The following is a 57671-nucleotide window of genomic DNA, read 5'->3' as shown; positions in this document are numbered from 1 at the left end:
ATGATTATATTACCAATATAATGGCCATCAAAATAGATTGGCTGTGCTGGACTAGGTTAGTTTTGAAGTTGTTTATATCAATAATTTAAATAGAGTGAACCTAATTTTAGGTAGTAGTTTAGCCATCTTTTGCAAATAGAATAAGCCCAACGATAATCAGAGCAATACCTATTAAGCCCATCGCTGATGGCAGGGTATTATTGAGCAATAGCATACCGCCAATTAAGGCAAATATCACTTCACTTGCCTGAGTAGCATCAACCCCAGCCACTTCGCTTGAAGTTTCCGCTTTTTCACGGGCATATAAAAAGATACTGGTTGCCGCCACGCCTGCCAATAGAGCCACAAGTAAGGTATTGAATACCTGCTTAGTATCAGGCAAATCCGGATGAACGACAAGACCCAAAACCAACCAAAATGGCAGACTGCCCAAGGTCATTAACCATACTTTGTTAAAGGCATTTTGTAGGAGGGTAGTTTTGATAGCAGGTATACGTGCGATTAAAGTTTGCAGCAAAGAGCTCGGTAAGGTTTGAGCAGAGTGGTTAAGGTTTAAGGAATCGACCGCGTCCGCCGTATAAGTCATATCAGCTGACAACGCAGGTGCTTCTGTAATAAGTGAGGTGGTTTTTTTACTAATCTCGTTGGCTTGGATATCAATTTTTTGAGTGCTGGTAGGCTCGGCACTACGCTTGCGCGCATTGTAAGATACCTGCCAAACCAACTGGTTACCAATGGGATAGCTAAAGGCGGCTATTAGGGCAGGCACGGCACCATAAAGCAGCATATCTTTCATGGGCACTGCATCAGCATCTAGCAAAGAAGCGGCATGCAGTCCTTCACTGATATTGACCAGTACCACGCCAGCAAATACTAATAACGCATATGCAATGAATTTTTTATCAAAACGTTGTCCGAATGCTAGCAAAACGAGTAGGCTTGCAACCACTGTAAACATAAAGGTCGCGGCGACTACCCAGCCTGCGACATGATCAGCCGCGTAACAGATTCCTGTATAAAAAATTCCAAAACCAATACTGCCCGTAATACACCAAAAGCCCCAATGTTGACGGAATATAGTCATCAGCTCCGTAATACGCCCAAAACCATGCTGCATAATTATAATAGCCGTGAGTATTAGCCACATAAATGCATAGCGAAGGCTAGCTGACCAAAACCAATGCCCACCAGCCGCACTCATAACTTCGTTTAACACAAACGTCGAGCTAAAAAATGCCCCCGATAATAAGCCCAATAAAATGAGTTTGACCATACCTATATTCCTATCCTTGGGTCGCTATTTATGTTGAATATCCATTCAGATAATTAGACTATTATTTTCCTTTAGCATCTGCCCAGATGATTTTATGCAGTTGCAATTGGAAGCGTACGGGCAGCGCGTCAGCCAACATCCATTCTGCAAGTTCGCGCGCCAACACAGGTACATCGGGGCTGACTTCCTCGTCGATATCCTCTGCGACATTAAACATCGGAGAGAACCAAACCGTATCGACCAATTCATTTAATTTATGCTCAGACAGCTTGGTTTTCGCCCAGTCGTAATCTTCACGATTCATAATGACAAATTTAATTTGGTCATGCTGAGTGAGGTGGTCGAGATTTGACCATAGATTCTTATCGACTTCGCCTGAGCTTGGCGTTTTGAGATCCATGACTTTACTGACCGCTTTTGGCACGTTTGCTACCGTGAGCGCGCCTGCGGTTTCAAGCGAGATTTCATAACCGTCGCTCAGTAAGCGCTTCATTAGCTCAATGGCGTTCGGCTGAGCTAAAGGCTCGCCGCCAGTCAGACAAATACGCTTGCAAGGATAGCTTTTGATGGTCTCTATAATGGTTTCTAGCGACTGCCGCTCGCCGCCAGTAAAGGCGTATTCAGTATCGCAATAGACACAGCGAAGTGGACAGCCAGTCAAGCGTACAAATATCGTTGGCAAGCCTGAGGTCAGCGCTTCACCTTGCAAAGAATAAAAAATTTCTGTCAAACGTAGACCCGCTTCAGGATCAGTGACAGGAATGGCGGCGGTGCGTAATAGTGATTCACTCATAATATGTCAAATACAGTTAAAGATTGCTAATGGGATGAGGCATTTATCAATGATAATAAAAAGGCAAGTTCTGGTATGGGCGTTTTGCGTTTGGATAAAGCCAAACCAAAAAAAGGGATTATAACGCACCACCCTCTATTAAGCTGCAAAAAAGACGCTGAAGTTTTCTTCAGCGTCTTTAATAAGGAGGATCTGTCGCTGTCCGTACGGTTTGGGTACGAGACTCTAAGTATTAAAAATACTAAGCTAAACGTAATAACTCATTGACTGATGTTTTAGCGCGGGTTTGTGCATCGACTTTTTTGACGATGATAGCAGCATATAAGCTATGCGTACCATCTTCTGACGGCAAGCTACCCGGTACGACAACAGAGCCTGCTGGTACACGGCCACGATGAATCTCACCCGTTTCGCGATCATAAATGCGCGTTGATTGACCAATAAATACACCCATCGAGATAACAGCACCTTCTTCGACGATTACGCCTTCAACGATTTCAGAACGTGCACCGATGAAGCAGTTGTCCTCAATGATAGTTGGATTCGCTTGTAATGGCTCTAATACGCCGCCGATACCAACGCCACCTGATAAATGCACATTTTTACCAATTTGGGCACATGAACCCACGGTCGCCCACGTATCTACCATCGCGCCTTGATCGACATACGCGCCGATGTTGACATACGACGGCATCAATACCGCGCCTGCTGCGATGAACGAGCCTTTACGAGCAACAGCGGGTGGTACTACACGCACGCCTGATTCTTTGAACTGTGCTTCGGTCCAGTTGGCAAATTTAGTCGGCACTTTGTCATAGAATTGCACATGTTCGCCCGCTGCCTGAACATAGTTGTCGTTTAAGCGAAAAGAGAGCAAGACGGCTTTTTTTGCCCACTGATTGACGACCCATTCGCCATCCTTTTTTTCTGCAACGCGCAATGTGCCGTTATCTAGTTGCTCAAGCACTTGATTAATAGCATCACGCACGTCCTGTGGCATCGTGCTTGGGCTGTATTCGTTGCGTTTTTCAAAGGCTTGTTCGATGGTTTGTTGTAATGACATAAAGGTTCCTAAAGTTAGTGGAAGGTAAAGCATATATTATCGTGAAATAACTCGCATGACTTGGCGTAAAAACTTGCTTGCCGTATTGTCGCTAATTTGGCGACTTTTAGCAAACGAGTTAACTGCCAAGATGAGCGCTGCGGTTAATTGTCTGAGCTATGGCTTTCTATCCATTCTAAGATATCTTCATAAACGGTTTGGTGGTCTTTTTCATGCAAAGGCTCATGACGCATGTTTGGATAGAGTTGGATATCTACTTGACTGAAATTTTGCTTGTTTAAGCGCGTGACAATTTTGCGGATGCCGTTGCCCATATCTCCAATAGGATCATCTTCGCCACTGATAAATAGCATCGGGAAGTTTTTTGGAATAGTCATTGCCCAGCCTTTGTTTAAGCCAGTTTCCATCAGAAAAAATAATGTCATAAAGCCATTATTGGTGAAATCAAAGCCCGTTAAGGGATCTGCTTCATAGGCTTCAATGGCGGCAGGGTTTTCAGTTAACCATGCAAATTCTGATGAAGAGATGCGATCTTCAAGCTTACTATTCAAGACTTTATTCATCACCTTGGCAAACATTGCATTTGGTTTTTTAGGGGCTACTTTTGCCAGTACTTTATTGACTGGCAGTAGCACTTTAGTCAAGGGGTTGGCATCTGCTGTACCCATCAAAATAGCACCTGTGAAATTGTGTGCATGGTGCTTTAGGACATTACGCACAATAAACGAGCCCATAGAATGACCCATTACAAAGTGTGGCACGTCAGGATGGCGATTTTTTAAGCTATCTGCCATGACAATGACGTCTTTTAGCAGGGACTGTACCGGATGCTCTTCACCAAAAAAACCTAAATCTGCTGATGTTTTGACGGTCTTTCCATGTCCCAAATGGTCATAAGTTGCCACTGCGATACCATTATCCGCTAAAAACTGAGCGAAGTCTGCGTAACGTCCGCTATGCTCTGCCATACCGTGGACAATCAGTAACGTGGCTTTTACGGCTGTGTTTTCATGGCTTGGTTCAAAAAAATCATGATGCAAGTAATGAATATTATCTGAGGAGAGAATGTGGTCGTTACCTGTATCGGTGTTGGTACTCATATAGGGTTCCTTAAACAGTTTTAATGAATGTTTTTAATAAATAGCTTTAATGGTTCATCATCTTAATGAATAGCAGGCATGATGATTTGAAATCACCTGCTAAAATTTGGCTTATTATACGGCGCTTACCATGAGCTATTGTACTGGACGTTGGTAAATCGTTTGACCTTCTTTAATGGTTGTGATGACTTTGATGTCTTTGAGCTTGCTTGCCTCTATGGTTAATGGGTTGGCGTCCAAGATAACCAAATCAGCCAGTTTCCCTGGCGTCAAAGTGCCTTTGCTGTCTTCTTCAAAATACTCATAAGCGGCATTGCTGGTAATGGCTTTTAACGCTTGATACGGCGTCGCTCGCTCATTTTTACCAATGATTTTACCTGAGCGCGAAGTGCGATTGACTGCTGACCAGACTGTAAATAGCGGATCGACAGGTGTCACTGTGTCATCAGAGTGATTGGTGTATTTAAGTCCCATTCTATCAGCAGTGGCAAGCGGGCTTGAAAAGTCGGCACGTTTTTTACCTAAGTTTTTAACGTGTACATCTCCCCAAAAGTAAGTATGGTTGGTAAAGAAGGACGGCACCATATTGTATTTTTTGAATGCGGCTAGCTGATCAGGTCGGGCAAATTGAGCATGAATGGGCACAGTACGGCGATCTTTATCAGCTGCTTGACCAGTCTTTTTGACCGCATACTCGTGTGCCTTGATGAGCATATCGGTTGCGCCATCACCATTATTATGAATAAAGAGCTGATTGTCGCGAGCATAGGCTTTGACAAACATCTCGTTCAGCTCATTTTGGCTGACACTTGGTAAACCGCGGCAGTCCTTTTCGCAATCTGGAACTGGTGTGAGATAAGGTTGGCTAAAATAGGCGGTCTTGCCTTGTGGCGAGCCATCTGCAACGATTTTGGTACCCTGTACTTTAAAACCATTTTGATAGGTTTTCCATACGAAGTTTTTATCAGCCAAATTCTCATCTAAGTCACTCACTCCTGCCAGTGCGACCAAGTCAATTTTAAGTTTGCCTGCATCGGCTTGTTTTTGAAAAAACTGAATAGTGTTTCGAGCCGTTGAGCCATTGTGTGCCGTCGTTATGCCATTCTTTGCATAATACTCTTGCGTCTGCTCAAAGAATTTGCCCTGATTCGGCGCTAACACTTTTAGCATATTACGCACGAACGGATACATCGCCGTTTCTTGTACGAGACCGTTTGGTTCATTAGAGCCTTTAATTCGAGCAATATTACCGCCTGCTGGATTTTTACTGTCAGCAGTGATGTTCATCATGGCCAGCGCCTTGCTATTTGCGACGCCCATGTGACCACTTGTGTGTTGTAAATACACTGGGTTGTTTGGCAATACTTTATCAATTTCGCTTTTGGTCGGATGACGTCCCTCAGCCAGCTGAGTTTCATCATAACCCCAACCAAATATCCAGTCGCCATCAGCAATGTTATTGTCCACTTTATACTCTTCTAGCGTTTGCATCATTTTAGGAATACTATCGACTTGACCGATGGGCGGCGGGTTGAGATTGACCTGACCCATGGTGTTTGACACCATATCAAAATGACTGTGCGGATCGATAAAGCTGGGTAATAAGGTTTTATCTTGTAGATTAATCTGCGCGGCATTTTTATATTTCGATTGCGCCTCTTGTAAATTGCCCACATAGGCAATCTTGCCCGCTTGGGTGACTAAGGCTTCAGCCATTTGTGGCTGATCGCCCTCCATCGTGATGATGTTGCCATTGTAATAGACAGTTGCTGAGTTGCTCATATCCTTGGGCGCAGTCTGCATGGTAGTGCAACCTATGACACTCATTAATCCAATGCTCAGTACAGTTGGTTTTAGTAATGTGCTCATATTCATTACGTTATCCTTAAAGGTGATTTGATGCTTACATCCGTGTGTCATAAGCATTGGTACGTGGTGGGCTTTCTATATTCTAAAAGTATTCATATTTTATCAGTGAATGTTGTTTTAAAAGATAGGAATGTTGCAACCAATTTAGCGATAAAGCCTTGTGCGGTCAATGCTATTTAAGAGTTTTGCACTGACAACTGTGGCATTGCCAATTGGATGAGAAGGTCGATCTATAAATCTGCTGAATATAATATCTTAAAAGCCAAATTGACAAGTGCTGTATGACATCCTACGAGACGTCATGCTCATTTGGCATAAAAGATGAAAATCACGATATTAGTTGTCAATACCGTTTCACAATCAGGTATGATTAATTAGATAAAACGTAAAGTGACAAGACTGGAAATGAGATGATAATTTTATGAAATAGTCATAAAAAGCAATTGCTTGCGTGTGAATTTGTCTTTTTTAACCTTTTATTTTTGCGTCATCCTTTTTGCTTTAGAGGTGCTACCAACGGGGTTTTATACCATTATGAAATCAACTATCGAATTACTCGAGCACACGGATTTCCCAGCGCTCAAACGTCGTGAGTTAACCACGCTACAGGTCAATATGGGTTACTTATGCAATATGTCTTGTGTGCATTGTCATGTGGCTGCCAGTCCTTACCGCACAGAGATGATGTCGCGTGAGCTTGTTGAGTTGATTCTAGAAGTCTTACAAGCACAAAATATCGAGACGCTTGATTTAACGGGCGGTGCGCCTGAGATGCATGAAGACTTTAAGTATTTGGTTACAGCCGCACGTGCCTTGGGTGTAACAGTAATTGATCGCTGTAATCTGACTATCCTGATGGAAGAAGGCTTTGAGGACATGGCACAGTTTTTGGCAGACAATGCGGTCGAAGTAGTGGCTTCTCTGCCATGTTATTCATTAGAAAATGTCGATAAGCAGCGCGGTAAAGGCGCATTTGATGACAGTATATTGGGATTGCATAAACTCAATGCGCTTGGCTACGGCAAGAAAGGGTCAGAGCTCACGCTGAACCTTGTCTATAATCCGCAAGGTGCGACGCTGCCACCCAATCAACAGCAGCTTGAAGCAGATTATAAGCGCGAGTTAAAAGCGCATTTTGATATCGAGTTTCATCAGTTATTTGCCTTGACCAATATGCCCATTCAGCGTTTTGGTGCGGTGCTATTGGCTAAAAACCAATTCCATCCCTATATGGATTTGCTCAAAGCCAATTATGTGGCCGCCAATTTAACCGAAGTCATGTGCCGATCGACCATCAGCGTTAATTGGTTAGGAGAGTTGTTTGATTGTGATTTTAACCAGCAATTAGAGATTCCAGTGTCCAACAAGTCCCGTCTGCATCTAAGCGATTTGTTAACGCAAAATCCTGCTGGCGATAACATTGCCATTGCAGATCATTGCTATGGCTGTACGGCAGGGCAAGGAAGTAGCTGCGGTGGTGCGTTAGAAGAAGAGACAACAGATCAGACGATAGAAGAAATATCCTCGATTTAACCGGAGTCAATCATGTCAGTATTTAATAGTACAAGACTTAATAGTAAAAGCCTTTTTTTAAGCAGTGGTTTATTAATCAAAACGGCAGTGACCACTTCTATCCTGTTAGCCAGTATGGCAAGTTATGCGGATTTTAATCACAGCACTTGGGATAGCTTACTTAATAAAAACGTCACCATGACCAATGGTGGCAAAGCCTCAGTCGTTAATTACAACGGTATGAAAGCGGATCAAAGCAAGCTTGATAGCTACATGGCAGCAACTAGCAAAGTCAGTCAATCAGAGTTTAATGGTTGGCGCAAAGATGAGCAATTAGCATTTTTGATCAATGTCTATAATGCTGGTACCGTAGAACTGGTTTTGACCAAGTACCCTAACATCAAGTCGATTAAAGATATTGGCGGAATATTTGGTTCGCCATGGAAACAGGATTTCGTCACGCTATTGGGCAAAAAGCGTTCACTTGATGACATCGAGCACAATCTAATTCGTGGCTCCAAACGCTATAACGAACCGCGTATTCACTTTGCGGTGAACTGTGCGAGCATCGGCTGTCCAGCATTGTTGAATGATGCTTTTACAAGTAGTAAATTAGATAAACAATTAGAGCAAGTGACGAGTAAATTCCTCGCGGATAGCAGTCGTAACCGTCTCAAAGGTAATACGTTAGAGATATCACCAATTTTTAAATGGTATAAAGAAGACTTTGAAACCAACTGGCGTAGTACTAATGATTTAGAAGGGTTTTTGGCTCGTTACAGCTCGTCTTTAGGGCTTAGTAAGTCGCAAACGGCTGAGCTAAAAGCAGGAAAAGTGAAGATTGGTTATACCGATTATAATTGGAGCCTTAATAATAAATAATGGTAACAACAAGTAAGAGTACTGCTAACTATGACGGCTATGGCGACGGTTTCTATCATTATTCCAGTGCTCAATGAGGCAGATAATTTGCCTTTATTGTTTGATAATATCAATAGGCTAAATCCGAAACCGCAACAAGTGATATTGGTCGATGGTGGTTCAACAGATAATTCTATTGCCATAATCCAAAGTTTTATTAATAAGGTAATGCCTGATAATGATCGTAAAATTGATTGGCAAATGACTGAGTCTAAAGCAGGGCGCGCGCTGCAAATGAATACAGGCGCAGCGTTAGCAACTAGCGATGTATTACTGTTTTTGCATGCCGATACGCAATTGCCAATGGATGCTATAGAGAGTGTTTCTGAAGCGATGAAACGGGCAGAGTGGGGACGTTTTGATGTGCAAATAGCCAGTCATCAACCGACACTGCGATTGGTCAGTCAAATGATTAATTGGCGCTCACGGTTGAGCGGAATCGCGACAGGTGACCAAGCCATTTTTATTAGCCAGTCTTTATTTGAGCGAATCGGTAATTATCCTAACCAAGCGTTGATGGAAGATGTTGAATTATGCAAGCAAATAAAAGGTATTACTAAGCCTGCTTGTTTAAAAGGTAAAGTCATCACATCAGCAAGACGCTGGCAACAGCATGGCACTTGGCAGACGATTATTTTGATGTGGCATCTACGTTTTGATTATTGGCGCGGCGTATCAGCTGATAATATCAAAGCGCGTTATTATAAATAAATGAACAAACTCTTACCATGAATCAAAACCAACAAACTTGCATTATTCTCTTCGCCAAGTTCCCCGCACAGGGCATGGCAAAAACGCGCTTGCAACCGGCGCTTGGTATTGAAGGTGCCGCGCAAATGGCGCATAAACTACTATTGCATAGTATAGAACAAGCCGTCGCTACTGGCTTCACGGTTGAGCTATGTGTCAGTCTTGCGCCAACTGATCCATGCTGGCAACTGCTTAATTTGCCTGACTCGCTGTATTGGTCAGCACAAGCAGATGGTGATTTGGGTTTGCGTATGTTAACCGCCAGTCAGCAAGCATTAGCACGTTTCGAGCACGTTATCTTGATAGGTACGGACTGTCCTAGTCTTACAACCATTCGTATTCGACAAGCTGCCCAGCAGTTAGAAACACAAGATAGCGTCATGATTCCCGCTTTTGATGGTGGTTATGTGTTGTTTGGTTTTAAGCAAGTTGCTGATCGTTTATTTAGCAATATCGAATGGAGTACGGCGAGCGTCGCAAAGGTTACTCAACAGCGCTTGGCAGAATTGAGCTGGTCTGTAGCGTTGTTAGAACCTTTGCCTGATATCGATGAGCCTGAAGATTTGCGGTACTTGCCAAATGGCTGGCTTGATGGTTATAAAGTTATTGAGAATTGAGAATGCCTTAACATTCTGGCTTTTTGATAATCATAAACTGGTATGGCTAAGGCAATAATGCTGAAAGTCTGGTTTTAGTCTCTTTACTCATCGCCTCAACAGGCGTGACTAATGCTTGTGCTAAAGCATTATGAGCAATTGATTTAGGTTGTTCAGCAGCTAACAAAGCAACCGCTTCTTTGATGACCTGCTGCGCATTACCCGCATTTTTCATTAAATTTTGAATCGCATAATCGGCGCTGACATCCTCTTCGGTAGGATGCCAACTATCAAAGTCCGTGACCAATGCTAGCGTTGCGTAAGCCATACTCGCTTCACGAGCAAGCTTAGCCTCTGGCATATTGGTCATACCGATGATGTCAGCGTTCATTTGGCGATACCAGTGTGACTCTGCACGAGTGGAAAACTGCGGCCCTTCGATACAGATATAAGTGGCTTTTGCATGACATTGACCTTCAGCTATCTGCGCCTGAGTATAAGCACGCGTTAGAATATCCGCGACTTTAGGACATAAAGGATCAGCCATCGCAACGTGTGCCACTGCACCTTCCCCAAAAAAACTGCTGTTTCGATGCTTAGTCATATCGATCATTTGATCGGGAATGACCATGTCTAAAGGCTTAAGCGCTTCTCTTAATGAGCCCACTGCCGATACCGAAATGACGTAACGTACGCCCAAAGTTTTGAGTGCATAAATATTGGCACGATAAGGCACTTCGGAAGGTGTGAGCTTGTGACCTTGACCATGACGAGTTAGAAAGGCGACCGTCACGCCATTTAATTCACCTAAGACAATATCATCAGAGGGTTTGCCGTAAGGCGTCGATATGCTGACACTACGTTTATTGGTTAAATCTTGCATCTGATAAAGACCACTACCGCCAATGATGGCGATATCGGCAGATACCGATACTGCCGCTGACTTTTCTACACTAGATATTGTCATAAAGGTTTTCCCTATTTTTAGAGTAACAGATAACGGTGCCAAGATATGTGGTGACGAATTTGCAAATCTAGACGGGATCTACTTTAAGTCAGCTGACTTACAAGACAACCGCTTAGGGTTTATATATAAAATATAATCAAGCCTACAGTATGGTAAAAATGCATTAAGAGCTACCATCTAGTCATTTTATATCAGTATTTTTTGGTCAAATAACCTCGTTTGTATTTAGATGATTATAAAGGTTTACAATAGACACAGACTTTGGTTAAATGAATTGTCTAATGAAACATTGTTTCGCATAGCAAAACTGTGTTTAGCATAGCAAAACTGTGTTTAGCATAGCAAAACTGTGTTTAGCTATTGATTCATTATAAGAACGGCTGCTCCTTTACTTAAATACCTTCGCACATAGAGTATGAGTGTAGAGGGAATCTGGATGGCAGTTTATTTACAGCAAGAATTGCTATATTATTACAGGTCTGTAACGCATCACTATTGATATACTGATGTCGTTAAGTGTATTAACTCGATTATTTCAAGGATGAATTCAATGCTCAACTCTCTAAAATCCCCGTTACTTTTATCAGCAATGTTAAGCGCCACTTTAGGTCTGACGGCATGCTCATCACCAAGTTCAGAAAGTACAGACAGTACGGCAACAGATAGCGCTGCTACTGACACTGCCGCCGACAAGCTTGATACCAAGTTTCTTACCATCGCCACTGGCGGAGCATCTGGCCCTTATAACATCATCGGCACTTCATTATCAGAGGTCTATGTCAAAACCTTTGGGGTCAACTCAAAAACACAAACTACTGGGGCTTCAGTCGAAAACGTCAACCTATTAACCCAAGGTAAAGTCGACATGGTATTGGCGCTCAGTGATGTAGTCACCGACGCGATCGAAGGCAAAAACAACTTTGATAAGCCGATAACCAACATCCAACAGATTGCAGTCTTGTACCCTAATGTGGTGCAAATTGTCACCACCAAAAAATCTGGCATCAAAAATATTGAAGACTTACGTGGTAAGCGCATCGCTGTGGGCGATCAAGGCTCTGGCACAGAAGTAAATGCTCGGACGCTATTAGAAGGGTTTGGTATCACATATGATGATGTGACCGTTGACTATTTAGGCTTTGCGGAAGCAGCGGACGGTATGAAAGCGGGTAAAGTTGAAGCGGCTTTCTTTAGTAGTGGTCTGCCAAACTCTTCATTGATGGAGCTAGAGCAGGGCTTAGACTTACAGTTGATCACCATCAGTCAAGACAAGCTAAAAGAAATCATTGCGACTAAGCCTTACTTTAAGACCTTTGAGATTCCTGCTGGCACTTATGGCAATGATGCCGCGATTCCAACCGCAGCAATCATGAATGCTCTATTGGTGAGCTCAGAGTTGTCTGAAGCAGATGGTTACAAGCTGACCAAAGCGTTATTTGACAATTTAGACGGTCTAAAAACAGCGCACCAAGCGGCCAATGATATTAGTTTAGCAACCGCACGTGAAGGTATGGTCGCACCTATCCATCCTGGCGCTAAAAAGTACTATGATGAGCAAGCAGCTAAATAAGCGATTAGGGTTATTAATTGGCGTGGCAGGCATTGCCGCGCTGGTTTTTTTTACGCTATGGCATCTCTTTGTCCGTCAGCCTGTGGTGGAAGTGCGTGTTGCAGGCGTTGATGGTGCTAATGATAAAGTGTGCTACTTTGTCGAGCCAAATTTTCAACTGCGCTGGATACACTCTGTAGAAAAACAATGGTGGGAAGAGCAATACCAACGTATAGACGGCAGCAGTACAGAAGACGCTGAATTGCTGCTGACAACCACTTATTTTGAAGCTTTTGGGGCGGGTACACCCTCAACCGAAGCGCTTGCTCCCATACAAAAACCTGGCTATCTGGGTTATCAAATCAATGAGAAATTGCCTAAGCTTAATTGGGTGGTCTCACGGCTTACCAAAGGTGAGATTGACTATGGTAACTACCAGATGCTCATTCATCGCTGGGTGCCAGACTATTCTGAAGTAACGATCATGCCGACAACGTATGGTTTCATTGATAGATTTAACAAGGATTTGTGTCATGAACTCCCAAGTGATGGATCACAATAATGTGACAACGATGTCAGATAACCATATCAATAACGACTTGCCTATACATTCCAACACGGATGCTGATACTCAGGTCGACGCTGAACTTGAGGCGCAAGCCCACAATAAAGCCATATTAGAAAAGTATGATAGAGAATCCATCACAAGGCATATCACTCAAGGACCAGTGAAGTATTTTATCGCTGGACTTTGCATTTTATATTCACTGTTTCATTTATATATCACCTTTAATCCCATGCCAGCGCTGCTACAGCGTTCTGTACACGTGGGCATTGGTTTTGCCTTAATTTTCTTAATTTTTCCAGCAAGTAAAAAAAGCAGCCGTCAGCGCGTCGCATGGTATGACTGGTTATGGTTTGCCCTGTCATTGTCTGGGATGGCTTATCTGATATATGAATATCAAGATATCGTGACCTCACGTGGCGGTATGGCCAATCAGATGGATGTAATATTTTCGCTGATTACGGTGGTCTGCGTATTAGAAGGCAGTCGCCGTATCACAGGTTGGATTTTACCGATCTTGGCAGGGATATTTTTGGCGTATCCGTTTGTCAGTCATTTGGATTTTATGCCAGACCGGTTACTGACTCGTCCTTATGATATGGGTGACATTTTTGGTCAATTATTCTTAAAAACGGAAGGTTTATATTCTGTTGCGATTGGTGCATCGGTTACCTTTATCTTCCTATTTATTCTATTCGGTGCGTTTTTAGCGCGCTCAGGGATGGGACAGCTGTTTAATGATTTAGCATTGGCAATAGCCGGTCATAAAAAGGGAGGTCCGGCAAAAGTTGCGGTCATCTCCAGTGGCTTTATGGGCAGTATCAATGGCTCTGCTTTGTCAAACGTAGTCAGTACTGGTGCCTTTACCATTCCGCTCATGAAAAAGGTTGGTTACCACAAAGATTTTGCGGGTGCCGTTGAGGCAAGTGCCTCTGTTGGCGGGCAAATATTACCGCCGATTATGGGCGCGAGTGCCTTTATCATGGCGGAGACAACAGGCTTGCCGTATAGCACAATTGCGTTGGCGGCCTTATTGCCAGCGATATTGTATTATCTGGGCGTCATTGCGCAGGTGCATTTTCGCGCTGGTCGTCGTGATCTAAAAGGTATCGCTAAAGAAAGCTTGCCAGCCGTGAAAGAAGTGTTAAAAGCCCGCGGTCATATGCTGCTACCGATTGTATTTTTGATTTTCTTATTAATCAGAAACGTGCCCGTTGGTTATGCAGCGGCTTATACCATTGGTTTTACTGTCTTGGTCAGTATGCTGCGAAAAGAGACCAGGATGGGTTTCTCTGACATTTTGGGTGCATTAGAAGATGGCGCACGCCAGTCGCTCGCGGTAATGGCTGCCTGTGCAGTCGTCGGTATTATCATCGGAGTCGTGAGTCTAACCAGCTTTGGAACGGTGATGACCTCATCAATTGTCACACTTGGTGCAGGGTCATTATTTTTCACGCTCATTTTGACCATGCTTGCCTCGATGGTATTGGGCATGGGACTACCGTCTATTCCTGCCTATATTATTACGGCAACGATGGCAGCACCCGCCTTAGCTGGCTTTGATATCCCAATTTTATCAGCGCACATGTTTGTTTTCTACTTTGGTATTTTTGCCAATATTACACCGCCTGTGTGTCTAGCCGCCTTTGCTGGTGCGGGCATATCTGGTGGCGATCCGATGAAGACAGGATTTTTATCGATGAAACTAGCTTTGGCTGGATTCATCGTGCCGTTTATGTTTATCTATAGTCCAGCGATGTTAATGATTGATCCTACTGGGCTTGCAGTAACTGCTAAGGACTTCCCGCTACCACCTATTATCGATATTATCACGGTAGTATTGACGTCAATTACGGGTGTTCTCGCACTTAGTGCGGCATTAGAGGGGTATTTTAAAAGCGATATGAGCCCAGTAACACGCGTTGTTTTGGCAATCGGAGCTTTGCTATTAATCTATCCTGGAATAACGACTGGTCTAGTGGGTGGCGTGATCGTTATTGCTATCGCCATCTTTAATACTAGAAACAGTAGCGAGCCAACGCCAACTTTAACCATTTAAGGCGTTGCGGTTGAAGGTTTTAAAAATCTATTAAAGCTAAAAAAAGGGTGAATAACATAAACTGTTATTCACCCTTTTTACATGCTCAGCTTAAGTTTGAAGCATTAGCTCATTAAACCCCGACACTTAGCAGCCAAGTTTGCCTTCTGCTGCCAATGCTTTTTTGCTACGAATCGGTGCAGGGCAGTCTTCACCGTAATATTGACGATCGGCAAAATAGCTTGAGCGTACCATTGGGCCTGCCCAAATGTTAAAGAAGCCGATTTTTTTACCATAATCCATATAACGCTGGAACTCGTCTGGATGGACATAACGATCGACAGGCGCGTGGTTTTTACTAGGTTGCAGATACTGACCAACCGTAATCATATCCACATTGTGCGCTTTTAAATCATCAAGCAATGCATAAATCTCTTCTTCAGTCTCACCAAGACCGACCATAAAGCCGCACTTGGTCGCGATATCAGGGCGACGCTCTTTATAGAGTTTGAGTAAATCTAACGAATGCTGATAGTCAGAACCTGGACGGAAGGCTTTATATAAACGAGGCACGGTTTCGATGTTATGGTTAAAGACATCTGGCGGTGTTTCAGTCAACAAGTCTAGCGCGATATCCATACGACCACGGAAATCAGGCACCAATATTTCAATGAGGCAATTCGGGCTAAGTGCGCGAGATTCATTGAGCACTTCAACGAAATGCATCGCGCCGCCATCTTTTAGATCGTCACGATCCACAGAGGTGATTACCGCATACTTAAGCTGCAAACCTAAAATAGTCTCGGCAGTGTGACGCGGCTCATCTGCATCTAGCTCATTAGGACGACCATGACCGACGTCACAGAACGGACAGCGACGGGTACAGATATCACCCATAATCATAAAGGTCGCGGTGCCATCAGCGAAGCACTGCGGCAGGTTAGGGCAGGCCGCTTCCTCACAAACGGTATAGAGCTTTTGCTCGCGCAAAGTGGCTTTGATACGCGCCACTTCAGCAGGAGAGGACATTTTAACCCGAATCCAATCTGGCTTTTTCTTTGCCTCGATGGTCGGAATCACTTTAATTGGGATACGGGCAACTTTATCGTAGCCACGTAGCTTTTCTCCTTGAATGGCTTTTTTAGGTTTGACCTTAGCAGCAGGCACATGTGTTTGTACGGCAGTTGTCATAATAAAGTATCTCTTAACCCTTTATAGTATAAGGGTTTATGGAATTATTAGAATGTGTTGTGAGTGAGGACATTATAGCAGAAACTTAGGGGCTAATTTTCAATGAATATTGTTTAACTGATCATTTTGAGGTGGATCATTAAGGCTACTATGGTTTGTCTCGCAACCGTAGTTTTAAATATCTATATCAATATCCAACTCATTCAGGGTTTCTATGGCAGCACGAAACGCTTCTTGAGTGGCAGGTGCCCCGCAATAAGGCAAGCTGTGCATTAATACTTCTCGAATTTCAGCGACACTTGCGCCATTATTGATGGCACCTCGAATGTGCCCTTTTAGCTCAGTTGGGCTTTTTTGCGCAATTAAAAAAGCAATGGTGATTAATGAGCGGTATTTGCGCGGCAATACTGAGTCATCTTGCCATGTGCTGCCCCAAGCGTGTTCGATGATCCAGTCTTGTAATGGTTGGGTAAATCCAGTCGTGCTGTCAAGCGAGCGTTTGACATGTGCCTCACCCATCACGTCAGTGCGAACTTTGAGACCGTTTTGATAATTAGCGTTGCTCTTTATATGGCTGTTCTCCATATCGCTGTTATCCCTATTTTTGTTTTGCATTGCACTACTATCCATATCATCATCCTTAATGTTTATTCATTTAGTATATGGTTAATAAAAGCTGTTTTTTCAAGCGCTATTTTTCTAAGTGATATTTTCTCTAAGCTATCGTATCAAGATGATATTTTATCAAATAATATCCTACAAAGCGTCTAGCAGGCACAGCGTATTTATTTAATCATAAATCGAGCAGTGCTTGACTAAAATGACAAGCTGTATATCGATTGTGTAAGGCTGCTCAATCATATTGTTGATGGTACTATTTATATAATAAATGTTCAATATGAGCCCTTTATAACCGCTTTATGAGCCTTTTAAAGGCTGAGCCATTAACATTTAGAGCGTTTTAAGCTATGATTGCACCAATAATTATTCCATCTAGTATATAGACGCAGGCGGTCATGCTGACTACCCACGTAATGTACTAATACTCCCAACTGACGAGGACGACTATTGTGTTAGAAGCTTATCGTAAACATGTCGAAGAACGTGCTGAGCTAGGAACGGTTCCGCTACCACTGAATGAAAAACAAGTAGCAGAGTTGGTTGAACTACTAAAGAATCCACCAGCAGGCGAAGATGCGTTCTTGATGAACCTGCTAGAAAACCGTATTCCTGCTGGCGTTGACCAAGCGGCATACGTTAAAGCAGCGTTTTTAGCAGCGATCCTTAAGGGTGAAACCTCTTCACCACTTATTAGCAAGCAAAAAGCCGTTCAAATCCTAGGCACGATGCAAGGTGGCTACAACGTTCAACCATTGGTTGCTGCACTGGATGACGCGGAAGTGGCACAAGATGCTGCTGAAGCGTTGAAAAAGACATTACTGGTGTTTGACGCGTTCAATGACGTGACTGAAAAAGCAGAAGCGGGCAATGCTATCGCTAAAGAAGTGGTTCAATCTTGGGCTGACGCTGAATGGTTCCTAAACCGTGATGCCGTACCAGAAAAGACCACTTACACGACGTTTAAAGTGACTGGCGAAACCAACACCGATGACTTGTCACCTGCGCAAGATGCGTGGAGCCGTCCTGATATCCCGTTGCATTCATTGGCTATGCACAAAAACTCTCGCGACGGCATCACTGCTGACGAAGAGGGCGTTGTCGGTCCAATGAAGCAAATCGAAGCGTTAAAGGAAAAAGGTCATCCACTCGCTTATGTTGGTGACGTGGTAGGTACAGGCTCTAGCCGTAAATCTGCGACCAACTCAGTATTGTGGCTCATGGGCGATGATATCCCTAACGTGCCAAACAAACGTGGCGGCGGTCTCGTATTAGGTAACAATATCGCTCCTATCTTCTTTAACACCATGGAAGATTCTGGCGCATTGCCAATCGAAAAAGTAGCGGTTGATAACCTAAACATGGGTGATGTGTTTGACATCTATCCTTATGAAGGCAAAATCACTAAGCATGATTCTGACGAAGTACTGTCTACGTTCAAATTGAACTCACCAACATTGCTTGATGAAGTTCGTGCTGGCGGTCGTATTCCTTTGATCGTTGGTCGTGGTTTGACCAATCGTGCTCGTGCGTACATGGGTCTTGGACATTCAGATATCTTTGCTAAGCCAGAAGAGCCAGTTGATACGGGTAAAGGTTTTACCCTAGCGCAAAAAATGGTCGGTAAAGCTTGTGGTCTAGAGGGCGTACGTCCTGGTATGTACTGTGAGCCTAAAATGACGACTGTAGGATCGCAGGATACGACTGGTCCGATGACTCGTGATGAGCTAAAAGATCTAGCATGTTTGGGCTTCCAAGCAGACCTAGTGATGCAGTCATTCTGTCACACTGCTGCTTATCCAAAGCCAGTTGACGTTGAGACTCAGCACACGCTACCTGACTTTATTATGAACCGTGGCGGCGTAAGCTTACGTCCGGGCGATGGTATTATCCATAGCTGGTTGAACCGTATGCTTCTTCCAGATACCGTTGGTACTGGCGGTGACTCGCATACTCGTTTCCCAATGGGTATCTCGTTCCCAGCAGGTTCTGGTCTAGTAGCATTCGCAGCAGCAACTGGTGTTATGCCACTTGATATGCCTGAATCTGTCCGTGTACGCTTCGTTGGCGAACGTCAGGCTGGTATCACGTTGCGTGACTTGGTTCATGCGATCCCTTATCAAGCGATCAAAGAAGGTCTATTGACCGTTGATAAGAAAGGCAAAATCAACGAGTTTAATGGTCGTATTCTTGAGATCGAAGGTCTAGAAGACTTGACCGCTGAGCAAGCGTTTGAATTGTCTGATGCCTCAGCTGAGCGTAGTGCTGCTGGTTGTACCATCACTTTGTCTGAAGCGTCGGTGACTGAGTACTTAAACTCAAACATCACGCTACTTAAGTGGATGATCTCAGAAGGCTATGGCGATGCGCGTACGATTAGCCGTCGTATTGAGCAGATGCAAGAATGGCTAGCGAACCCAAGCCTATTGCGTGCTGATGCTGATGCTGAATACGCCATCGATATGACTATCGATATGAGCACTATCAAAGAGCCTATCCTTTGCTGCCCGAACGATCCAGACGATGCAAAAACATTGGCTGATGTCGCTGGCGATACCATTGATGAAGTGTTCATTGGCTCATGTATGACCAACATCGGTCATTTCCGCGCTGCGGGTAAACTGCTACAAGACGTACCAGCAGGTAGTTTGAAAACTCGTCTATGGATTGCGCCGCCGACTAAGATGGATGCGCGTCAGTTGATGGAAGAAGGTTACTACAACATCTACGCTCAAGCCGGCGCTCGTACTGAGATGCCAGGTTGTTCACTATGTATGGGTAACCAAGCACGTATCGCACCGAAGTCTACGGCGGTATCGACGTCAACTCGTAACTTCCCGAACCGTCTCGGTCAAGGCGCTAACGTATACCTAGCTTCTGCAGAGCTTGCAGCCGTAGCAGCGGTACTTGGTAAGTTGCCAACCAACGAAGAATATCAGCAGTACGCTGGTATGCTTGATAGCATGGGCGAGGAAGTGTATCAGTACATGAACTTCGATCGTATGGATTCTTATACTGAAGAAGCCGACAAAATTAACGTTGCTCAATTGACCTAATCTTGAGTATACAAGCTTTTAAAATTAGAAGCTTTATACTAAAAACTTTATACGTAAGACAAAAAACCCCCGTATCGTGATGATGCGGGGGTTTTTGTTATGAGAAAAGAGAGATAGATGATTTTATATAGTTTTTTGCGTAGACTATTCAAACAGTTTGGTTTGATATATATTTTAAATATAAAAATATTTAGAGGGTGTATTTGTGAAGTTTGAAGATTATTATTGCATGAGACAAATAGAAGAGAGAGGCCTTAAAAGTGAAAATGTTGCTACTAATAAAGAATATACTGATTCCTTAGATGAGTACCGCCAAATTGATGATATTATTCTTGATTTTCATAATAATTTTTATGTTTTTGAGGATTTTTCAAATAAAATTTATACATTCATGCTTTTAATAGTTATGGTTTTTTTAGTATTGAGCTTTAGCTCTTTCAGCTTTTTATCACTATCCATGGCAAGTTTAGAATTTTTAAAATATTTTTTTGATATACCTGTTGAAAAAGTTTTTATAATAAAAGCATGGTATACCTCTATAGGATCAATCGTAATTTCAGCAATTTTATTTGCTTTTTTTCTGTTTTTAAGAGATAAAGGGTATCAAAGTAGCTATTACAAAAGGTTGTTAAAAACTGATAAGACTAGTAATGAGTATACTAGTAAGGGTTTTAATAAGTTTAAAGATTTTACAGTAAGAGATTATAGAATACATTGGATTAATTGCCTATTCGCTCCGAAAGATATTGAATATGTATTCGAAACTTATAATAGCTACGTTAATCACAAAGATGATTTAGATCAAGTTGCTAGTGTAAAAGGTATTTTTACTATATTTGCAACAGGTGGTATAGGATTTTTGGCATCTTATCATGCAAATGTACAAAGTAAAAGTCCAGATTTTTTTTCAAAAGACCCACAATTTTTCTTTAATTTATCATTTATGATTTTTTATACTTTATTATTTGTATCTTTGATATATTTCATATTTTACCTTATGAAGGATTTATTCTTTGATTTTATAGACCTCTTTAGAAAGAATAATGAGGTTACGGAGGTTAGAAAAAAAAGACTTGCCTATTATATACATCAGTCTAGAGTATTAAGGGTTAAAGGAAAATATAGGAAGTTAATAAATAATGCTGCTTTAACCAGTCTTGGGAAGTAGCTAAAAGCTAGGTTTTCCAAATGGCTTTATAATAAATTTATCTCATGTATAATATAAGTGCAGGCGGAAACCGTGGCTCTGCACTATATTTATCTTTTCTAACTCGGGACGGACCGATACTTTGACATGCACCTTGCTGTTTAAATACAGGTGCTTTGGAGTCTTGGTTGATGACCTTATCACCGCTCAAACGTCGTCTGACATATGTGATTATCTTTGAGATTATCGCTATCATTTCTTCTACTTTTGTATTGATGAAACTCAGTGGTAGCGACGCGGCAGAATCATTACCAGTTGCTGTGATGGTGTCATTGGCAGCAGTGATTTGGAACTTCTTATACAATACAGCTTTTGAAGCGTGGGAACGTCGTAAGCATGTGGCAAAGCGCACCTTACTCATTCGCAGTGCGCATGCATTAGGGTTTGAAGGCGGATTGGTATTGATTTGCTTACCACTTTATATGATTTGGTATGACGTTGGCTTAATCAAAGCTTTTATGATGGAAGCGGCGTTACTGCTATTTTTCTTGGTTTATACCTTTATCTTTACCTTGGGTTTTGACAAGATATTTACCTTACCGCATCACTATAAGACAGCCTCTGATTCTTAAGAGTTAAAAGTGTTACTTAAAGATATGCTTAATACAGAATTTTCTTGATACTGTATGACCCAAAAATAAAAGGCTGCCATTAGGCAGCCTTTTTGATGATAGCGCAAAAAAGAGTGTGATCAGGTTATTATTTACCTTGATAAACTGGCTTACGTTTTTCCATAAAGGCGGTAATACCTTCTCTAAAATCATCCGTTTTAGCAAGCATGGTCTGTTGATCCACTTCCATATCGAGCGCTTCATTGAGACCCATATAAGCGTGCGTATTAATCATATGCTTCATTGATGCCAATGCCTTTCCGGGCAGATTGCTCAGGCGCGTTGCCAATGCCAATACGCTAGCATCCAGCTCGTCGCTACTGACCACATCATTAACCAAGTTTAAGCGTGCCATATCTTCCGCTTTGAGTTTATCGCCAAGCATGACCATCTCAGTGGTTTTTGCCACACCGATCAATTGATTCAGTAAATAAATGCCGCCAGCATCTGGTATTAGACCGATATTGACAAAGGCTTGCACGAATTTGGCATTATCAGCGGCTATGCGAAAATCACAAGTCAGTGCCAAGTTCATGCCAGCACCAGCGACGGCGCCTTCTAATTTGGCGATAATAGGCTTATGAATATTACGCAACTTTAAGCTAATCTCAGCGACTTCGCCAACCATGAAATTTAGCTTATTCGACAGTGCCTCGCTTTCCATGCCGTTTTCTAACATCTCACCGATATGACCGCCACTTGAAAAGTTATTGCCTGCGCCTTGCAGGATGATGACTCTGACGTCTTTGTCTTCATCTGCGTTCGTCAGTGCATTCATCATGGCATCTTTGAGCACTGTGCTAAAGGCATTCAGTGTTTTGGGATCGTTCATCGTGATGGTTGCGATATGGTTTTCTACTTGATATTCGACGAGAGGGTTTGACATAGTTGATATCCTTAATTGAGTTTTCTGTAAAACATTTTTGGTAACACTAGCTATTGGCAGTAAATGTGACAAATAATGCAATGCCAAATACTATAGCAGTTTGAGCTTATTATAAAAGCAGGATGTGTGCGCGCTTAAGACATGATTCAGGCATGGTGTTTTTTGCTGCTATCATATTGCTAAAGCTATTAAACCTACCATTCAAAAATAAGGCTACTATCTGTAGAAAGGTTGAATTATGCTAAGGCATGTCCTCAATTCAATCGAGCATTCTCTAAATGGGTTAAAAATGGCTAAATTCTGCCAAACTGCGTCAACTAGCTGATGAATATCTCGATATTATTTGTGCTATTTTCCTTGTTTGGCGGCAATTTATCTCATTTTTTTCACCATTTTTAAAATGAAGACACGCTCTAGAAGGCAGGTTTTAAAGACTGATTTTTTATTTATTAAACCAACAAGGAAGTGGTTATGCCAATTATTCATGTCAATAATGTTGAACTTTATTATGAAGACAGCGCGCCAAACGATAAGCAAAAACCCATCATGGTATTTGCCCACGGTCTGCTGTGGAATACGCACCTATTTGACAAGCAAGTCGACTATTTCAAAGCCGGTTATCGCTGTATTACGTTTGATTTTCGAGGACAAGGTCAGTCTGAAATAACCAAGTCTGGCTATGATATGGAAACCTTAACCGAGGATACATTGGCATTATTAGAGGCGCTAGATATTCATAAATGCCATTTTTTAGGGTTATCGATGGGTGGGTTTGTCGCCCAGCGTGTCGCACTCAAACGCCCTGAGCTATTGCTGTCGCTTACCCTGTTAGAGACTTCTGCTGATCCTGAAGATCCCAAAAACGTGCCGCAGTATCGTAAGCTGGTCAAAGCCATTCGTTGGCTGGGTCTCAAACGCGTGAGTAACAAGGTCATGCCTATTATGTTTGGCAATACTTTTTTGACAAACAGGTTGCGTAAGTCTGATCGTAAGCAGTGGTTAACGATGCTACAAGGCAATCGCAAAGGCGGAGTCATTAAGGCCACAATGGGCGTCATTGAGCGGGCAGGCACCTACGATCAGCTAGGGAGTATTACGGTGCCGACATTAATTGTGGTTGGTGATGAGGACACAGCAACCCCTTATTCAAAGGCTGAACGTATGCATTTTGCGATTGCAGGGTCTAAATTGGCAGTGATCAAGGGCGCTGGTCATACCGCCACCGTAGAAGAGCCTGAACAGGTCAATCGAGTGATTAACACCTTTTTAGCGGACTGTGTCTAGTTTTGAGTTGGTCTTGAAATAGCCTTAAATAAGGCATCGTTTTAATAGTAATAGAGTGATGACATCTTTGTGCTAAAAAAGCCGTTATCTTGAATGTGATAACGGCTTTTTTATTGAGCGCATGTAAAAGAGTGCATTTAAAATATTGATTTGAAATATTAATTTGAAATTAGGGCACGTAATCATTTTTAGCCCATTTAGGCGCTTTCGTTCAGATTGAGGACATGCCCTATTAACCTTAAGACTTTTATTTATAACCGTGCCGTATAGTCATTATTACCGTCATCAAGGGTGCCACATGCCTCGGCACGATTGACGATTTCTGTTGCCCACGCGCGATGGGTAGCAGGCTCTAGCATAGTATTATTATATTTAAACACCGCTTTCGCCTCGCTATGCAAGATTGCTTGTGCTTCATCTAAAATGCTCAATGGTACGCAATAGGCTTGTTGCACCAGCGCAATTTGGCTTGGATGAATGACCGTTTTGCCGACCAATCCTAAGCTAACATCGCGGGTTAGCTCTTGCATAAATAGCGTTGGCTGATCCAAATATTCAAAGACAGGCGCTGTTAAGTAAAAGCCATGCGGCACAAAGCAGCCGAGCAGCTGATAGGCAAGGGTGCCGATAGGGGTATCATAAACGATGCTGTTTTTGGGACGTCGCAAACGCAATGCTGCAAATAAATCATTGCCACCGATACGCAAGGCAAATACAGGCTGGCTAAAAGCTTCTTTAAAACCAATGGCCAATTCCTGATTATGATGCGGATTAAATAGGGCTGCGGTTTCAAGCGTCGGCATCAATAGTTGCTCAGTACTCAGATTTTGGCAGGCCATACGCCAATTGGATAGGCTATACATGTCGACTTTCGGCATGACAAAGCCATCAATCAAATCGATATGGGCAAAACCTGATAACTGCTCTAACATCGCTGGATGACGCGGGCGTATAAATACCAGCGGGCGTGTTGGTTGCTCAATCTGAATATCGGCATGTTTTGATGGGTCATTGATGCTATCGACATGCGTCGCCCATGTATGCAGCAACGTTTGCAAGCGCTCAAGTGCCAGCTCAACATCATTATGGCTAACCGCATCTTCTAGGCAGATGATAATACTATTAATCGTTGGTAATTTATCACGCTTAATGACTTGCCAAATATCTTGGCGAGTTGCTGGCATGTATAGGCTAGCCCCCAACTGATACGGGTGATGCGCATGTGGTTTGAGCATCGCATGACGCTCAGTAATGAGGTGAGCGTAAGACTGGGTGTTTTGATAAAGAGTAGACTCGTTGTTTTGCATATCTGACATAATTGGCATCATCAATAGTGATAAGTGAATGGTTATAAAATCTAAGAAGTATCATCAAGCGGTATGGCTTAGCAGCAATGACCGCAAACCCAAAAATACGTTTGGTAATGTCAAATTCGTTTAGCCGACAAGAAGGAGTAGTTTTACCTTTTTCTTTCGCTGCTTTGATTTTGAGATGGGTCTGGTTTATAAAAACCGTGAGTGTAGCAATGATTAATGGTCTTCGCTACGTTGCTTGATAAGCGTGATGGCTTGATAGGGATGTATTTTATCACCTAATACACTAACAATGATATTTCGCTGGGCACATAAATGTCTTAGCAGTATGGTATCAGGATGATCAGCGCTGGCTAATAGTATGCGTTCAGGGTCACGGCGCAATATCGCCCGTGTTGCCTCTGCAATCGTTGGCTTAATGCGGTTACGATTGCTGATATCGTAGTCTGCTGCTAGCTTGTCGATTAAAGCAGCTGTCTGATAGCGCGGCTGCTGAAACGTCGGCAAGCATTCCAAAGGTGGGGCTAATGCACGGCGCGCTGCATCGATATGAGTGATGAAAGCTAAGCTATGGTCGACCTCAATTAAGTTATCATAAAACACGCTGCGGTGTAGCCCCAATGCTGGATCGGTATATAAACTTCGCGAAATCAGTCCTGATACCGTGCTATTTAATAGCCCTGAAGGAATCAGCCAGTCATCGATGCTAGCTGCAAGCCAAGCAACACCAGCTGGATCAGCCAGCGTTAATAAGGGAATAACACCTACGCCTTGATGAAAAATATTGGCAAAGTTTGCATGGCTAGGATCACTAAATTTTTCTAAACTATGAGCAAGCTCTTGATAAATCGCGCCTTTGCCTGTCCAACCGTCAACAAATACGATAGGACTGTCTGGATGAGCATTCAATATCATTTGTAACGCAACTGGATCAAGTCCGCGGTCGCGAATGATGCTGATACCATAATGCACGCTCGGCAAAGCATAGCTGCTATTAACGTCTGCTAACGCACGCTGCAACAAAACGCCAACTGGCAAACCTGCGCGCACCAAACTGACTAAGACTAGCGGGCGCTCATTACTAACGTTATGTTCATTTCGAGATTTTTGAAAAATGTGATGTAGCGTATAAGCCAAATTAGCAATATCAGTGGCAGTCCTCTCAGCTCCTTGCTCTAATGCTTGCGTGTATAGCTGCTCATGCATAGCAGTAGGCGCTTGCTCCAAGGTCAACATATCAGAATAATGACGTTGCCCACTTTGAATAAGTGCTTCTTTTTGACTGACTGGCACATCGGCGACCGCGTTTTTAGCGACTATATCGAGCAGTACGGTCACATCACTGGCAAGATAGCTGCCTGAGCCATATGCTTCTAATTTTTGAACATTAGGGTTCGTTATATGATGGGTCATAAAATAATTTCTACTTCTATAAACGGCGGCGATTATTGTTTTTATTTAGGAGGGATTAAGTGTTTAGAATGATTGAGAGCTAAGTCGTTCATGTAACTGACCATGATTGGGCATACCATACCAGTCAAGCAGCTGTAAAAATGGTAAATCTGCCAAACTGTCACCAAAGCCAAAGCTTGGTCGTTGACTGCCTAAATGATTAGCTAACAAGAACTGTACCGCATGGCGCTTATGAACTGCGTGCGGCAATATCGCTAGATTATTCGCATTCACGTGCACATAAAAATCCTGCTCAAAGTCTCGTATTAACGTTGGCAGTTTTGCAGAGAGATCTACTAATGCTTGATGGTCTTTTTGCGCATGTTTGATAGCCAGATAAATGGTTAATTCTCTATCATTAGCGCCATTGTTAAAGCTATCGATATGCGGTGTAAAGACCAGCTGGCTACTGTCATTTTTGCTGTGATTTGCGAATAGCTGGCTCAGCTGCTGCAATTTTTCTTGCAATGGCGCAAGCTTACTATACATATGCTGTTGCCACTGGGCTTGTAATGCACCGTCTTTGTCAAGAATAAGCGCGCCATGAGTCAAAACTTGCCAGCTATCAAAAGGCAGTTTTACGCGCTGGATTTCACTACGGTCACGTGCCGTCACTACGATTAGATCAGTGCTAGCAAGTAGCCAGTTAAAAAACGTGGCTTGGCGCTGACTCATAAAACTTAATGGCTCGCCTTGTTTGTTAACGGTTGCGCAAACTAAGTTTTCAGCTTCAGTGGTGGGTAAGTCCCATGCGTCAATTTTACGCTGAGTTTGAAATAGCGTGTCGTCCAAATCCATTAGCGCGTAAGGCTTAACGATATCAGGATTGGCTTGAAAAAATGGGCTGGTCATAAAGGTGTCCGTAAGGGTTGAATGTGAAAAGCAGAGCGGGATTTAGATGGTGGTTGTAAGAGGACAGTTCTTATAAAATAATTTACAGCGTCGGACTCACCACCAATACATTCTCCAAACTTTTCCACATACCATCAACGCTATCAGTGGACGTTTCCACACACAAGACAATCAAATCCCAATCGCTAGGTGTAACGTTATACGCAAAGTTGGTCATACCAAGTCCATAATTATCATTAAAACTTAGCATCGAGGTAATTGCGCCACCAAGCGCAATCGGTGAGCGGGTTAACGCACTAAAATTAACCGTATTCTTACTATTCTCTATATGCGTATGTTGCGCAAGCCATTCCGCCAATAAGAACGGCAACCAAACAAACTCATTACTGCCCAATACTAGAATTCGCTGTGGCAACTGCTCTTTATCAAACGGCTCTTTCTCAGGTTGAGCTTGCTTGTTAAAAACATTAAAGGCAGTTTGAAACCTCAAAAGATAATGATCAAACCCATCGGTGCTATCTAGGGTTGGGAAACGTCCCCAATTACCAGTATTACCTAGAGACTGACTGCCTGCTTCAGTTGTATCAACCGATGGCATCGTTATCGGTTCGGGATTGGGCGCATCCGTCCAAGTCCATGCACCAGACAGTAGATGATGACGTTGAAAGTGGATATTGGGCAGGCGTTTTGCGATTTGGTCAGACACAGCTTCATTTACATCGGCTGCATTCTGATTCTGGTTTAAAGACCAATCAACCAAAGTGGTAAGATGTACTTGCTCTAGTTGGTCAAGTCCTGCGTTACGAAGGGCAGTGACGACATTGACGCAAGTATTACCCGTCGATGCTTCATCATCCACCATAATCAAGGTTTTGCTCGTTAGTAATTGCGCTTGGGTCACTGTATCTGCACTTTGATAAATGAGATGCTGGCTGGCATGACTGTGGTCTTCGCTGAAAGTGGTTAATAAGGTATTAGTATTATTAATATCTTGCTGCGCATGACGCGTAGAGTTCAATAGTAAGGCATTGGGATAACGCGTTTGCAGCGCTTGGTGCACACCGGCAGATAAGCCAACGGCTGTCTCTGCCATACCGATGACTAAAATCGGCTCAGGCAAATCGCTAGGAACCAAATTCGCCAAGTCAGTAAAAGCATGACGCATGATGCTAGGAGCTACTGGAATATGACGACCTAATACTTTTGAGACAAACAAAAAGGCACGTTTTGGGTTAATGCGTTGTGCAAATCCAAGTAAGTCTTCTAATTGATAATCGTTACTTGGTTCTGCCCCATTTTTCGTAGTGGCTGAATTGGTTTGATAGGTCAAATCCAGCGTACCGCGAGGTAGGGTAATGGTCGTGCTGTGTTGCTTATTTAACATTCATATTCCTTTGGACTTTCTTTTATATATAGTTACGTGTATTTCCTAACCTTGACAACCTACTAACCACAAAGCACCGCGACTTTGTTTGCTTAATTGAGGCGTGGTCAGCGGCGCAGCTGTCGTGCGTGACATGCCATATGAGCTAGATGAGTTATCTAGACTGATTCCGGCGCTCGCGAGTAGGGCGGATAATAACTGAAATTTCACCGCATAGTTCATATTTTGTGCATGTTCATGGACGAGGCTGGACGTTACCATGCCGATAACTTCGCCAGTCGGCAGTAATAAAGGGCTGCCACTAGAGCCTGGCTGAATAGGCGCAGTAAATTGCAGATAGCGAATATCATCGCCAAACCCTGTCAGTCCTGAGATGCAGCCTTGCGTTACTTGTAATTGGCTACTCAATCCTGATAACGGAAATCCCAAGGTGGTGATGGTTTCACCTAAATTATCAGTACAACGCTGTGCTAAGGGTAAATAACTTGGCAGCGGCTCGCTTACTCTAATAATGGCTGAATCACTACCGATATCGCTGAGTACCACTTGCGCTTCACGATCAGGCTGCCCTTGCTGACGCACACCAATCATCGCCGCCGATTCAATGACATGATAACAAGTCAGTAAATGATAGGGATCGATAGCAAACGCTGTCCCTGTCCAAGTTTCACCAGATTGAACTTGTCTGGGCGGACGTGCGTCACTGTTAGGATAACCTTGCTGCTGTGCGCGCTGGGCATCTTGGATAAGGGCATGCGTATCTGGCGGACGCATATCAAGGCTCACTTGTACATGATGCTCAAGACTTGCCAGTCCTTGGGTGGAGCTTTCACCAAGGGCACGGCATTTAAATTGTCCATTGCGTCGGTATATCTCTAATATGATCGCCGCCTTGACATGGCGCTCGCTTGCGGTAAATTCATAACAAATGTCGCCCTCATTGAGGGTTAAGTTTACCTTGCTCAATTCAACGGCAGGTAAGTTTAGGCTTGGCTCATGATAAACATAAGCAATCAGTTGTAAAAAGCTTGCACCTTGTTTATCAAACAATGCAGGCAAATCCAATTGCCATGCATTTGGATCATCTTTGCTATTGAGCTGCGCCCATTCCTTCGGTTCATGAATATAAGCAGGACTACAAGCGGCTTTGCGATGCTCATCCAAAGGTAGCCATAATAGCCCAAGCTGCTCGCCAAACTTTGACTGATTTGTCGTCGAAAAGGCGACCGAACAATTCGCTGTCGCGATGACCGTATTTGCCCCTAACACTAACGTGGTTTGTGCTGTCATCGTTTGCCTCTTATTGAATATATTCGGTTGTCATGGATGTATTATTGTCGATTCATTGCCGTCAGCTTTTTATATTATTATTTTGACTTATTCAGTGATGTCTTCTTCAACTTTTACACCGACCATAATTGAGCGTACTTGGCAGGGGGTAATTTGTTGCGCGATATCAGCCAGTATCGGTTTATCGGTTAAGCCTAGCCAATAAGCAAATCCAACTTGGGTCAAATCCACACCGCTATGGGTGGTGTAATCAATGCCACCAGAAGGGCGACTATTAATCTCAAGCACACGGTGCTGACCGTCATCATCAGCTTTGGTTTGGACACTGACGATGCCATCGCAGCCAAAGGCTTTAATCAGTGGGATGACGACATCCATGACCGCTTGCTCGTAGCCGATATGCTGGATTTTCCCCGTTTTATAACGGGTGACGGCAGCCAGCACTTCGCCATATTCACAGACGACATCGATAGAGTACTCTTGCCCTGACAAATAAGGCATTAGCAGCATAGGAATAGGGCGCTCATGCACCATTAGGCTGTTTGCATAGGCATTGATAAATTGCGTGGTATTGATTTTTTTCTCTTCGGTAAAGTATAAATGCTCAAAGCTATCGTACAGTTCCCCATCATTTTTGGCTAAATCTAGTCGCCAAAATCCTTGTGCAAAGATACCCGTGACCGGTTTGACACATAACGGCTGATCACCATGCATGTCAAGTAACGCTTCAAGCTCTGCGACATTATCAAAGCGCCACGCCTCGGCAACGGGAATATCATGCTGATGACACTGCTGCATAAAGGCAAACTTATCATCTATTACTTCTAACGCTGCCCCACTCGTTGCACCCGTCAATAAACGAATACCAGCCGCGTCAAACGCCTCACGGTGGGCTTCGTAATCAATACCATTGCGCCCAGTGAGCAATACTTTTACGTTGTTTTTCTGCGCTTGTTCTAACACAAACTGCCACCGCGGCATCAATGGCTCAACAGATTCGAGCACGACTTGCTCATCGTTCTCTGCGGTGCTAGTAGAAGGCTCGCGGTAAACGCTGTCAGCAAATTCAAAAATCTCAGGTCTATTGTGGCGATGTGAAGCGATAATGTTGAACGGAGTATCAGCGTGATTTTTTAGGGTTTGCAGGCTGGCTAACATATCACGCTGGCTTGACTGACCTTCAGCTAACCAAACGGCAGGTGACGCGGCAGTTGATGTTATATGATCGTTATCGTTAGCAGGGGTTTTCATAATTCTCTCAGCATTATCGTAGGTTTTAGATATAATTGAATAATTCACTATCGTCATCGCAACACCATCAGGAATATAAGCAAGCCGTAATATTGCTAATAGTAGGGGCTATTATATACAAATGCTAAGCGTTATAAATGCTGCTGACAAAATAGCTTGAAGGATTTGTAAAAATATTTTTCAGGGTCATTGGCATGTTATTGAAGGGTCGTACGCTTTAAAAATCAGCGGCCATCCATGCTACTATATGACAATTATTAGCATAACAAACACACGCACATAATAAATAATTCAAAGGATGTATGATGAGCCAAATCCAACCTCAAAAACTGATTGCTGGTGCCAATGCGCCACTGCCGACGGATCATATTAGCATTCGTATTTTAAGCCAAAGTGCAGTCGATTGCGCGGCATATCGCCTGACAACTGACGGTAAAGTACGCGGCGATGGCGACATGATATTTTATGGGCAGACACGTAGCGATGATGGCAGTGTGAGTTTCCGTGGTCATGATAGCGATGGGTTTTTTGATATTAATTTACCTGCGCAGCCTGCAAATATCGAGAAGATAGCATTAGCGTTTTCTAGTGCGCAGACGCTTGCTCAAGTTGGCGATGTCGATATCCAGGTATTGCAAGGCAGCCAAGTGCTGATGACTTGCCAATTAAGTGCAGCTGGACGTAATGAAAAAGCGATTATTTTAGCGGAATGTTATCGCCGCCAAGGTAGCTGGAAGTTTCGTTTTATTGCTCAAGGTTTTGAAGGAGGGCTGAAGCCTTTGTCTGAGCATTTTGGTGTAGAGATTGCTGATGAAGCGCCCGCTCAAAGCCCTGTACAAGACCAGTCACAAGGTCAAGCTCAGCCCATCAATACGCAGCGCCCAATTAATACGCAGAAAGCAGATAGTGCACCTCAAACAAGCACGCCGCCGCCAATTCCTACAGCTTCTCCAAATCCGTCAATTGACTTAAGCAAAATCACTTTAACCAAAAATCAGTCTAGCATCAACCTAAAGAAACGTGATGACTTTGGTAAAATCTCTGTCAACTTAAACTGGAACCAAAATCCAACTGCCAATCAGCAAGCACCCAAAAAAGGCTTGTTAGGCGATCTTTTCAAACAACATAAAGCGGGCGGTATTGACCTTGATGTTGGGGCGATGATTCATCTAAAAAATGGTGAAAAAACCTTGATTCAGGCCTTGGGCAATCGCTTTGGTAGCTTAACATCAGCGCCTTACGTGTGTTTGCGTGCCGATGATAGAACTGGACAAGTCAGCGGCGGTGAGTGGCTCGATATTAATGGGCAACAGTGGTCGCAGATTGAAGAAGTCTTTATCTTTGCTTTCATCTATGAAGGTGCACCCAATTGGGCGCAAACAGATGGTGTCGTGACCATTCATGTGCCCGACCAACCCCCGATTGAGACACGTTTGACAGAAGGGACAGGTAATCTACCAATGTGTGCGATTGCGCGCTTGGTCAATCAAAATGGCAGTATCAACGTTGAGCGTATTAATGAGTACTTCAAAGGACATCAAGAGATGGATAAAGCCTTTAACTGGGGCTTTAGCTGGAAGCGAGGGAGTAAGTAACAGTTTTAATTATATTCTTTAGCACACGTAAAAAAACAGCCGACCTAATTATAGATGGGCTGTTTTTTCTCAATAACGTTGCTTCAAGAGCTCATTTTAACGGATGAACGCTAATCCAACTCAAGCTTTGAATTCTTTACGCATGCGGCGTGATGGCAGGCATCAAGTCATGAAAAGTACGACCAGAAGCCGTTTCACCAATCGCATGCATTTTCCACTCGTTATTATGACGATATACTTTTGCCATAATCATCGCGGTATGTCCACCTTGCGCTGATAAATTGTAGCGCGCGACTTCCTGATTGTTATTGGCATTGACGATACGACAAAATGCATTTTCTACCGTTTCAAAGGTTTGACCAGTGAAACTATTGACCGTAAATACTAGAGAGACGACATTGGCAGGGATTTTTGAAAGATCGACATTGATAACTTCGTCGTCACCATCGCCGTCGCCAGTGCGGTTATCACCAGTATGGACAATACTGCCATCTTTTGATTTCAGCTGACTGAACCAAATCGCATCGATGGCTTGTTTATTGGTATCAAACATGATGCACGAGGCATCTAAGTCAATCGAGTCGCCGCCGCTACCACCACCGAATAACTTGCCCAGGAACCCACCTTTTTTATCTTGAGGGTTTTGAGCAACGTCCCAACCCAGACCCAGTTTTACTTGGGTAAGCTCGCCGCCCGCTTCTTTGCTTAGGGAGATTTTTTGACCTTTTTGTAAACTAACTGCCATGTGATATTCCTTATACTACAGTGTTATAGTAATTGTGAGTAGAGGGTTAAATAAAGTCTATAATGACGAGGAGTCGTTGTAACATACAGCTTTAAAAACATAATAATAGCTATAAGATATTGCCAAGTAAGCCACTATTGCCGCCGCGACCGCCGGAGCTAGTCCCTAAGATGCTTTGTAGCCAGCCTTGGTAACTATCACGATTACGAGAGCAGATAATGACTTTGCCTGAGCCTGAGAAGTTTAAAACCATACCTTCGCCACTGGTGACCGAATTGATAATATTGCCCATGAAGCCTTTTTTCTTACTGGTGGCGACTGACAGTTTGTATTCCAAACGCGAGTCCCAACAGACCACATGACCGTTATCAATGATGACGTCTTTACCAGGTTCAACATCAATCTCAAACAATGAGCCAAAACCCGATACCACTACCTGACCTTGACCTTGCGTCTGCATCACCATAAAGCCGCCAGTATCACCAAAGACGGCGCCACCTAGATTACGTTGAATCTTAGCCTTCACATCGACGCCCGTTTGCGCCGCGACAAATGCGCCGTCACTGAGCGTATATTGCTGCGCACCGCAATCAATGATTTGCATATCACCGTCGAGCGTTGGCGCAAGTAAACAATCGCCTTCACCGTTCACGGCTTCAATCTGCTGTTGAAATAGTGACTCGTCATTGGCAAAACGACGCATGAGTGATTGCATCAGACCGCCTTGTAGCTTGCCTTTTAGCTCAAGGTTTGATTCCATCATCACCATTGCATTGGCTTCACAATAGATAGAGTCGCCTTTTTTGAGGTTACAATGAAGAAATGGTTCAATGGTACCGATTAAGCTAAACGTGGCGGTCATAGGGTGCGAATCCTTATATCAGTATTCTATATGTTTATAAGTCATATCTGTAAGTCGGCTTAACCATAGATTTTCGCTAGCCTATTACTTTTAAAGCCATCAAATGCGATAGTAGGGCACACTTGATGGCTTTTCGGCTTATATTATTAGCGCTAAATGTTAGTCAGCTCTTAAACATTAACGCCATAAGAAGCCGCTAATGGTCCAAGACCACCGCTGAAGCCTTGACCAACGGCACGGAATTTCCAGTCACCACTATGGCGATATAATTCACCAAAAATCATCGCAGTTTCGGTGCTACCGTCTTCTGATAAGTCATAACGTGCGATTTCAGCATCGCCATTGTCGTTAACGACACGGATGTAAGCGTCACCCACTTGACCAAAGTTTTGATTGCGGCTTTGACCTTCATAAATAATCGCACAGATAGCGACTTTGCTCACGTCAGCTGGAATGCTAGCAAGATTGATTTTGATTTTTTCATCATCGCCGTCGCCTTCACCAGTACGGTTATCGCCAGTGTGCTCAACCGCGCCATTGTCTGACTTTAAGTTGTTAAAAAAGATGAAATCTTGGTCATTACGTACTTTGCCTGCTTCATTGACCAAAAAGCCAATCGCATCTAAGTCAAACTCTTGACCGTCAGTAGCACGTGGATCCCAGCCAAGACCGACTGTAATATTGGTTAAACCCGGCGCTTCTTTTGATAAGTTTACGTTGCCGCCTTTTGTTAAGCTAATAGCCATATAAATATCCTTTTGATTAATAATTGAGTGGATTGAATGATAAAAAAAATGAACTAAAATAGTGCAGTGGTCGATATATAAATGCAAACAATGAATAAATTTACTCGTATGCCACGCCCTGCATATCATTACGATTTACTATACTAAGCGATTGCTTACTAAGCAAGGCGTATTTTGTGTGATTACGATATGATTACTAAGCGACATATCAATGCTGCAAGTCTGATACTTTTTAACCGTCCGAGCAACAGTCGTTAAGGTGTTGTTATCAAAAAGTAAATTAAATCGTCAGGCAGTGCAACATAAAAAAGCACTTATTCAACGGGTGTCAAATAAGTGCTTTAAAGCAAAAACGGGTCATACCAACTGCTTTGGTACAACCCGTCTATTTTTAAACTAACTTTATCTATCCACTTTATACTGTTTGATATTAAAAATTTTTGCTTGGGTTTTTAACATCGAACGAGCATCAAGTAATTGATTTGGCTTCTCGCTTACGATAATTGAGTGAAGCGACAAACGCCCAACCAATAAAGGTAATACCAATCAGACCAGTGATAAGCTCTGGTACATGGAATTTCACTGATAGCAGCATGATGATAGCTAAAGCACCGATAGCATAATGCGCGCCATGCTCAAGATAGACATATTCATCAAGGGTGCCTTTGTCGACCAAGAAGATAGTCATCGAACGTACGAACATCGCACCAATAGCCAGACCTAGCATAATAACGATTACGTCATTAGTAATCGCAAATGCGCCAATCACGCCATCGAAACTGAATGAAGCATCAAGGACTTCTAGATATAAGAAACCGATAATACCACCTTTCATAATCGCGCTAGTTGCAGCACCAGTACTATTACCTTGAGCGTCTAGTTCTTCTTCAAGATCACCCTCTAACATACCAGAAACCACTTGTACGCCAAGGTAAACTAAGATGCCCCATACGCCAGCGATTAGGACCGCAGCTGATTGCTCAGGCTTGGCAAATGATACGGCAATCATCAAGACGATAAGCGCGACAAACACGCTCATGGCATCGACTTTGCCTAATTTTGCCAGACGGCTCTCAAGCCAATCGAACCAGTGTACTTCTTTTTCATCAAAGATGAAGTTTAAGAAGACGAGCAATAAGAAAATACCGCCAAATGCTGAGATTTCGGCATGATGCGCCAATAGTCTGGCTGAGTATTCTTTAGGATCGTTCAATGCCAAATCTATAACTTGCATCATACCAAGGTCGGCAGTAACAGCGACGATAACAATAGGGAATACCAAGCGCATACCAAAGACGGCGATTAAAATACCTACCGTTAAAAATATCTTTTTCCAAAACTCGTCCCAGCCCTTAAGGACTGAGGCGTTGACCACCGCATTATCAAACGATAATGAAATCTCCATGACGGCCAAAATAGCGGTAATAGATAAGGTGGTTATCATACCGCCCATACCGCCATGTGAATATCCCCACCATGCCGCGACCGCTAGGGCGATGGCGGTGAAAATAAAGTCTAAATAAAAATGTCTCATGACACATCCTGTCTGGTTGCATAAAGCTAAGGTCGGCCTACTATAGGCACAAACCACAAAAAAAGCGGTTATCGCTAACCACTTTTTTTGCATAATTCTAAACGAAACATAAAGCATTACTAGTCATTTAGCTATGAATAATTGTGACTATTTTGCAACCATATTTTACAGCCATTATCATTGCTAATGGTAAGTACAAATAGAGGGCTAATACTTGCTTTATATTTTGAGTTTAATGGTCATATAGTAGTCTAAGCATGAATAAGTTATCACATTAGATAACAACGCCATACTGTTGACACATGGCTTGCAAGCCGCCTGAATAGCCTTGACCAACGGCGCGGAATTTCCATTCACCGTTGTGACGATAGACTTCGCCGAATACCATTGCTGTTTCAACAGAGTAATCTTCTGCCAAATCAAAACGTACCACTTCAGTACCTGTCTCTTCATTCACGACACGAATAAAGGCATTGGCAACTTGACCAAAGTTTTGACTACGAGCCGCCGCATCATGAATAGTAACAGTGACGACAATTTTATCCACATCAGCTGGGACTTGGGTGAGGTTTACTTTGACGACTTCATCATCTCCATCACCTTCGCCAGTGCGGTTATCACCAGTATGCTCAACCGCGCCATTATCAGACTTAAGCTGGTTATAGAAAATGAAGTCATGGTCGCCGCGTACTTTACCTGCCGTATTCAGTAAAAACACACTGGCATCAAGATCAAACTCAGCACCAGAAGTTGCGCGTTCATCCCAACCAAGACCGATAAGCAGTTTGGTCAAATTTGGGTCAGTTTTGGTAAGCGATAAGTTACCGCCTTTATTAAGTGATAAAGCCATGGGGTTATCCTTGTTATTAGAGTGATTAAGGGTTTGATAGTTAAGTTATATAAATAAAAACAATCGCAATAGTGGGATTAAAGCGCTCGTAAATCTACGCTTCACGGTTGCTTAGCTATTACTTAGCTAGTATTTAATGACGCTCTATCATAACAACAAAAAATGACCCAATCAAAGCCGATTGGGTCATTGTTATGTGTACGACAAGACTGACTATAAAAGATGGCGTCTAAATGCGGTGGTCAACCTTTATATCCATCCATAAACCTAAATTATCATCCCTGACGATGACGAATCTCAAAACTTTGATGAATGGGCTTTTTAATATCAAAATCAAAACCAATGGTTTTTTGCGTGATATCAATAATTTCATAACGCTCAGTTAGTTGCTCATCGAGCTCAAAGCGGGTAAAGTTATTTGAAAAATACAAAATCCCGTCAGAGGTCAAGCGATTCATCGCGCGGTTGATAAGAGCAGAGTGGTCGCGCTGCACATCAAAGGTACCTTGGAACTTTTTCGAATTCGAAAAGGTCGGTGGATCGATAAAGATGATATCAAATTGTTCAGTATTGTCTTTAATCCATTCAAAGATATCAGCTGCGACGAATTGATATTTATTGCGGCTAACGTCCAGACCATTTAATACAAAGTTTTGCTTGCCCCAGTCTAGATAGTTCTGTGATAAGTCAACACTGGTGACTTTTTTCGCGCCAGCAAGCGCCGCATGCACACTTGCGGTACACGTATAAGCAAATAAGTTCAGTACGGATTTATTACGACTGTTGTCTTTGATACGGGCACGCATATTACGGTGATCAATGAACAAACCTGTGTCTAAATAATCCGTAAAGTTGACGTAAAAATAAGCACCATCTTCACGTGCAACATGAAATTTACCACGCTTTTCTGTGGTGTTCTGTTTGCTATATTGGTCATTACCAGACTGGCGTGCACGGGTCTTGATAAATATTTGTTCACGGTTAATACCAAAAACTTCACGAATACCCATTAATGCCAAGTTGAAGCGTTTTTTAGCCGTCTCAGGTGGAATGGTTTTTGGTGGTGCATATTCTTGCACGTGTACATAGTCGCCATATAAGTCGACGGCGACTTTGAAGTCGGGCAAGTCAGCATTGTAAACGCGCAAATTACTAACCTTGTCTTTTTTAGACAACTTCTTCAGCTTGGACAGGTTTTTTTGCAAGCGGTTGATAAAGTCTTGTCCTTCTTCCACTTCAATCTCACGTTTTTCGAAGCGACTAACGAGATTGCCCGTTTGTCCCGCAATCAACGTGCCATAGCGGAAATAAACGGTGATAGCACCATTATGACAGCGTAAGGTTTTTGGTTCTTTGATAGGTAAGATGTCAACTTGCTCAACATTAGATGCCAATATGCCAAGCATTGGATCGATGCCGCTACCAGCAAAGCTGTCTTGCAAAATAAGCCCAATCGCTTGATATAACGGCTTAATCATCTCTTCGTCACCCAAACGCTCACCATAAGGTGGGTTGGTGATGATTAGAGGATTGCTTAAGCGACCGTCATCGACTAGTGGCTTCAAAATAGTGCTCAGCTGGTCAAGCGCCCGCGTCTCAAGATCGAGTAGTGGTAGTAAATCTTGCAAACCTGCGGCAATCAGGTTTTTCTCTGTTGCTAAAATCGCGCCGCTATCGGCATCAAAGCCCAAAATCAGTGGTAATGTATCTGGTTGCTCATTAGCAATTGCTAAGGCTTCGCGGAAACGTGTCTGGGCATCATCGATCATCTGTTGCCATAAGGCATCGTCATGATGCTGCCATTGGTAAAAACCAAATTGATTGGCGGCTTTATCGATACCCACGGCATAATCGCAATGCATGAGTAGTGCTTCAATAATAAAGGTGCCAGACCCACACATTGGGTCAATTAGCGCATTATAAAAAGGTGCATTACCAGCTTCATTTTTCTTGTGCCAGCCTGCACTATAAAGTAGAGCCGCTGCCAAGTTTTCTTTGAGTGGCGCTTCAGTCATTGCCACACGATACCCACGGCGATGCAAACTGGTACCTGATAAATCCAAATACAGCTCAGCTTGCTTATCATTCACGGTTGCAAATATAGAAAAGTCTGGATTTTTACTATCGACGTTAGGACGGCTGTCATAAACTTCATTGAACGTATCTGCAATCGCATCTTTGATACGTAGCATCGCAAACTGTTGACTGACGGCGACACGCTTGTCGACCGACAGACGAATGGCAAAGGTTTGTTCTAAACTAAACTGCTCAATCCAATTGACCGATTTTGCCAAGCCATAAAGTTGCTCAGCCACATCGTATTCGGCATTGATGTTTTTGCGTTTAATGAGCATTAATACCCGCGAGGCGACACGTGACCACAAACAAATGCTATATAAGTCACGCAAAGTACCAGTAACTGCCAGACGACCTGTACTTTTAATTTCACTTGCAATACCAAAACTTGTCAGCTCAGTTTGGAGTGGTGCCTCAAGCCCATCGGCACAGGTGATAATAAGGTCAAGCGACAATTCTGGTGAAGCTGCTGTTAGAGGTGCGGGCGCGGTTGTTTCGGTCATACGGATACCTGTGGGCTAAATTGATAAGTAATGCACATCATAAAATAAGATGTTTAACCACCAATTTTACCATAATTCAGGGCAGGATGGTTTAAAGTGGTGGTGTTTATCAAAGAGAGATTCAGCAACGCTACCTTTCACAAAATTATGCTTATCATACTGAGGATGAAAACCTTACGCCTAAAAATTGTGGGATAAATTGTCCAAGGAATAAATAATATAATGAGCTTATTTATCCGCTTTGCTCAGTGGTGGTGTTTCTGATACGACCTGCGTTGTAGTCGCAAAGGGTTTAGTGGCAATAGGATAATCCACATCCTTTGGCATAAGCAGACGCATATGAGGATAAGGAGTAGAAATATTAGCGGCATCAAAGGCACGCTTGATATCTTCTTTTAGACCTTCTTTAATTTTGGGCATGCGCGCGACAGCGGCAGGCTTGACCCAAAAACGCACGATAAAGAACACTCCGTATTCACCAATTTCATCCACGGTGGCCGAGGTTTCAGGACGGCTGAGTACTACATCGGTATCAGTAAGCACCTGCAAAATTTCCTTGCGAGCAGTATCGACATCATCTTCAAAGGCGATACGCACACGAATATCGAAACGTATGAAGTTCTTGGAGGTTAAATTGGTCACCTCAGAGGAGGCCACGTTAGAGTTGGGAATAATGACGGTGATGTTGTCTCGCGTCAAAATATGGGTGGTACGTAACGCAATGAGTACGACGCGACCCTCGTTGTCATTGATATGAATCCAGTCGCCAACCTGAAAAGATTGTTCGAGTAAAATGGTAATACCTGCAATGAAATTAGCAAGCGTTGATTGGGCAGCAAAACCGACTGCCAAACCTACAATCCCTAAACCTGCGACCAATGAGACGATATCGAAACCAAATTGCGCCATGACGCTGGCAAGTCCGAGTACCAATAGCAGCACTGACAAGATGTTTTGAAGCAGCTGCTCTATAGAAGCATTGAGACCATAATGCTGTAACACCTTATGGATAATCTGTCCAGATGACGCCCAAAGTACATAATAAATCCCCGCCCATGTACTGGCTTTTGCAGTAGCTTTGATAGTCTCTGGTTCAAAGTAAATCTGGCTCATAATGGCAATCAAGCTGGCAACTATCCAGATATAACGCAAGACTGAACGGACAATCTTAGTACGGCGCTCATTCAGGCGGATTTTTGTCCTACTTTGCTTAAGGATATAAATGGCAAGCCAATAAAAAAATCCCAACACTGCCAGCAGTATTAGGATTTTGATGGCAGTACTAGCGAGCTCTACCGCTTGAGACGACCAATCAAGTGACTCTTCATCGACAGAGCCGCCAAGCGCAAGGTAGAGGCTAGTATGTAGGTCACGAACAATCTCTTTAAAAAAATCAGTAATACTAGCGATTGCCATTTTTTGGTCCATGCAGAGTTTTTAAAGTACCTCAAGTCGTCAGTGCTACCAAACACAACATGAGTGATGATTAATACGACACATCCTTGTTTTGAAAGTGTAGCTGAGCTGATGCTTAAAAGCTATCTTCCTGTGTGTCTTGGTACTGATAAGGTATTGCCATTTTGTGTTGAACATCGCGTAACGCGGTACGTAAGCCCTCTAATATCGTAGGATGATAAAAAGGCGTATCGAGCATGGCCTTAACACTCAAATCATTGGTAATCGCTGCCGCTAAAATGTGTCCGATATACTCGGCATCAGGACCCACCATACTAGCGCCTAAGATTCTATCAGTTTTTTTACAGCCATAGATATGTAGTAGACCACAGTTGACGCCCATCACGCGACTACGTCCTTGATTGTCGAAGCTGACGCTACCGATGACATATTCTAAGCTTGTATCCTGCTGAATGTCTGGTAGAGACATGCCGACGTTAACGATTTGCGGTGAGCAAAACACAATCGAGAAGGGCGTGGCGGGCGGGCGAATATGAGCGGCGTCTTCATTCTCGCAGACCATACTTCCAGCGCTATAGCCTTCATCGCTGGCCACATGCAATAGTGGGAGATTGGCGTTGGCATCACCAACGATATAGACATCTAAATCACCAATCTGACCTGTTTTTTTATTCAAGTGCTTTGGACGATCTTTGTCGTCAAGCTCAACGCCTAAATGCTCAACTCCCAGCGGTTTGATATTATTGCGGCGACCAGTCGCAACCAGTACATACTCACCTTGCCATTGTTGCAACTCTCCAGCACTGTCTTCATAATCAATGAACGCGGCTGAATGGTCATTATCCGTGGCTGTTTGCACGCCGACATCGCTGATTTTGCTACCCAAATGCATAGTCAATTCGCGGCTTAAGCAATCGATAGCTTTGTTATTGATATCATCGTCTTTGAGACCTGCAACACGTTTGACACGATTAAACAAAGTTACTTCTACGCCTAAGCGTTTAAAGGCTTGCGCTAGCTCTAATCCGATAGCACCTGTACCGACGACGGCCATTTTTTTTGGTAAATTTGTGAGCTCAAAGATCGTATCAGAGGTGAGCATGGCGTCACCAAGCTTATCTGCCCAGCCATCTGGGATAAATGGAGAGCTGCCCGTGGCGATGATGATTTTGTCAGCAGCAATCAGCGCATCATTGACTTCAATGAATCCTCGGTTATTGATATGAGCGCGTCCTGAGATTTTTGTGTGATCAGCCCAGCTATCTACTTGAGCTTTGATGTAGCTAGCAAAATGAGCACGCTCGTCCCGAACGCGCTGCATGACTTGCTTGCCATCTATCTTGACAGTGGCATGGACGCCAAATTCAGCAGAGTGATTGGCTTCATACGCGCGATCAGCGGCGGCAATCAATAGTTTGCTTGGCATACAGCCGACCGCAATACAAGTGGTCGTCCAGAATCCGTCATTAATAATAACAACATCGTCATGGGTTTTACTGGCTTGACGAAAAGCATTTTGCCCAGCAGTACCTGCACCGATAACGGCAACAGATACTTGGCGAGTAGCTTTGGATGCTGTGTTATCCGCTGCAGTATCGGATTGTTTATTCATATGATTCTCAAGTTATAAGATGTTTAGTATTCAGGGCTGTTTTTTAGATGGTTTTTTTAAGAGATTCCTCTAAAAAATTATTAAAAAACTACTTTTAGCCTCTGATACCCAGCGTTTATTGTAATGATTATTAGCGTCTATTTTAAAATGCTTTTTTATGACTCTTGGTTTTATTGGTTAAGGTGCTAAGGTTTCAAGCAAACGTTCAGTGTAGCCTTTGGCACGTAAATTTCGCTGAGCATGAGTGAGCGTGCCATCTTTGTTAAAAACGAACGCTGAGCGGACCAGCCCTAATGTTATTTTGCCGTACATATTTTTTTCTTTAATAACATCAAAGTATTGGCATAATTTTTCGTCAGTATCGCTGATAAGGGCAATGTTTAAATCATATTTGGTGATGAATTTCTCGTGAGATTCAACACTATCACGTGAGACGCCGATAATGTCATAGCCTAAATCATCAAACTCATGGAGGTGAGCAGTAAATTCGGTTGCTTGAGTGGTACAGCCTGGCGTACTGTCTTTTGGATAAAAGTACAGAATAAGCCCTTTATCAGTATTGGCAATCATCTCTTTGAGATTGATTTCATCATGGATAAAGTTGCCAGCAAGCTTTCGTACTATCGTCACTGGAAAGTCAGGTAAGGTTAGGTTTTCTGTGGTTGGTTTTGCCATTATAAAATCCTTATTCATTTTTGTTTATATCAGTACTTATGTCAGTGCTTATGTCGATTGGTAATCTATGCTGTGTTCTTATTATAAGCAGATTAGTAGCAATTCATAATCAGTTTTACACTTTGCGCCTGTATTGACAACAAAAAAGACTGGCAATAGCCAGTCTTTTGTATATCAAACGAGATGTGTATTACGCTGGTTTTTGTGGCTGTTTTAAATCTAAGCCAACAGTGCATTGCTGCAAATCTTTTTGCATTTTTTTGACGTAAGGCAGTCCAGACGGATCTTTTTTGTCTTGGGCATAGCTCTCAATTTCCCACATCTGACCGATAGTCATGTTGCTACGCACACCAATAGTGCAATTGCATAGTTTGGTCGCATCGCCTTTGTCAGCGACTTTATATTTGACCGCACCATTAACGCAGGTATTGATGTTATTTTGCTTAATATCGGCAGCGTTTGCTTGTGGCATCACAAAAATGGCAGCTAAAGCTAGGGGTAATAATGGCAACAACTTCATAAATATCCTCTTACGGGTAACATCAATTTTCTAAATTTTGTACTCAAAGTAAAGCAAAAGTACTCATAGTTCGTTGATTAATGTGGTTACTTATATCTTGTGATAAATGCAATCGCTCATACCATAACAAGTATGTGAGTTAAAATACAACGGCGGCGTGCTGTGTTAATGCAAGCGAATGTTTCGCTAATGTTGATTGCTATCACGCTTTCATGCAAGTGCAATCTCATAATTCATTAAGATTGATAATGGGTTGGGTCAGTGATGCCAGCCTGAGAAAATCCTTGACGGCGTAAGGCACAGCTATCACATACACCGCAAGCAAGACCTTGTGCATCGGCTTGGTAGCAAGATATGGTTTGCCCATAATCGACGCCCAATGACAATCCAAGCTCAATGGTTTTTGCTTTTGACAGTTGCTGTAATGGCGTTTGAATGGATAAGTGATGACCGGTAACGCCCGCTTTGGTGGCAAGATTGGCCATATGCTCGAAGGCGGCAATATACTCTGGACGACAGTCAGGGTAGCCTGAGTAATCGACTGAGCTGACGCCAATGACAATATGATTGGCATCGGTCACTTCAGCAACGGCTAGCGCATAAGACAAAAATATCGTATTACGTGCAGGCACGTAGGTGTTAGGAATAGCGTCGTTATCGATCTCATCACGCTTTTTATTAGGGAATTTATCCGTATCGCCATCAGGAACAATCATACTGTGATCTGTCAGCGAAGAGCCACCAAGCTGAGCGATATCAATATCAATGATTCTGTGATTGACCCCTGCAGTCTCAGAGATGGCTTTTGCCGCGACCAGTTCACTATTGTGGCGTTGACCATAATTAAAACTGACCGCAGTCACCGACGCATAACGTGCCTTGGCCCAATACAAACAAGTCACCGAATCAAGCCCGCCTGACAGTAGCACAACGGCATTTTGGCTTTTATGCAGAGCATTTAAGTCAGTATCGAAGGCTTGATTATTGGAGGCGCTTTGCGAAGTAACATTAGTCATAGTGGTATCTATTATTGGTTTGCGAAATGGGTTTGCGAAAAACGCCTATTTTAGCAAAAATACGCGCATTACAGAACCACGAAGCCATTATAAATACGATATGAAACCTTAATCAGCTCAAATGAGAAGTTTGTTTATAAAAGTGTGGAGCTATCAGCAGTGATGGTCGAATGTTCAGCATGCCCTGAGCTAAGCCATAAAAAAGACTGAATATTTAATCTGATAGTTTAATCTCATCTTTTCAATCTGTTAGCAAATTTTGTTATAATCGCTGCTTTTAGAGCCACTGTACTATTACCTCCTTGCTAAAGGCTTTATTCTTCCATTTTTTAGCAAAATTCCCTTGTAAAGATATTGAGTAACTTATGACCGCAGCAACCTTGTTTACGCCACAAATTACGCCTGAAATCGATGATATGTCAGCTGATACAGGTTTGGATAATCATGCTTGGGACACTGATGGTGATAGCATGGAATATGAGGATGTTGCTGACGATCATACAAATGAAGACAGTATCGCCGCTGCACCGTCAACGTCTACTGAATCAGCAGAGTTCCGTAAGCTGCAAAAGAAGCTACGTAGACAAGTCTCTTGGGCGATTCGTGATTTTAATATGATCGAAGACGGCGATGTGGTCATGGTCTGTGTTTCAGGTGGTAAAGACAGCTATACCTTGCTGGATATTTTACTATTACTCAAGCGTATCGCCCCGATTAACTTTGATATCGTCGCGGTCAATCTCGATCAAAAGCAACCTGGGTATCCTGAGGATATTTTGCCAGCGTATTTGAACGAGCAGGGCATTGCTCACTATATTTTAGAAAAAGACACTTATAGTATCGTTAAGAGCGTGGTGCCAGAAGGCAAAACTTATTGCTCGGCGTGTTCACGTCTGCGCCGCGGCTCGTTATACGGTTTTGCTAAGCAGATTGGCGCAACCAAAATTGCGCTGGGTCATCATCGCGATGATATGTTGGCGACTTTCTTTTTGAATTTATTTCATGGCGGCACTCTTAAATCGATGCCACCGAAATTGCTCAGTGACGACAAGCAAAACCTACTTATTCGTCCACTGGCTTATGTCGAAGAAAAAGACATCATCGAATATGCTCGCTTAAAAGCATTTCCAATTATTCCATGCAACTTATGTGGCAGCCAAACCAACTTACAAAGAGCCATTATCAACGATATGTTGCGGGAATGGGATAATGCTCATCCGCAGCGTTTGGCCTCTATTTTTAAAGCCATGCAAAACGTCGCACCGTCGCAACTAGCCGACCGTGAGCTATTCGATTTTGAGCAGTTAAGTCTTGATCGTGATGATAATGAGCGTTTGTTTGAAGGGGATAACATCCAAGCTGGGCAGACCGAGAGCTTGGCTGAAATTGGCTTACCTGTATCGCCAAAAACTCAAGCGTTCAATCCGAAGTTTGATCGTAAGCTGCTTTCGACAGAGTCTGATAATTCAGCAGAAAACAAGCATATGAATCAGAAGATTCCAACAATAAATCCTGTTATTTAACGATTCGCTTATTCGATAATATTAAGTGACATTTATAAAAAATAGCATAAACCGTTAGTGTAAAAAACCAGCTCATTATTGATTAATAGCTGGTTTTTTTATGTGTTAATAAATCAATTATTAATCATGCTTATAATAGCAAGATTGGTGAAATCAACTTTCTGCAAAAACAGGTAATGGGTCAAAGCTAACTTTTGAACGTGGTAATTTCGCCACATCTTGCATACGCCAGTCATCTTTACCATCACTACTTACTTGTAGATAATATTTTGCTTTTAGAGGATCTATATCTACCTGCGCACTGTATTTATTGCCCTCGACATGTTGAAGTACGACATCGTGATCTTTTTTGATATCGGTTGCATGCGAGATAGACAGATCTAGTTTTTCAGGATAAGCCAGAGGATTGCCATTCAGCAGTTTACCTGATTGCAGACTCTGTTCAGGATAATTTAGATAGAATACAACATCACCATTATCTGCAAACTGCATTTCGCCGTGCAAATCTAAGTCATAAGTCAATTTGTCACGTGACACATCATGATAAAGCGTCTTACCATCCATATACCAGTCGTCACGTACCACGCTATCCCGAATTTGATAAGAGTAATAAACAAAAAAGATACAGGCCACTACGACAAATGCTGGCATGCCAATAACAAAAATAACCACCATGTAATTCTTGTACCATGGCTGAGTATCTTGATGCTTAAAATTTGATGCTGGAGTAGACATAAAATACCTATTAATCAGATATCTGTTTATCAGATATCTATAAACTGTATCAATGGATAAGCTGACAACGAAACAGCTGCCAGTTTAATGATAAATCGTCCACCTGCTAGCCACTGACTCACAGGTGAAATATAGAATTATATACTAGGGCGTGTCTTCAATCTGAAAGAAAGCACCTAAATGGATTAAAAATGGTTAAATTTTGCCAAACAGCTGGTTAATATGCCGATACTATCTATACTATTTTCCCAGTTTGGCTGCCATTTATCGCATTTTTATTACCACTTTTAAAATGAGGACGCGCCCTCGCTAAGCTATTAATTGCTTATAAAAATCTACTGCCCTTGAGTAGTAAATACGTTTTGTTTACTGACTTTATACTGACCATCTTCACTGGTCACATTTAGGGTCACTGATGTTTGTTCAAAATCGATAACCTTAGGATCGCCATAAATACTCACAGGCATATCAAAGCTTTCACCTGCTTCTAATGGTACATCATTGAATCGCAGCTCCAAGCTCAAACCTTCTTGTGGAGCAAGGGTTATCGTATAGGTATGCGGCTCTTGTGTCTTATTGGTCAGCTTGACGATATAGCTGTTTTCAATCATGCCTTGATTATTCACTGAAGACAACTGATTACGGTCACGGCGAATATCAATCTCTAACGGTACACGGTCCGTCAATGCATAAATAACGCCACCACATAAAATAGTAATAACGGCTAAATAAGCAAATAGACGTGGACTGATGACGCGGGTATTTTCTTTTTCTGACAACTGTCGTTCTGTTGTATAGCGGATAAGCCCACGCGGATAGCCGACTTTATCCATAATTTCATTACAAGCGTCAATACAAGCCGCGCACTGTATGCAAGCAACTTGCAAGCCATCTCGAATATCAATGCCAGTCGGACATACCTGCACGCACATGGTGCATTCAATACAGTCGCCTAAATGTTCAGGATGGGTGCCTTTTTTGCGTGCCCCGCGAGGCTCACCGCGCTCATAATCGTAAGATACGACCAAGGTATCTTTATCAAACATGACACTTTGAAAACGACCGTATGGGCAGATTTGGATACACATCTGCTCACGCATATAACCTGCATTGACGTAGGTAGCAAAGGTGAAAATAAACATCGACACCCATACCCATGTTGGCCAATCAGGAATAGGAACAAAACCAATGGTTTGCCAGCTTTGATATAAATAATCTGTGCCAGCGACGTAACTGACAAAGGTTGCCGCGGTAATCACTGAAAATATCAACCAAATAAAATATACCAAAGAACGTTTAAAGGCTTTTTTTGCGCTCATCGGTTCTTTGTCAAACTTGATACGCTTGTTGCGATCGCCAATCACCCATTTTTCAACATATTGATAAAGATGTGTCCAGATCGTCTGAGGGCAGGCATAGCCACACCAAACACGCCCCGCATACACAGTCACCATGAATAAAGTGAATGCGGCAATAATCGCAAAGGCGGCAATGAAGTAAAAATCTTGGGTCAAAAAAGTCATGCCAAAAATATAGTAATGCTGCGAGGGAACATCAAGCCATATTGCTTGCCTACCATTATAACGTAACCATGGCAACAGCAGAAAAGCGGCTAAAAGCGCATACATCGTGACGACACGAATGTTTTGATAAAAACCGGTGACAAACCTAGGGTGAACTCGATGCTTGGTCGCATCAAGGTCAATTTGCTGTACAGGGATTTTATTGGGTTGTGGTGCTGACATAAACGTGCCTCTTTTAAAAAAGAATCAGTTTGCTGGCATGATGAACAAACATCTTTAATCATCAGATGTATGAGTGTGTGATGTTATCAATGTCAGTAAGTAGCGGATAAAATATTGAACAGAAAAATATTTTAACCAATCTACCAAATGATCGATTGCAAATAGCTTAATGAGAATGGGTGACTATCTTCTAAATTCGCCACTAATAAGTGGTTTTTAGGTATTATCATTTTAGCATTCTCCCTATTATAAATGGGGTAATAATCTTAAAAACCAATCAATATATCAGCATAATGATCGATATATTGGTCGTGCTCTATGCAGTATTAAACTGCATTTCATTTACCACTCAAATTTTGACAATGCGGTAGCAACCAATAAACTCTCATCAAAGAATTTATAAAAAAAGGAGAACTGCAATAACAGTTCTCCCTTTATCAAATCTTATCCACTGATGCTATAACAACCATCTTTAAATATTAGTTAGCCGTCGTTTCTACTTGAGTAGCGGTTGGTGCTTTAGCAGCAGATTGAGGGGTTTTGTCTGATAATGAGTAAACATAAGCTGCAAGCAGCATAATACGCTCATTACCCAGTTTGGTTTCCCACTCAGGCATCACACCAGCACGACCATAACGTAAGGTTTCGCGGATGGTCTCACGATCACCACCATATAACCAAATGTTATCTGTCAAGTTTGGCGCGCCAGTAGAAGTCATACCTTTGGCATCTGCACCATGACAAAGTACACAGTTAGTCGGCTCATTGAAGATTGCCTCACCTTGAGCGACTTGAGCTTTATCAAGCTCGTAACCAGGTTGGTTGCCAGATATTGATAGCACGTATTCAGATACCGCACGTACCCCATCTTCACCGATTTGATCACGCCATGCAGCCATACCACCAACTCGACCTTTATGTAGCGTGGTCAAAATGTTTGACGCTTCTCCGCCATATAACCAGTCATTGTCAGTTAGATTTGGATAGCCTACCGCACCTTTGGCGTTAGAGCCATGACAGACCGCACAGTTCTGTAAGAACAAACGACTACCAACTTTTAAAGCATTCGGGTTTTCTGAAAGCTTTTCTACATAAGGTGATAGTTCTGCAGTTTTCTCATCAATTTGAGCTTGCAGATCTGATGGTGGTGTTTCACTGCGGCGCATCGTTGCTTGTAACTCAGCAAGTGCCGCTAAGGTCTCTGTCGCACCACTAGCATCCGCTTTTGCTAAAATATTTTTCTCAAAGTTATCCGTAAATACTTTGTTATTACTCTCAAGCTCGCTATATAGCTCGTTCTTAGAGGTCCACGGTACCGTTTCGCCATCGACTTCTACAGTGGCAATACCTTCCCATTTTGATGGGAAAATACCTGGGAAAAATACCCAATAGGCAACACCCCAAGCGATAGAGCCAAAAAATATTACGAGCCACCATTTAGGTAATGGCTTGTCGTACTCTTTGATACCATCATAAGCGTGGCCTGTTGTACCGTCATCTTCTAGTTCTGGCTTGTACTTCAATACCATTAGTAAGACACCGAGGATAGCAGCCCAACACATGATACTTAGTATGGTAATCCAAGAACTCCAAAAAAATGTCATCGTTTATCCTTATTGCGCTGCTCTTCAGACAGAGATTTTATATCCTCGTCATCAAGCGCAAGTTGTGCATCTTCTTCGAAGCGTTTTTTGTTTTTTGGCGAATACGCCCACCATGCAACACCTACGAAGGCAACAAAGGCAGAAACGGTCGCAATTGTTTGTAATTCACCAATACCCATTAGCGCTGTCCTTCCATCGCGGTGCCCAGTTGCTGTAGATAAGCAACCAAAGCATCAAGTTCAGTGGCACCAAGTACAGCATCTGGTGCTCCTTCGATATCCTCTTCAGTGTAAGGTACACCAAAGCGATCACGGAATAGACGCATTTTAGTTTGAACGTTTTCACCATTCACTTCGTTGGTAGCAAGCCACGGGAAACCAGGCATTACTGATTCAGGTACTAGTGAACGTGGCGCAATTAAATGCTGCTTTTGCCAGTCTTCAGAATAACGACCGCCAACACGTGCCAGATCAGGTCCAGTACGTTTTGAACCCCATAAGAATGGGTGATCCCACGTAGATTCAGCAGCACGTGAGTAAGGTCCATAACGTTCAACTTCAGCACGTAGTGGACGAATCATCTGAGTATGACAAACGTGACAACCTTCACGAATATAGATGTCACGACCCTCAAATTCTAGTGCAGTCCATGGCTCCATAGAGGGCAGGGGAGCATTCACCCCACCTTCTTCAGGACCCTTGTTGTCATATATCAATGGTACGATTTCAACTAGCGTTGCAAAGCTAATAGCAATAACGATACCGATAACCAACAAGCCTGTATTTTTTTCAATAATTTCATGCGGTGTACCAGACATGATCGCTCCTTATACGTTAGCTGCTGAAGGTTTATCAACACTAGGTTCATGATCAGTAGGATCTGCGATATCGACAGGCTTACCTTCTGGCATTTTAAGTGTTTTATAAACGTTATATGCCATCACAAACATACCCGATACATACAATAGGCCACCAAAAGCACGACCAATATATGGGAAATGTGAGAACTCAACTGTATCAACGAAGCTATATACCAATGTACCGTCTGGATTAGTAGCCAGCCACATCATGCCTTGGCCAATACCTGAAATCCACATAGATACGATATAGAAAATAGTACCCGCTGTCGCCAACCAAAAATGCGTGGTGATTAAGCTGATAGAATACATTTTTGGTTTGTTATAGATACGTGGTAACAGTACATATAGCGAACCAATGGTTATCATACCTACCCAACCAAGTGCACCTGAGTGTACGTGACCGACTGTCCAATCCGTGTTATGCGATAACGCATTCACTGTCTTAATCGACATCATTGGGCCTTCAAAGGTCGACATCGCATAGAACGACAATGCCACAATCATAAAGCGAATGATCGGATCGGTACGTAATTTATCCCAGCTGCCCGATAGTGTTAGCACGCCGTTAATCATACCACCCCAAGATGGCGCAAATAGGATGATTGAGAATACCATTGCTAGAGACTGCGTCCAATCTGGAAGCGCTGAATAATGCAAATGGTGACCACCAGCCCACATATATGACGCAATAAGTGCCCAAAAGTGAACGATAGACAAACGGTAAGAATAAATAGGACGACCAATCTGTACTGGAACGAAGTAATACATCATTCCTAAGAAAGCTGCCGTTAGATAAAAACCTACCGCGTTATGTCCGTACCACCACTGCACCATCGCATCAGTCGCACCACCAAATAACGAGTAAGACTTAAATGCGCTAACAGGAATCGCCATGCTGTTTACGATATGCAGTAATGCAATCGTAATAATAAAGGCTGCAAAGAACCAGTTAGCCACATAAATATGTGAGGTTTTACGTTTGATGAGCGTACCGAAGAAAACAATGGCATAAGAGATCCATACCAAGGCAATCAAAATATCGATTGGCCACTCAAGCTCAGCGTATTCCTTGGTCGATGTTAAACCTAAAGGTAGGGTAATAACCGCTGATACGATAACGGCTTGCCAACCCCAAAAGGTAAACCAAGCTAAATAAGGAGCAAATAACCTTGTTTTACAGGTACGCTGAACAATATAGTAAGACGTTGCGAACAGGGCAGAGCCACCGAACGCAAAAATGACCGCATTGGTATGTAGCGGTCTTAAACGACTAAATGTCAGCCATGGAATGTCAAAGTTAAGTGATGGCCATGCTAACTGTGAAGCAATGAACACACCAATACTCATGCCGACGATGCCCCATACCACGGCCATTATCGTAAAGAATCTTACGATAGTAATTTCGTACTCACGGTCAACTGGGGCGACTGCTGTGTTTTGTAAACTCATTGGATGATTCCTTTACAGCCCGAATTATCAACAGAATTAACTAACTCTCCGCGCTATCTGCATCATAAAAGTAATAGTCAGATAAAAATAGAATCGCGGCACATGCTGTTTTTTTTCTCGCTTATCACCATAATATTATTAACTATCAATCTAAGCTTTCGCTTTATATCAGCTGGTATTGAGGCATAAAAGCGTTTTAAACGCACGACACTCACAGCTGGTCGATAGTAGGATTGTTAATAAATCATTAAGGTGAATAAGAAGATGCGCCGTTTTTGAGCATCAAACATCTAAAGAGGTGAAGTATTTATCTTAATTATTACCAAAAATTCTGTACTAATGAAGATAGATACCAATATCCATAGGGCCATAAAAATGTACTGACCATAGACGTATGCTAGCGGCGGCTGACAAAAAAACATGTTTGCGTAATGTTTAGTTAAAACTCCCGACTCTGTTTAAGGGTATTGTAACGCAATCCTAATCAAATATCATCAGAACTATGCGGCAAAATACAAACTCTTTGGTAAAAATCTTAGCAAGCAACTTATTATAGCTGTGCAATTTGTCTATTTTATACCCAATTTTATCACGATTCTAGAAATACATTTTGGTGATAGAGGGACAGTAATTACTACGCTTAGATATCATGACCAGCAGCATTTTTGTAACAATGGCCGCATGAGCACTCTAAATAAGTTTTACTTATCATCAAGTCGACCTCTATAATGAGACTAAATATAAGTGATGATAGCAGTTTTTGTACTGCTATTATGAGCAACTATTTTATCACTTGATATCCAGTCAGGCGAGTGAGCCAAACAACGGTAGCCTGAAATAACACCAATTAAGGACAATAATATGGCAGTTTTTTTGACAGATGAGTGGTTTGAGCAAGTTGAGAAAATGGGTAATGAGGCAGGCGAGCTAAATTTGCCGCCAGCACTGGCGAATATGATCGTCAATCTAAAAGTATCTGACACTGAGCAAGACATCGAAGCGAACTTTGCAAACGGTTTATTGCATCGCGGCTTGAACGACGCCGCGACAACTACCTTGTTGCTTGACCGCAGTATCTTGCAATCAATCATCACTGATTTCGATACCAATGAAATTATGGGTGCCTTTATGGGTGGTAAAATTCGCGTTGAAGGCGATATGTCACAACTGATGGCAGTACAAACGGCACGCCCAAGTGCTGAACAAAAAGAGCTATATACTCGTATTAAATCAATGACGACCATGGCTTAATTTTATATTTTCAGGGTTTTATCCTGACGATTGTAAGAAGACAAAAAGCCCCTAATGCTTATTAGGGGCTTTTTATTTGATGATACATTTAATGGTCATTCTTAAAAGTAGTGGATGACTCGTAAAGTAGTTAACTGGCTTTTGATTGCTGCGCTGCACTTTGCTGGTTTTCTTTATAGATGGCAGCTTGTAGCCAGACGTTCGCTTGTACGTAGTCATGCACTTTAATAGAAGCCGTCTCTGGCGTGTTGAGCGCGCCGATACGAATCACGAAAGGATCGGCATCTTGTTCGCGTAGTATCACGACATCAAACAGAATAATAGATTTATCATTAAATGTTGTTTCTTGCTTGCCGAGCACCTGACCTTGGCACCATGCTTCATCTTCTTGTCCCAAAGTATCACCGAATAGATAGGCACACATGTGACCTAAGTTGATCTCAACTGGCGCCATTTGCGCTTTGGTCTCTGGTTTCCATTCTTTGATTTGCTCTTGCAGATCATCGGGTATTTTTCCATCATTAGCGGCAACGATGTCGTTAAATGCACGGTGGTAGCGGATCGCTTCTTGATCTTCAACCATGATGACTTCGTTTTGCTCACTTAGCTTAATCTCATGTGCCCAAGCGCTAAAGTTCACAAAGTAAGATGTGTCTCGCTGATATAAATGGCGATTGGTGGTGTAGAGCTGGTCAAAGGCGTAAATAATACTGCCATCAGCGGTACGCAAGCGTAATACAGCATCGTGTGAATTGTCATTGGCAATGATGCGCTCAATCTTACAATTGAGTCCATACGGGCTATCGACACAAGGATAAGCATTGATAAAGCATTCAGGCTTACCATTTTTCATGGCCAATACTTGATTGATATGACAAGGCTGGTTTTCAGACAGCAATAGGCAGCTGTCTTGAGCGCTGACATTGCTATTAAGACCTTTAGGCATGGCTGCCTTTTCGATCATTTTTTGTAGCCATTCTGGCACGTCATGACTCATGTCATCGGTCAGAATACTCCAATGATCGGCGTGACCTGCAGATTGTTCATCAGTCATGGTGATCTTGGTGGGAGATTGGACGTTTTTATATTGATAATTAATGGTCATGAAGATACTCAAAATTAGTCAGCGTGAGGTTTGGACCTGAAACGGCTATTGCTGGCTATCATAAGGCTCTATTTAACACGATAGATTTATGATAGTTGGCAACGTTGTCATCAGTAAAGGGTCAACAAACCACAATGAATGGTTAATGACAATTGTCCTTAGCATACAATATATAGGTATTGACGCAAGTAATAGCAAGCCCCTCATAAAAAATAGTAACAAAAGCCAGTTTTTTATTAAAAAATACGCCCAGTTTTTGCTAATGACTGGCACATATCAGCCAAATTGTGTCAAACTAGCTCCCTTTTGACGGCTGTCTTTGGCTCGTCTGAAACCCTGTTTTTGTGTTCGATTTATATGTGACTATGGCAAGTACAGGTGTGAGATGCATTTGCTGTTGCTCGTTTTATAGTATATATAAAGTCGCACGTAGATAAGATAAAGAGTTTGAATATGTTTCGTCCTTTAGCGTTGTTTATCGGCTTACGATACACCCGAGCAGAGCGTAGTAATGGTTTTATCTCCTTTATCTCGCTTATCTCGATGATTGGTTTGACTCTTGGGGTTGCCGTATTGATCACGGTGCTATCAGTCATGAATGGTTTTGATCGGGAGTTAAAAACCCGTATTTTGGGTATGGTCCCGCAAGCAACGGTCGTTTCCACCGAGATTATTAGTGATTGGAAGCAATTGGCTGATAAAATTAAAGAAGATCCTGAAGTGGCAGCTGTAGCGCCTTTTATTCAACTGCAAGGGATGTTGACGTCAAACGGTCAGGTTGCAGGGATTATGGTCACTGGTGTCGATCCTGAATACGAAAAAGATGTCTCTATTATCAATGAACATATGGTTCAAGGCAGTATTGATACTTTACAAAGTGGTGAGTTCAATATTGTGCTGGGTGAAGAGATGGTACAGTCTCTAGGGCTGCAACTGGGTGATAAAGTGACGCTAGTGCTGCCAGAGGCATCGCCTTCACCAGCTGGCGTGATACCACGATTCAAGCGCTTTACCTTGACAGGTATTTTTACCATCAGTCCAGAAGTGGATAGCCTCATGGCATTTATCCCGATGGGTGATGCGGCAAAACTGTTGCGTCTGCCAGATGGCGCGCAGGGTGTGCGTATGAAGCTCAATGACATCTTTACCGCTCCGATGGCAGCAGAAAAAGCCGCCGCTATTGCCCCTCAGCAGTTGTATCCTAATGATTGGACACAAACGCATGGCAACCTATTTGGTGCGATTCAAATGGAAAAAGCCATGGTCGGCTTACTGCTCTTTTTGATTATCCTAGTGGCTGCTTTTAATATTGTCTCCAGTCTAGTGATGCTCGTTACCGACAAAAAAGCGGATATTGCGATTCTAAAAACTTTTGGTGCATCTCCTCGTTTGATTACCCAAGTGTTTATGGTGCAAGGTGTGGTCATCGGTGTGATTGGTACGATTGCTGGTACGATACTGGGCGTGATATTTGCGCTTACAGTGAGTGATATTTTAGGCTTTATTAACCAAGTCTTTAATTTGAACTTGTTTGATGCGTATTTTGTTAATTATTTGCCATCAGAGTTGCGTGTACTAGATGTGGTATTGATTACAGGTGCGTCTTTCGTACTGAGCTTTTTGGCAACCATTTATCCAGCACGCCGAGCGGCTAAGATTCAGCCAGCACAGACGTTGCGTTATGAATAAATGATTTTATATGCCGCTTACGTTTTTATATACAGTTTGAGTTATTACCAATGCTTGTTAGGTAAAATTAATTTTGGGGCTGTCCTAGATAAGTAAAATAATCTAGGATAGTCATATGAGAAAGAGCAGATTAAGTTGGTACAAACAAACCAGACTCATTGAACTATTTA

At 42.7% G+C, this 57671-nt stretch carries 49 protein-coding genes (1 of these 49 running past the window's edge); 15 read left to right on the top strand and 34 right to left on the bottom strand.

The features are described from left to right. The 6 genes from C8D84_RS00255 to C8D84_RS00225 all read right to left on the bottom strand — a co-directional run. On the bottom strand, positions 1-2 hold a 2-nt sliver of the coding sequence (locus C8D84_RS00255; protein WP_109589182.1) for a trimeric intracellular cation channel family protein. 634 nt of this gene lie to the left of the window's left edge; a 2-nt sliver of its 636-nt coding sequence is all that appears in the window; only part of the start codon is in view: it crosses the left edge, with 2 bases visible at positions 1-2; its stop codon lies off the left edge, out of view. Positions 3-118: 116 nt separating this feature from the next. Next, entirely contained in the window at positions 119-1273 is a 1155-nt protein-coding gene (locus C8D84_RS00250; RefSeq protein WP_109589180.1) for a multidrug resistance efflux transporter family protein, read from the bottom strand. A 61-nt stretch (positions 1274-1334) separates the two neighbouring features. Then, positions 1335-2066 carry a 7-carboxy-7-deazaguanine synthase QueE gene (gene queE, locus C8D84_RS00245; protein ID WP_109589178.1) on the bottom strand — a complete coding sequence of 244 codons (732 nt, stop codon included), beginning with the start codon at positions 2064-2066 and terminating at the stop codon, positions 1335-1337. Positions 2067-2307: 241 nt separating this feature from the next. Next, the gene (gene dapD / locus C8D84_RS00235; protein WP_060491477.1) at positions 2308-3129 is read right to left on the bottom strand and encodes a 2,3,4,5-tetrahydropyridine-2,6-dicarboxylate N-succinyltransferase; all 822 of its coding nucleotides are present in this window, start codon (positions 3127-3129) and stop codon (positions 2308-2310) included. Between the two features lie 143 nt (positions 3130-3272). Next, positions 3273-4229, bottom strand: a complete 957-nt coding sequence (locus C8D84_RS00230; protein ID WP_060491476.1) for an alpha/beta fold hydrolase — start codon at positions 4227-4229, stop codon at positions 3273-3275. Positions 4230-4364: 135 nt separating this feature from the next. Continuing rightward, on the bottom strand, positions 4365-6098 hold the full coding sequence (locus C8D84_RS00225) for an amidohydrolase (protein WP_109589611.1): 1734 nt from the start codon (positions 6096-6098) through the stop codon (positions 4365-4367). A gap of 534 nt (positions 6099-6632) precedes the next feature. Between C8D84_RS00225 and arsS the strand changes: the two genes are divergently transcribed. From arsS to C8D84_RS00205, 4 genes are read left to right on the top strand one after another with little or no spacing between them, the layout of a single operon-like run. Further along, the gene (gene arsS, locus C8D84_RS00220; protein ID WP_109589609.1) at positions 6633-7631 is read left to right on the top strand and encodes an arsenosugar biosynthesis radical SAM (seleno)protein ArsS; all 999 of its coding nucleotides are present in this window, start codon (positions 6633-6635) and stop codon (positions 7629-7631) included. 12 nt (positions 7632-7643) lie between these two features. Further along, positions 7644-8492, top strand: a complete 849-nt coding sequence (locus C8D84_RS00215) for a DUF547 domain-containing protein (protein WP_109589176.1) — start codon at positions 7644-7646, stop codon at positions 8490-8492. A gap of 30 nt (positions 8493-8522) precedes the next feature. Further along, on the top strand, positions 8523-9242 hold the full coding sequence (locus C8D84_RS00210; protein WP_109589174.1) for a TIGR04283 family arsenosugar biosynthesis glycosyltransferase: 720 nt from the start codon (positions 8523-8525) through the stop codon (positions 9240-9242). 17 nt (positions 9243-9259) lie between these two features. After that, on the top strand, positions 9260-9898 hold the full coding sequence (locus C8D84_RS00205) for a TIGR04282 family arsenosugar biosynthesis glycosyltransferase (protein ID WP_109589173.1): 639 nt from the start codon (positions 9260-9262) through the stop codon (positions 9896-9898). A 46-nt stretch (positions 9899-9944) separates the two neighbouring features. Here the strand turns inward: C8D84_RS00205 and mtnP are convergent, their stop codons facing one another. Next, positions 9945-10844: an S-methyl-5'-thioadenosine phosphorylase gene (mtnP, locus tag C8D84_RS00200; RefSeq protein WP_109589171.1), complete on the bottom strand. Its 900-nt coding sequence runs from the start codon at positions 10842-10844 to the stop codon at positions 9945-9947. 550 nt (positions 10845-11394) lie between these two features. On the opposite strand from mtnP, the gene C8D84_RS00195 reads away from it, so the two are divergent. Genes C8D84_RS00195 through C8D84_RS00185 form a run of 3 tightly spaced genes read left to right on the top strand, consistent with a single transcriptional unit; the run spans position 11395 to position 15017 of the window. Beyond that, on the top strand, positions 11395-12414 hold the full coding sequence (locus C8D84_RS00195; protein WP_109589169.1) for a TAXI family TRAP transporter solute-binding subunit: 1020 nt from the start codon (positions 11395-11397) through the stop codon (positions 12412-12414). Continuing rightward, positions 12395-12955 carry a DUF1850 domain-containing protein gene (locus tag C8D84_RS00190; RefSeq protein ID WP_228244387.1) on the top strand — a complete coding sequence of 187 codons (561 nt, stop codon included), beginning with the start codon at positions 12395-12397 and terminating at the stop codon, positions 12953-12955. The genes C8D84_RS00195 and C8D84_RS00190 overlap by 20 nt, the downstream gene beginning before the upstream one ends. Continuing rightward, entirely contained in the window at positions 12927-15017 is a 2091-nt protein-coding gene (locus C8D84_RS00185; protein ID WP_211181224.1) for a TRAP transporter permease, read from the top strand. Before C8D84_RS00190 ends, C8D84_RS00185 begins: the two co-directional genes overlap by 29 nt. 126 nt (positions 15018-15143) lie before the next feature. Here the strand turns inward: C8D84_RS00185 and lipA are convergent, their stop codons facing one another. Both lipA and C8D84_RS00175 read right to left on the bottom strand, forming a co-directional pair. Continuing rightward, positions 15144-16187: a lipoyl synthase gene (lipA, locus tag C8D84_RS00180; protein ID WP_055123860.1), complete on the bottom strand. Its 1044-nt coding sequence runs from the start codon at positions 16185-16187 to the stop codon at positions 15144-15146. A gap of 174 nt (positions 16188-16361) precedes the next feature. Next, positions 16362-16772 (bottom strand): carboxymuconolactone decarboxylase family protein, encoded by a 411-nt coding sequence (locus C8D84_RS00175; RefSeq protein WP_228244410.1) that lies wholly within the window; start codon positions 16770-16772, stop codon positions 16362-16364. A gap of 485 nt (positions 16773-17257) precedes the next feature. On the opposite strand from C8D84_RS00175, the gene acnB reads away from it, so the two are divergent. From acnB to C8D84_RS00160, 3 genes are all read left to right on the top strand, one after another. Next, positions 17258-19861 (top strand): bifunctional aconitate hydratase 2/2-methylisocitrate dehydratase, encoded by a 2604-nt coding sequence (gene acnB / locus C8D84_RS00170; protein WP_055123861.1) that lies wholly within the window; start codon positions 17258-17260, stop codon positions 19859-19861. A gap of 205 nt (positions 19862-20066) precedes the next feature. Then, on the top strand, positions 20067-21029 hold the full coding sequence (locus C8D84_RS00165) for a hypothetical protein (protein WP_146192874.1): 963 nt from the start codon (positions 20067-20069) through the stop codon (positions 21027-21029). Between the two features lie 170 nt (positions 21030-21199). Then, positions 21200-21640 (top strand): PACE efflux transporter, encoded by a 441-nt coding sequence (locus C8D84_RS00160; RefSeq protein ID WP_109589161.1) that lies wholly within the window; start codon positions 21200-21202, stop codon positions 21638-21640. 127 nt (positions 21641-21767) lie between these two features. Here the strand turns inward: C8D84_RS00160 and C8D84_RS00155 are convergent, their stop codons facing one another. Further along, the gene (locus C8D84_RS00155) at positions 21768-22565 is read right to left on the bottom strand and encodes an enoyl-CoA hydratase/isomerase family protein (protein ID WP_109589160.1); all 798 of its coding nucleotides are present in this window, start codon (positions 22563-22565) and stop codon (positions 21768-21770) included. Positions 22566-23036: 471 nt separating this feature from the next. Here C8D84_RS00155 and C8D84_RS00150 point away from each other — a divergent pair, with 471 nt between their 5' ends. Then, the gene (locus tag C8D84_RS00150; RefSeq protein WP_109589158.1) at positions 23037-23849 is read left to right on the top strand and encodes an alpha/beta fold hydrolase; all 813 of its coding nucleotides are present in this window, start codon (positions 23037-23039) and stop codon (positions 23847-23849) included. 251 nt (positions 23850-24100) lie between these two features. Here C8D84_RS00150 and C8D84_RS00145 read toward each other — a convergent pair whose 3' ends face one another. From C8D84_RS00145 to C8D84_RS00120, 6 genes are all read right to left on the bottom strand, one after another. Beyond that, positions 24101-25165 carry an HpcH/HpaI aldolase/citrate lyase family protein gene (locus C8D84_RS00145; protein WP_083475641.1) on the bottom strand — a complete coding sequence of 355 codons (1065 nt, stop codon included), beginning with the start codon at positions 25163-25165 and terminating at the stop codon, positions 24101-24103. 213 nt (positions 25166-25378) lie between these two features. Next, complete coding sequence (locus C8D84_RS00140) at positions 25379-26575, bottom strand: cysteine protease StiP domain-containing protein (RefSeq protein ID WP_109589156.1); 1197 nt, start codon at positions 26573-26575, stop codon at positions 25379-25381. Positions 26576-26638: 63 nt separating this feature from the next. Next, positions 26639-27466: an HAD hydrolase family protein gene (locus C8D84_RS00135; RefSeq protein ID WP_109589154.1), complete on the bottom strand. Its 828-nt coding sequence runs from the start codon at positions 27464-27466 to the stop codon at positions 26639-26641. 82 nt (positions 27467-27548) lie between these two features. After that, on the bottom strand, positions 27549-28850 hold the full coding sequence (locus tag C8D84_RS00130; RefSeq protein ID WP_109589152.1) for a phosphoribosyltransferase domain-containing protein: 1302 nt from the start codon (positions 28848-28850) through the stop codon (positions 27549-27551). Positions 28851-28895: 45 nt separating this feature from the next. After that, the gene (locus C8D84_RS00125; protein ID WP_109589150.1) at positions 28896-30140 is read right to left on the bottom strand and encodes a trypsin-like peptidase domain-containing protein; all 1245 of its coding nucleotides are present in this window, start codon (positions 30138-30140) and stop codon (positions 28896-28898) included. 87 nt (positions 30141-30227) lie between these two features. Continuing rightward, on the bottom strand, positions 30228-31391 hold the full coding sequence (locus C8D84_RS00120) for an ATP-grasp domain-containing protein (RefSeq protein WP_109589148.1): 1164 nt from the start codon (positions 31389-31391) through the stop codon (positions 30228-30230). Positions 31392-31696: 305 nt separating this feature from the next. Here C8D84_RS00120 and C8D84_RS00115 point away from each other — a divergent pair, with 305 nt between their 5' ends. Beyond that, entirely contained in the window at positions 31697-32986 is a 1290-nt protein-coding gene (locus C8D84_RS00115; RefSeq protein WP_109589146.1) for a TerD family protein, read from the top strand. Positions 32987-33122: 136 nt separating this feature from the next. Here C8D84_RS00115 and C8D84_RS00110 read toward each other — a convergent pair whose 3' ends face one another. The 11 genes from C8D84_RS00110 to queC form a co-directional block, all read right to left on the bottom strand. Further along, on the bottom strand, positions 33123-33731 hold the full coding sequence (locus C8D84_RS00110; protein WP_045445366.1) for a TerD family protein: 609 nt from the start codon (positions 33729-33731) through the stop codon (positions 33123-33125). Between the two features lie 109 nt (positions 33732-33840). After that, entirely contained in the window at positions 33841-34593 is a 753-nt protein-coding gene (locus C8D84_RS00105) for a TIGR00266 family protein (RefSeq protein WP_109589145.1), read from the bottom strand. Between the two features lie 170 nt (positions 34594-34763). Further along, positions 34764-35339: a TerD family protein gene (locus C8D84_RS00100; RefSeq protein WP_045445372.1), complete on the bottom strand. Its 576-nt coding sequence runs from the start codon at positions 35337-35339 to the stop codon at positions 34764-34766. A 469-nt stretch (positions 35340-35808) separates the two neighbouring features. Beyond that, on the bottom strand, positions 35809-36873 hold the full coding sequence (locus C8D84_RS00095) for a DUF475 domain-containing protein (protein WP_045445375.1): 1065 nt from the start codon (positions 36871-36873) through the stop codon (positions 35809-35811). A 274-nt stretch (positions 36874-37147) separates the two neighbouring features. Next, entirely contained in the window at positions 37148-37723 is a 576-nt protein-coding gene (locus C8D84_RS00090; RefSeq protein ID WP_055123872.1) for a TerD family protein, read from the bottom strand. A gap of 275 nt (positions 37724-37998) precedes the next feature. Further along, positions 37999-40302 carry a bifunctional 23S rRNA (guanine(2069)-N(7))-methyltransferase RlmK/23S rRNA (guanine(2445)-N(2))-methyltransferase RlmL gene (rlmKL, locus tag C8D84_RS00085; protein WP_109589143.1) on the bottom strand — a complete coding sequence of 768 codons (2304 nt, stop codon included), beginning with the start codon at positions 40300-40302 and terminating at the stop codon, positions 37999-38001. A 228-nt stretch (positions 40303-40530) separates the two neighbouring features. Continuing rightward, entirely contained in the window at positions 40531-41718 is a 1188-nt protein-coding gene (locus C8D84_RS00080) for a mechanosensitive ion channel family protein (protein WP_226950312.1), read from the bottom strand. Positions 41719-41833: 115 nt separating this feature from the next. Continuing rightward, positions 41834-43330 carry a dihydrolipoyl dehydrogenase gene (locus C8D84_RS00075; RefSeq protein WP_109589140.1) on the bottom strand — a complete coding sequence of 499 codons (1497 nt, stop codon included), beginning with the start codon at positions 43328-43330 and terminating at the stop codon, positions 41834-41836. A 177-nt stretch (positions 43331-43507) separates the two neighbouring features. Then, the gene (locus tag C8D84_RS00070) at positions 43508-44005 is read right to left on the bottom strand and encodes a peroxiredoxin (RefSeq protein WP_211181225.1); all 498 of its coding nucleotides are present in this window, start codon (positions 44003-44005) and stop codon (positions 43508-43510) included. Between the two features lie 190 nt (positions 44006-44195). After that, entirely contained in the window at positions 44196-44525 is a 330-nt protein-coding gene (locus C8D84_RS00065) for a hypothetical protein (RefSeq protein WP_045445384.1), read from the bottom strand. Between the two features lie 236 nt (positions 44526-44761). Beyond that, entirely contained in the window at positions 44762-45478 is a 717-nt protein-coding gene (queC, locus tag C8D84_RS00060) for a 7-cyano-7-deazaguanine synthase QueC (protein WP_170108251.1), read from the bottom strand. 428 nt (positions 45479-45906) lie between these two features. On the opposite strand from queC, the gene ttcA reads away from it, so the two are divergent. Further along, entirely contained in the window at positions 45907-47064 is a 1158-nt protein-coding gene (gene ttcA, locus C8D84_RS00055; protein WP_109589136.1) for a tRNA 2-thiocytidine(32) synthetase TtcA, read from the top strand. A gap of 153 nt (positions 47065-47217) precedes the next feature. Here the strand turns inward: ttcA and C8D84_RS00050 are convergent, their stop codons facing one another. From C8D84_RS00050 to ccoN, 6 genes are all read right to left on the bottom strand, one after another. Next, on the bottom strand, positions 47218-47799 hold the full coding sequence (locus C8D84_RS00050; protein ID WP_087813718.1) for a FixH family protein: 582 nt from the start codon (positions 47797-47799) through the stop codon (positions 47218-47220). Between the two features lie 335 nt (positions 47800-48134). Continuing rightward, a complete protein-coding gene (gene ccoG / locus C8D84_RS00045) occupies positions 48135-49544 on the bottom strand; it encodes a cytochrome c oxidase accessory protein CcoG (RefSeq protein ID WP_109589135.1) in 1410 nt (469 codons plus the stop codon). 479 nt (positions 49545-50023) lie between these two features. Further along, complete coding sequence (gene ccoP, locus C8D84_RS00040; RefSeq protein WP_109589133.1) at positions 50024-51148, bottom strand: cytochrome-c oxidase, cbb3-type subunit III; 1125 nt, start codon at positions 51146-51148, stop codon at positions 50024-50026. Continuing rightward, positions 51145-51327 carry a CcoQ/FixQ family Cbb3-type cytochrome c oxidase assembly chaperone gene (locus tag C8D84_RS00035; RefSeq protein WP_010199605.1) on the bottom strand — a complete coding sequence of 61 codons (183 nt, stop codon included), beginning with the start codon at positions 51325-51327 and terminating at the stop codon, positions 51145-51147. Before C8D84_RS00035 ends, ccoP begins: the two co-directional genes overlap by 4 nt. Then, positions 51327-51965, bottom strand: coding sequence for a cytochrome-c oxidase, cbb3-type subunit II (gene ccoO, locus C8D84_RS00030; RefSeq protein ID WP_045445396.1), 639 nt, complete (start codon positions 51963-51965; stop codon positions 51327-51329). The genes C8D84_RS00035 and ccoO overlap by 1 nt, the downstream gene beginning before the upstream one ends. A gap of 9 nt (positions 51966-51974) precedes the next feature. Then, positions 51975-53456: a cytochrome-c oxidase, cbb3-type subunit I gene (gene ccoN / locus C8D84_RS00025; RefSeq protein ID WP_045445398.1), complete on the bottom strand. Its 1482-nt coding sequence runs from the start codon at positions 53454-53456 to the stop codon at positions 51975-51977. An 861-nt stretch (positions 53457-54317) separates the two neighbouring features. On the opposite strand from ccoN, the gene C8D84_RS00020 reads away from it, so the two are divergent. Beyond that, entirely contained in the window at positions 54318-54707 is a 390-nt protein-coding gene (locus C8D84_RS00020) for a hypothetical protein (RefSeq protein ID WP_045445401.1), read from the top strand. A 130-nt stretch (positions 54708-54837) separates the two neighbouring features. On the opposite strand, the gene C8D84_RS00015 is transcribed toward C8D84_RS00020, so the two are convergent. Then, the gene (locus tag C8D84_RS00015; RefSeq protein WP_109589131.1) at positions 54838-55812 is read right to left on the bottom strand and encodes a hypothetical protein; all 975 of its coding nucleotides are present in this window, start codon (positions 55810-55812) and stop codon (positions 54838-54840) included. A 453-nt stretch (positions 55813-56265) separates the two neighbouring features. On the opposite strand from C8D84_RS00015, the gene C8D84_RS00005 reads away from it, so the two are divergent. Next, on the top strand, positions 56266-57501 hold the full coding sequence (locus tag C8D84_RS00005) for a lipoprotein-releasing ABC transporter permease subunit (protein WP_055123885.1): 1236 nt from the start codon (positions 56266-56268) through the stop codon (positions 57499-57501). Positions 57502-57671 lie beyond the last annotated feature (170 nt).

It is taken from the genome of Psychrobacter immobilis (assembly GCF_003148585.1).
Lineage (GTDB): Bacteria > Pseudomonadota > Gammaproteobacteria > Pseudomonadales > Moraxellaceae > Psychrobacter > Psychrobacter immobilis.
Note: the sequence above shows the minus strand (reverse complement) of the source record. Positions and strands in the feature narration are given on the sequence as shown.

What these genes read in the sequence shown, in the direction of transcription:
- C8D84_RS00250 (WP_109589180.1), bottom strand. Translation starts at nt 1,273, where the DNA reads ATGGTCAAACTCATTTTATTGGGCTTATTATCGGGGGCATTTTTTAGC.
- queE (WP_109589178.1), bottom strand. Translation starts at nt 2,066, where the DNA reads ATGAGTGAATCACTATTACGCACCGCCGCCATTCCTGTCACTGATCCT.
- dapD (WP_060491477.1), bottom strand. Translation starts at nt 3,129, where the DNA reads ATGTCATTACAACAAACCATCGAACAAGCCTTTGAAAAACGCAACGAA.
- C8D84_RS00230 (WP_060491476.1), bottom strand. Translation starts at nt 4,229, where the DNA reads ATGAGTACCAACACCGATACAGGTAACGACCACATTCTCTCCTCAGAT.
- C8D84_RS00225 (WP_109589611.1), bottom strand. Translation starts at nt 6,098, where the DNA reads ATGAGCACATTACTAAAACCAACTGTACTGAGCATTGGATTAATGAGT.
- arsS (WP_109589609.1), top strand. Translation starts at nt 6,633, where the DNA reads ATGAAATCAACTATCGAATTACTCGAGCACACGGATTTCCCAGCGCTC.
- C8D84_RS00215 (WP_109589176.1), top strand. Translation starts at nt 7,644, where the DNA reads ATGTCAGTATTTAATAGTACAAGACTTAATAGTAAAAGCCTTTTTTTA.
- C8D84_RS00210 (WP_109589174.1), top strand. Translation starts at nt 8,523, where the DNA reads ATGACGGCTATGGCGACGGTTTCTATCATTATTCCAGTGCTCAATGAG.
- C8D84_RS00205 (WP_109589173.1), top strand. Translation starts at nt 9,260, where the DNA reads ATGAATCAAAACCAACAAACTTGCATTATTCTCTTCGCCAAGTTCCCC.
- mtnP (WP_109589171.1), bottom strand. Translation starts at nt 10,844, where the DNA reads ATGACAATATCTAGTGTAGAAAAGTCAGCGGCAGTATCGGTATCTGCC.
- C8D84_RS00195 (WP_109589169.1), top strand. Translation starts at nt 11,395, where the DNA reads ATGCTCAACTCTCTAAAATCCCCGTTACTTTTATCAGCAATGTTAAGC.
- C8D84_RS00190 (WP_228244387.1), top strand. Translation starts at nt 12,395, where the DNA reads ATGAGCAAGCAGCTAAATAAGCGATTAGGGTTATTAATTGGCGTGGCA.
- C8D84_RS00185 (WP_211181224.1), top strand. Translation starts at nt 12,927, where the DNA reads ATGAACTCCCAAGTGATGGATCACAATAATGTGACAACGATGTCAGAT.
- lipA (WP_055123860.1), bottom strand. Translation starts at nt 16,187, where the DNA reads ATGACAACTGCCGTACAAACACATGTGCCTGCTGCTAAGGTCAAACCT.
- C8D84_RS00175 (WP_228244410.1), bottom strand. Translation starts at nt 16,772, where the DNA reads ATGGAGAACAGCCATATAAAGAGCAACGCTAATTATCAAAACGGTCTC.
- C8D84_RS00160 (WP_109589161.1), top strand. Translation starts at nt 21,200, where the DNA reads ATGACCTTATCACCGCTCAAACGTCGTCTGACATATGTGATTATCTTT.
- C8D84_RS00155 (WP_109589160.1), bottom strand. Translation starts at nt 22,565, where the DNA reads ATGTCAAACCCTCTCGTCGAATATCAAGTAGAAAACCATATCGCAACC.
- C8D84_RS00150 (WP_109589158.1), top strand. Translation starts at nt 23,037, where the DNA reads ATGCCAATTATTCATGTCAATAATGTTGAACTTTATTATGAAGACAGC.
- C8D84_RS00145 (WP_083475641.1), bottom strand. Translation starts at nt 25,165, where the DNA reads ATGTCAGATATGCAAAACAACGAGTCTACTCTTTATCAAAACACCCAG.
- C8D84_RS00140 (WP_109589156.1), bottom strand. Translation starts at nt 26,575, where the DNA reads ATGACCCATCATATAACGAACCCTAATGTTCAAAAATTAGAAGCATAT.
- C8D84_RS00135 (WP_109589154.1), bottom strand. Translation starts at nt 27,466, where the DNA reads ATGACCAGCCCATTTTTTCAAGCCAATCCTGATATCGTTAAGCCTTAC.
- C8D84_RS00130 (WP_109589152.1), bottom strand. Translation starts at nt 28,850, where the DNA reads ATGTTAAATAAGCAACACAGCACGACCATTACCCTACCTCGCGGTACG.
- C8D84_RS00125 (WP_109589150.1), bottom strand. Translation starts at nt 30,140, where the DNA reads ATGACAGCACAAACCACGTTAGTGTTAGGGGCAAATACGGTCATCGCG.
- C8D84_RS00120 (WP_109589148.1), bottom strand. Translation starts at nt 31,391, where the DNA reads ATGAAAACCCCTGCTAACGATAACGATCATATAACATCAACTGCCGCG.
- C8D84_RS00115 (WP_109589146.1), top strand. Translation starts at nt 31,697, where the DNA reads ATGAGCCAAATCCAACCTCAAAAACTGATTGCTGGTGCCAATGCGCCA.
- C8D84_RS00110 (WP_045445366.1), bottom strand. Translation starts at nt 33,731, where the DNA reads ATGGCAGTTAGTTTACAAAAAGGTCAAAAAATCTCCCTAAGCAAAGAA.
- C8D84_RS00105 (WP_109589145.1), bottom strand. Translation starts at nt 34,593, where the DNA reads ATGACCGCCACGTTTAGCTTAATCGGTACCATTGAACCATTTCTTCAT.
- C8D84_RS00100 (WP_045445372.1), bottom strand. Translation starts at nt 35,339, where the DNA reads ATGGCTATTAGCTTAACAAAAGGCGGCAACGTAAACTTATCAAAAGAA.
- C8D84_RS00095 (WP_045445375.1), bottom strand. Translation starts at nt 36,873, where the DNA reads ATGAGACATTTTTATTTAGACTTTATTTTCACCGCCATCGCCCTAGCG.
- C8D84_RS00090 (WP_055123872.1), bottom strand. Translation starts at nt 37,723, where the DNA reads ATGGCTTTATCACTTAATAAAGGCGGTAACTTATCGCTTACCAAAACT.
- rlmKL (WP_109589143.1), bottom strand. Translation starts at nt 40,302, where the DNA reads ATGACCGAAACAACCGCGCCCGCACCTCTAACAGCAGCTTCACCAGAA.
- C8D84_RS00080 (WP_226950312.1), bottom strand. Translation starts at nt 41,718, where the DNA reads ATGGCAATCGCTAGTATTACTGATTTTTTTAAAGAGATTGTTCGTGAC.
- C8D84_RS00075 (WP_109589140.1), bottom strand. Translation starts at nt 43,330, where the DNA reads ATGAATAAACAATCCGATACTGCAGCGGATAACACAGCATCCAAAGCT.
- C8D84_RS00070 (WP_211181225.1), bottom strand. Translation starts at nt 44,005, where the DNA reads ATGGCAAAACCAACCACAGAAAACCTAACCTTACCTGACTTTCCAGTG.
- C8D84_RS00065 (WP_045445384.1), bottom strand. Translation starts at nt 44,525, where the DNA reads ATGAAGTTGTTGCCATTATTACCCCTAGCTTTAGCTGCCATTTTTGTG.
- ttcA (WP_109589136.1), top strand. Translation starts at nt 45,907, where the DNA reads ATGACCGCAGCAACCTTGTTTACGCCACAAATTACGCCTGAAATCGAT.
- C8D84_RS00050 (WP_087813718.1), bottom strand. Translation starts at nt 47,799, where the DNA reads ATGTCTACTCCAGCATCAAATTTTAAGCATCAAGATACTCAGCCATGG.
- ccoG (WP_109589135.1), bottom strand. Translation starts at nt 49,544, where the DNA reads ATGTCAGCACCACAACCCAATAAAATCCCTGTACAGCAAATTGACCTT.
- ccoP (WP_109589133.1), bottom strand. Translation starts at nt 51,148, where the DNA reads ATGACATTTTTTTGGAGTTCTTGGATTACCATACTAAGTATCATGTGT.
- C8D84_RS00035 (WP_010199605.1), bottom strand. Translation starts at nt 51,327, where the DNA reads ATGGGTATTGGTGAATTACAAACAATTGCGACCGTTTCTGCCTTTGTT.
- ccoO (WP_045445396.1), bottom strand. Translation starts at nt 51,965, where the DNA reads ATGTCTGGTACACCGCATGAAATTATTGAAAAAAATACAGGCTTGTTG.
- ccoN (WP_045445398.1), bottom strand. Translation starts at nt 53,456, where the DNA reads ATGAGTTTACAAAACACAGCAGTCGCCCCAGTTGACCGTGAGTACGAA.
- C8D84_RS00020 (WP_045445401.1), top strand. Translation starts at nt 54,318, where the DNA reads ATGGCAGTTTTTTTGACAGATGAGTGGTTTGAGCAAGTTGAGAAAATG.
- C8D84_RS00015 (WP_109589131.1), bottom strand. Translation starts at nt 55,812, where the DNA reads ATGACCATTAATTATCAATATAAAAACGTCCAATCTCCCACCAAGATC.
- C8D84_RS00005 (WP_055123885.1), top strand. Translation starts at nt 56,266, where the DNA reads ATGTTTCGTCCTTTAGCGTTGTTTATCGGCTTACGATACACCCGAGCA.